General features: G+C 58.4%; 57 protein-coding genes and 1 pseudogene (2 of these 58 only partly in view). 22 read left to right on the top strand and 36 right to left on the bottom strand.

Annotation, left to right across the window (positions count from 1 at the left end; all coding sequences use genetic code 11):
• Positions 1-1,023, top strand: the 3' portion of a protein-coding gene (locus tag HMPREF0908_RS07115; RefSeq protein WP_040572575.1) for an SLC13 family permease. The gene continues 525 nt to the left of window position 1, outside the view; only the last 1,023 of its 1,548 coding nucleotides appear in the window; its start codon lies beyond the left edge, outside the window; its stop codon occupies positions 1,021-1,023.
• 64 nt (positions 1,024-1,087) lie between these two features.
• Positions 1,088-1,597: a DUF3601 domain-containing protein gene (locus HMPREF0908_RS07110; RefSeq protein ID WP_006690800.1), complete on the top strand. Its 510-nt coding sequence runs from the start codon at positions 1,088-1,090 to the stop codon at positions 1,595-1,597.
• A gap of 61 nt (positions 1,598-1,658) precedes the next feature.
• Here the strand turns inward: HMPREF0908_RS07110 and HMPREF0908_RS07105 are convergent, their stop codons facing one another.
• The 3 genes from HMPREF0908_RS07105 to HMPREF0908_RS07095 form a co-directional block, all read right to left on the bottom strand.
• Positions 1,659-2,135: a deoxycytidylate deaminase gene (locus HMPREF0908_RS07105; protein WP_006690799.1), complete on the bottom strand. Its 477-nt coding sequence runs from the start codon at positions 2,133-2,135 to the stop codon at positions 1,659-1,661.
• A gap of 305 nt (positions 2,136-2,440) precedes the next feature.
• Positions 2,441-3,124 (bottom strand): MgtC/SapB family protein, encoded by a 684-nt coding sequence (locus HMPREF0908_RS07100; protein ID WP_006690798.1) that lies wholly within the window; start codon positions 3,122-3,124, stop codon positions 2,441-2,443.
• 252 nt (positions 3,125-3,376) lie between these two features.
• Entirely contained in the window at positions 3,377-3,880 is a 504-nt protein-coding gene (locus tag HMPREF0908_RS07095; protein WP_006690797.1) for a CYTH domain-containing protein, read from the bottom strand.
• A 308-nt stretch (positions 3,881-4,188) separates the two neighbouring features.
• Between HMPREF0908_RS07095 and HMPREF0908_RS07090 the strand changes: the two genes are divergently transcribed.
• On the top strand, positions 4,189-5,490 hold the full coding sequence (locus tag HMPREF0908_RS07090; protein WP_040572574.1) for an LCP family protein: 1,302 nt from the start codon (positions 4,189-4,191) through the stop codon (positions 5,488-5,490).
• Between the two features lie 114 nt (positions 5,491-5,604).
• Positions 5,605-6,849 (top strand): NAD(P)-dependent malic enzyme, encoded by a 1,245-nt coding sequence (locus tag HMPREF0908_RS07085; RefSeq protein WP_006690795.1) that lies wholly within the window; start codon positions 5,605-5,607, stop codon positions 6,847-6,849.
• A 59-nt stretch (positions 6,850-6,908) separates the two neighbouring features.
• Here the strand turns inward: HMPREF0908_RS07085 and HMPREF0908_RS11300 are convergent.
• From HMPREF0908_RS11300 to HMPREF0908_RS07075, 3 genes and pseudogenes are all read right to left on the bottom strand, one after another.
• Positions 6,909-7,060, bottom strand: a pseudogene (locus HMPREF0908_RS11300) (secretion protein HlyD).
• Between the two features lie 16 nt (positions 7,061-7,076).
• Positions 7,077-7,883 carry a hypothetical protein gene (locus HMPREF0908_RS07080; protein ID WP_006690793.1) on the bottom strand — a complete coding sequence of 269 codons (807 nt, stop codon included), beginning with the start codon at positions 7,881-7,883 and terminating at the stop codon, positions 7,077-7,079.
• Positions 7,884-7,893: 10 nt separating this feature from the next.
• The gene (locus HMPREF0908_RS07075) at positions 7,894-9,618 is read right to left on the bottom strand and encodes an O-linked N-acetylglucosamine transferase, SPINDLY family protein (protein ID WP_006690792.1); all 1,725 of its coding nucleotides are present in this window, start codon (positions 9,616-9,618) and stop codon (positions 7,894-7,896) included.
• Positions 9,619-9,865: 247 nt separating this feature from the next.
• Between HMPREF0908_RS07075 and gyrA the strand changes: the two genes are divergently transcribed.
• From gyrA to HMPREF0908_RS11440, 3 genes are all read left to right on the top strand, one after another.
• Positions 9,866-12,313, top strand: a complete 2,448-nt coding sequence (gene gyrA / locus HMPREF0908_RS07070; RefSeq protein WP_040572573.1) for a DNA gyrase subunit A — start codon at positions 9,866-9,868, stop codon at positions 12,311-12,313.
• Between the two features lie 59 nt (positions 12,314-12,372).
• Positions 12,373-12,594: a type II toxin-antitoxin system RelB family antitoxin gene (gene relB, locus HMPREF0908_RS07065; protein WP_006690790.1), complete on the top strand. Its 222-nt coding sequence runs from the start codon at positions 12,373-12,375 to the stop codon at positions 12,592-12,594.
• A 170-nt stretch (positions 12,595-12,764) separates the two neighbouring features.
• Entirely contained in the window at positions 12,765-12,857 is a 93-nt protein-coding gene (locus tag HMPREF0908_RS11440; RefSeq protein WP_156778215.1) for a type II toxin-antitoxin system RelE family toxin, read from the top strand.
• Positions 12,858-12,923: 66 nt separating this feature from the next.
• On the opposite strand, the gene HMPREF0908_RS07055 is transcribed toward HMPREF0908_RS11440, so the two are convergent.
• From HMPREF0908_RS07055 to dnaA, 27 genes are all read right to left on the bottom strand, one after another.
• Positions 12,924-14,252, bottom strand: coding sequence for a D-serine ammonia-lyase (locus HMPREF0908_RS07055; protein WP_006690788.1), 1,329 nt, complete (start codon positions 14,250-14,252; stop codon positions 12,924-12,926).
• A 199-nt stretch (positions 14,253-14,451) separates the two neighbouring features.
• Positions 14,452-15,294: a MurR/RpiR family transcriptional regulator gene (locus HMPREF0908_RS07050; protein ID WP_006690787.1), complete on the bottom strand. Its 843-nt coding sequence runs from the start codon at positions 15,292-15,294 to the stop codon at positions 14,452-14,454.
• Between the two features lie 100 nt (positions 15,295-15,394).
• Entirely contained in the window at positions 15,395-17,020 is a 1,626-nt protein-coding gene (locus HMPREF0908_RS07045) for an FAD-binding protein (RefSeq protein ID WP_006690786.1), read from the bottom strand.
• A 16-nt stretch (positions 17,021-17,036) separates the two neighbouring features.
• The gene (locus HMPREF0908_RS07040; protein ID WP_006690785.1) at positions 17,037-17,984 is read right to left on the bottom strand and encodes a cyclically-permuted mutarotase family protein; all 948 of its coding nucleotides are present in this window, start codon (positions 17,982-17,984) and stop codon (positions 17,037-17,039) included.
• Positions 17,985-18,093: 109 nt separating this feature from the next.
• Positions 18,094-18,981: an ROK family protein gene (locus HMPREF0908_RS07035; protein WP_006690784.1), complete on the bottom strand. Its 888-nt coding sequence runs from the start codon at positions 18,979-18,981 to the stop codon at positions 18,094-18,096.
• An 18-nt stretch (positions 18,982-18,999) separates the two neighbouring features.
• Positions 19,000-19,449: a NanQ anomerase/TabA/YiaL family protein gene (locus tag HMPREF0908_RS07030; protein ID WP_006690783.1), complete on the bottom strand. Its 450-nt coding sequence runs from the start codon at positions 19,447-19,449 to the stop codon at positions 19,000-19,002.
• 60 nt (positions 19,450-19,509) lie between these two features.
• On the bottom strand, positions 19,510-21,057 hold the full coding sequence (locus tag HMPREF0908_RS07025) for a sodium:solute symporter family protein (RefSeq protein ID WP_006690782.1): 1,548 nt from the start codon (positions 21,055-21,057) through the stop codon (positions 19,510-19,512).
• Between the two features lie 101 nt (positions 21,058-21,158).
• The gene (locus HMPREF0908_RS07020; protein ID WP_006690781.1) at positions 21,159-22,034 is read right to left on the bottom strand and encodes an N-acetylneuraminate lyase; all 876 of its coding nucleotides are present in this window, start codon (positions 22,032-22,034) and stop codon (positions 21,159-21,161) included.
• A 79-nt stretch (positions 22,035-22,113) separates the two neighbouring features.
• Complete coding sequence (locus HMPREF0908_RS07015) at positions 22,114-22,785, bottom strand: N-acetylmannosamine-6-phosphate 2-epimerase (protein ID WP_006690780.1); 672 nt, start codon at positions 22,783-22,785, stop codon at positions 22,114-22,116.
• 63 nt (positions 22,786-22,848) lie between these two features.
• On the bottom strand, positions 22,849-23,997 hold the full coding sequence (gene nagA, locus HMPREF0908_RS07010) for an N-acetylglucosamine-6-phosphate deacetylase (protein ID WP_006690779.1): 1,149 nt from the start codon (positions 23,995-23,997) through the stop codon (positions 22,849-22,851).
• On the bottom strand, positions 23,994-24,740 hold the full coding sequence (gene nagB, locus HMPREF0908_RS07005; RefSeq protein WP_040572572.1) for a glucosamine-6-phosphate deaminase: 747 nt from the start codon (positions 24,738-24,740) through the stop codon (positions 23,994-23,996). The genes nagA and nagB overlap by 4 nt, the downstream gene beginning before the upstream one ends.
• 351 nt (positions 24,741-25,091) lie before the next feature.
• Complete coding sequence (locus HMPREF0908_RS07000) at positions 25,092-25,583, bottom strand: hypothetical protein (protein WP_040572571.1); 492 nt, start codon at positions 25,581-25,583, stop codon at positions 25,092-25,094.
• Positions 25,584-25,601: 18 nt separating this feature from the next.
• Positions 25,602-27,173 (bottom strand): AAA family ATPase, encoded by a 1,572-nt coding sequence (locus HMPREF0908_RS06995; RefSeq protein ID WP_006690775.1) that lies wholly within the window; start codon positions 27,171-27,173, stop codon positions 25,602-25,604.
• Between the two features lie 60 nt (positions 27,174-27,233).
• Positions 27,234-27,728 carry a hypothetical protein gene (locus tag HMPREF0908_RS06990; protein WP_245522930.1) on the bottom strand — a complete coding sequence of 165 codons (495 nt, stop codon included), beginning with the start codon at positions 27,726-27,728 and terminating at the stop codon, positions 27,234-27,236.
• A complete protein-coding gene (locus tag HMPREF0908_RS06985) occupies positions 27,680-27,946 on the bottom strand; it encodes a hypothetical protein (protein ID WP_006690773.1) in 267 nt (88 codons plus the stop codon). Before HMPREF0908_RS06985 ends, HMPREF0908_RS06990 begins: the two co-directional genes overlap by 49 nt.
• Before the next feature lie 9 nt (positions 27,947-27,955).
• Complete coding sequence (locus HMPREF0908_RS06980; protein ID WP_006690772.1) at positions 27,956-29,677, bottom strand: hypothetical protein; 1,722 nt, start codon at positions 29,675-29,677, stop codon at positions 27,956-27,958.
• Between the two features lie 228 nt (positions 29,678-29,905).
• Complete coding sequence (locus HMPREF0908_RS06975) at positions 29,906-30,796, bottom strand: SIR2 family NAD-dependent protein deacylase (RefSeq protein WP_006690771.1); 891 nt, start codon at positions 30,794-30,796, stop codon at positions 29,906-29,908.
• A complete protein-coding gene (locus HMPREF0908_RS06970; RefSeq protein WP_040572569.1) occupies positions 30,793-31,575 on the bottom strand; it encodes a protein-ADP-ribose hydrolase in 783 nt (260 codons plus the stop codon). The genes HMPREF0908_RS06975 and HMPREF0908_RS06970 overlap by 4 nt, the downstream gene beginning before the upstream one ends.
• Before the next feature lie 195 nt (positions 31,576-31,770).
• Positions 31,771-32,463, bottom strand: a complete 693-nt coding sequence (locus HMPREF0908_RS06965) for a DUF6882 domain-containing protein (RefSeq protein ID WP_006690768.1) — start codon at positions 32,461-32,463, stop codon at positions 31,771-31,773.
• Between the two features lie 393 nt (positions 32,464-32,856).
• Positions 32,857-34,914 carry a DNA topoisomerase (ATP-hydrolyzing) subunit B gene (gene gyrB / locus HMPREF0908_RS06960; protein WP_006690767.1) on the bottom strand — a complete coding sequence of 686 codons (2,058 nt, stop codon included), beginning with the start codon at positions 34,912-34,914 and terminating at the stop codon, positions 32,857-32,859.
• Positions 34,898-35,317: a HepT-like ribonuclease domain-containing protein gene (locus tag HMPREF0908_RS10695; protein WP_071585465.1), complete on the bottom strand. Its 420-nt coding sequence runs from the start codon at positions 35,315-35,317 to the stop codon at positions 34,898-34,900. The genes gyrB and HMPREF0908_RS10695 overlap by 17 nt, the downstream gene beginning before the upstream one ends.
• Positions 35,262-35,603 carry a nucleotidyltransferase family protein gene (locus HMPREF0908_RS06955; RefSeq protein ID WP_006690765.1) on the bottom strand — a complete coding sequence of 114 codons (342 nt, stop codon included), beginning with the start codon at positions 35,601-35,603 and terminating at the stop codon, positions 35,262-35,264. The genes HMPREF0908_RS10695 and HMPREF0908_RS06955 overlap by 56 nt, the downstream gene beginning before the upstream one ends.
• Positions 35,604-35,615: 12 nt before the next feature.
• Entirely contained in the window at positions 35,616-36,524 is a 909-nt protein-coding gene (locus HMPREF0908_RS06950) for a DciA family protein (RefSeq protein WP_006690764.1), read from the bottom strand.
• A 56-nt stretch (positions 36,525-36,580) separates the two neighbouring features.
• Positions 36,581-37,714, bottom strand: coding sequence for a DNA replication/repair protein RecF (recF, locus tag HMPREF0908_RS06945; RefSeq protein WP_006690763.1), 1,134 nt, complete (start codon positions 37,712-37,714; stop codon positions 36,581-36,583).
• Positions 37,696-37,929, bottom strand: a complete 234-nt coding sequence (locus HMPREF0908_RS06940) for an RNA-binding S4 domain-containing protein (protein WP_006690762.1) — start codon at positions 37,927-37,929, stop codon at positions 37,696-37,698. Before HMPREF0908_RS06940 ends, recF begins: the two co-directional genes overlap by 19 nt.
• A 4-nt stretch (positions 37,930-37,933) precedes the next feature.
• Positions 37,934-39,076 (bottom strand): DNA polymerase III subunit beta, encoded by a 1,143-nt coding sequence (gene dnaN, locus HMPREF0908_RS06935; protein WP_006690761.1) that lies wholly within the window; start codon positions 39,074-39,076, stop codon positions 37,934-37,936.
• 265 nt (positions 39,077-39,341) lie between these two features.
• Positions 39,342-40,763, bottom strand: coding sequence for a chromosomal replication initiator protein DnaA (gene dnaA, locus HMPREF0908_RS06930; protein ID WP_006690760.1), 1,422 nt, complete (start codon positions 40,761-40,763; stop codon positions 39,342-39,344).
• A gap of 355 nt (positions 40,764-41,118) precedes the next feature.
• On the opposite strand from dnaA, the gene rpmH reads away from it, so the two are divergent.
• The 13 genes from rpmH (at position 41,119) to HMPREF0908_RS06875 (ending at position 52,259) form a co-directional block, all read left to right on the top strand.
• Positions 41,119-41,253 (top strand): 50S ribosomal protein L34, encoded by a 135-nt coding sequence (gene rpmH, locus HMPREF0908_RS10690; RefSeq protein WP_006305399.1) that lies wholly within the window; start codon positions 41,119-41,121, stop codon positions 41,251-41,253.
• Positions 41,254-41,307: 54 nt separating this feature from the next.
• A complete protein-coding gene (gene rnpA, locus HMPREF0908_RS06925) occupies positions 41,308-41,694 on the top strand; it encodes a ribonuclease P protein component (protein ID WP_040572567.1) in 387 nt (128 codons plus the stop codon).
• Positions 41,691-41,900 (top strand): membrane protein insertion efficiency factor YidD, encoded by a 210-nt coding sequence (gene yidD, locus HMPREF0908_RS06920; RefSeq protein WP_006690758.1) that lies wholly within the window; start codon positions 41,691-41,693, stop codon positions 41,898-41,900. The genes rnpA and yidD overlap by 4 nt, the downstream gene beginning before the upstream one ends.
• 135 nt (positions 41,901-42,035) lie before the next feature.
• Positions 42,036-42,710: a YidC/Oxa1 family membrane protein insertase gene (locus HMPREF0908_RS06915; RefSeq protein WP_006690757.1), complete on the top strand. Its 675-nt coding sequence runs from the start codon at positions 42,036-42,038 to the stop codon at positions 42,708-42,710.
• Complete coding sequence (jag, locus tag HMPREF0908_RS06910) at positions 42,711-43,742, top strand: RNA-binding cell elongation regulator Jag/EloR (protein WP_006690756.1); 1,032 nt, start codon at positions 42,711-42,713, stop codon at positions 43,740-43,742.
• 222 nt (positions 43,743-43,964) lie between these two features.
• Entirely contained in the window at positions 43,965-45,344 is a 1,380-nt protein-coding gene (gene mnmE / locus HMPREF0908_RS06905; protein ID WP_040572566.1) for a tRNA uridine-5-carboxymethylaminomethyl(34) synthesis GTPase MnmE, read from the top strand.
• A 54-nt stretch (positions 45,345-45,398) separates the two neighbouring features.
• A complete protein-coding gene (gene mnmG, locus HMPREF0908_RS06900; protein ID WP_006690754.1) occupies positions 45,399-47,279 on the top strand; it encodes a tRNA uridine-5-carboxymethylaminomethyl(34) synthesis enzyme MnmG in 1,881 nt (626 codons plus the stop codon).
• Positions 47,280-47,473: 194 nt separating this feature from the next.
• Positions 47,474-48,466, top strand: a complete 993-nt coding sequence (locus tag HMPREF0908_RS06895; RefSeq protein ID WP_245522929.1) for an HlyD family secretion protein — start codon at positions 47,474-47,476, stop codon at positions 48,464-48,466.
• Positions 48,456-49,385, top strand: a complete 930-nt coding sequence (locus tag HMPREF0908_RS06890) for an ABC transporter ATP-binding protein (RefSeq protein ID WP_006690752.1) — start codon at positions 48,456-48,458, stop codon at positions 49,383-49,385. Before HMPREF0908_RS06895 ends, HMPREF0908_RS06890 begins: the two co-directional genes overlap by 11 nt.
• Positions 49,382-50,488, top strand: a complete 1,107-nt coding sequence (locus HMPREF0908_RS06885; RefSeq protein ID WP_006690751.1) for an ABC transporter permease — start codon at positions 49,382-49,384, stop codon at positions 50,486-50,488. The genes HMPREF0908_RS06890 and HMPREF0908_RS06885 overlap by 4 nt, the downstream gene beginning before the upstream one ends.
• A gap of 103 nt (positions 50,489-50,591) precedes the next feature.
• Positions 50,592-50,705, top strand: a complete 114-nt coding sequence (locus tag HMPREF0908_RS11295) for a secretion protein HlyD (RefSeq protein ID WP_083773714.1) — start codon at positions 50,592-50,594, stop codon at positions 50,703-50,705.
• A gap of 515 nt (positions 50,706-51,220) precedes the next feature.
• The gene (locus tag HMPREF0908_RS06880) at positions 51,221-51,631 is read left to right on the top strand and encodes a hypothetical protein (protein ID WP_006690749.1); all 411 of its coding nucleotides are present in this window, start codon (positions 51,221-51,223) and stop codon (positions 51,629-51,631) included.
• 226 nt (positions 51,632-51,857) lie between these two features.
• On the top strand, positions 51,858-52,259 hold the full coding sequence (locus HMPREF0908_RS06875) for a hypothetical protein (protein WP_009753484.1): 402 nt from the start codon (positions 51,858-51,860) through the stop codon (positions 52,257-52,259).
• 118 nt (positions 52,260-52,377) lie between these two features.
• On the opposite strand, the gene HMPREF0908_RS06870 is transcribed toward HMPREF0908_RS06875, so the two are convergent.
• Positions 52,378-53,739, bottom strand: a complete 1,362-nt coding sequence (locus HMPREF0908_RS06870; protein WP_083787524.1) for a WG repeat-containing protein — start codon at positions 53,737-53,739, stop codon at positions 52,378-52,380.
• A 21-nt stretch (positions 53,740-53,760) separates the two neighbouring features.
• Entirely contained in the window at positions 53,761-53,913 is a 153-nt protein-coding gene (locus HMPREF0908_RS10855; RefSeq protein WP_211204794.1) for a hypothetical protein, read from the bottom strand.
• Positions 53,914-54,214: 301 nt separating this feature from the next.
• Here HMPREF0908_RS10855 and HMPREF0908_RS06865 point away from each other — a divergent pair, with 301 nt between their 5' ends.
• Positions 54,215-54,646, top strand: coding sequence for a hypothetical protein (locus tag HMPREF0908_RS06865; protein WP_006690745.1), 432 nt, complete (start codon positions 54,215-54,217; stop codon positions 54,644-54,646).
• A 118-nt stretch (positions 54,647-54,764) separates the two neighbouring features.
• Here HMPREF0908_RS06865 and HMPREF0908_RS06860 read toward each other — a convergent pair whose 3' ends face one another.
• On the bottom strand, positions 54,765-56,201 hold the full coding sequence (locus tag HMPREF0908_RS06860) for a purine-cytosine permease family protein (RefSeq protein WP_006690744.1): 1,437 nt from the start codon (positions 56,199-56,201) through the stop codon (positions 54,765-54,767).
• Positions 56,202-56,491: 290 nt separating this feature from the next.
• Between HMPREF0908_RS06860 and HMPREF0908_RS06855 the strand changes: the two genes are divergently transcribed.
• Positions 56,492-56,512, top strand: the start of a protein-coding gene (locus HMPREF0908_RS06855) for a GntR family transcriptional regulator (protein ID WP_006690743.1). The gene runs 624 nt beyond the window's last position; only the first 21 of its 645 coding nucleotides appear in the window; its start codon is at positions 56,492-56,494; its stop codon lies beyond the right edge, outside the window.

The following is a 56,512-nucleotide window of genomic DNA, read 5'->3' as shown; positions in this document are numbered from 1 at the left end:
GTCAAGGAAATGATGGCCGCGAACGGCAAGGAGATCGACCTGCACAACTACAAGTACGCGACCGGGCTGATGCTCATGACGGCGTATGCCTGCTCGATCGGCGGCGTTCTGACTCCGATCGGCACTCCGCCGAACATCATCATGCTCGGCTTCCTCGATCAGATGGCAAACATCCACATCTCCTTCTTCGAATGGATGACGTGGGGCGCCATTGCAATGGTGGCATACTTTATTATCGCCTATATTGTTCTCATCCGTATGTTCCCGCCCGATGTCGAGCGCATCGACGGCGCGGAGGAGTTCATCCGCGCGCGTGTCGCCGAGCTCGGCGGCTGGACGCGCGCACAGAAGAACACGCTCGTCTGCTTCCTCGTCGCCGTCTTTCTCTGGGTGTTCCCGGGCATCCTCTCGATGATGCTCGGCAGCACCTCACCGCTCCTCAAGATGTACAACCACCTCTTCCCTGAGGCGGTCGCGGCAATGGCAGGCGCGCTGCTCCTCTTCCTCCTGCCGATCAACTTCAAGGAGCGCAAGTTCACGCTCGAGTGGAAATCGGCCGTGCAGGGCATCGAGTGGGGCACGCTCATCCTCTTCGGCGGCGGCCTCGCGATGGGCGGCATGATGTATAAGACGGGGCTCTCGCAGTGGGTCGGCGACCGCATTGTCGGGATGCTCGGCGGTGAGCCGTCCGAGTTCGCCCTCGTCGCGATCTTCTGCGTGATGGCGCTGCTCCTCTCCGAGCTGACCAGTCACACGGCGGCGACGAACATGATTGGCCCGCTCGCCATTACCGCAGCGGTATCCGCAGGGTTCAGCCCGATCCACGTCGCGATCGGTATCGCCCTCTCTTCGTCGCTTGGCTTCATGCTTCCTGTGTCTACACCTCCGAATGCAATTGTCTATGCATCGGGCTACATTCCCATCACAAAGATGATCAAGACCGGTGTCTACATCGACTTCATCGGCATCTTCTGCGTGACCATCCCGCTCGTGCTCTACTTCGTGGTATGGCTCGTCGGGTAACATCGATACAACGGAACAAAAAAGGAGCTGCTGTGCAGCTCCTTTTCCATGCAGGTGAGGAAACATGACCCCCTTTCTCTTCTTTTCCATCATCGCCGCCATCCTCTTCGGCTCGTTCTTTCTTGCCGCCTATCTCTACAGTGTAAGACAGCGGCACAAACAAGAGGCACATGATGCATATCTCCGGCAGAAGAAGGAAGAACTGTCCCCCTATGCGTTCTACCGTACGGTGCAGAGTGCCGACAATCAGATATTTTCCTTCGGACACATACAGGCAGGAGACCGTTTGCGTATCCGACGGGACTTCGTCGACCACGGCGGGCAGACGTTTCATGCGGGAGAGACGTATGATTTCGCATCAGCCTTCTTCCTCCCCTATGAAGGCGTCTATACCCTCTTTCTCTCAAGCGACGGCAAAGAGATCACCCGCATGTATCTCCATATCCCCTACGCGAGCATCAAAATCTCCGTCTCTGACCGCAGAGGAGAACTCACACATGAAGAGCTCCCTGCCGAAGAGGACATCTGCTGTCATACGGAGGAATATTTTGAGCTGCTTCTCCCGAGAGAATGACCGCCGCAGCGCCGCATACAAAAAGAGCCGCCATGCGGCTCTTTTTATACAATGGAACGACTTACTCCTCCGGCGTAAAGCGAACCGGCACCTCCGTCAGCTCCGTCTCCATGCGGCGGCAGGTGACATTCGCCGAGGCGAGCATCCGCTTCGATGCCTTCGTACTGTCGGCAGTGGCGTACTTGTCCGAGAGATAGATGACCTCACGAATGCCGCTCTGAATGATTGCCTTGCAGCATTCGTTGCACGGGAACAGTGATGTGTAGATACGGCAGCCTTTCAATGACGTGCTCGCATTGAGGATGGCATTCAGCTCTGCGTGCACGACATAGGGGTATTTTTGCTCGGCGAACTCCCCCGTCCGCCCCCATGGATACTCATGGTCATCGCAGCCGTTCGGCATCCCGTTGTAGCCGACGCCGACGATATGCTTGTCCTCGTTGACGATGCAGGCGCCGACCTGCGTATGCGGATCCTTGCTGCGGTAGGCGGAAAAGAGCGCCACGCCCATAAAATACTCATCCCACGAGATGATCATGACGATTCCTCCCTGTATTACATGGCATACATTTGTTTGCTATAATCATAGCAGGCACTGATAGGCGCAGTGGTAACTCAGCCCCCGAAAGGGGGGATTGATATGGAGACCTACGAGTTCTTAACGTTTCTCGTTGTGTTCACCGTATTAGTTTTATCCGTTAAACGATAAATGAGAAAGCCCCGCCTTGCGTCTCCAAACAACAGGCGGGGTATCTCGCATGTATAAGGGGGCAACCGCTGAGCGGCAGTGCCCTTTTCTATGTCTATTTTACTTCAATCCGCAGATTTCGTCAAGCACGAAGCTCACACCACATCGACGCGCAGCACGCCGTCCACCTGCCGCAGGGCATCGGCGATGAAGGACGGCTTGATGTTCTCGCGGTTGTAGACCTCAAACGTCAGGTAGATGCGCCGCTCACCGCCCGTCTCTGTCTCCGCCTCGTCCTCGTCCGTCCGCACCTTCATCCCGCGTGAGCGCAGGTGCAGATCCTCAATGCAGGCACTCACGCGCATGATCTGACCGGGGCGGTCAATCGTGTGGATGGAGAGCGAGAGCAGGCGCTCATGATCGACCCATGCATCGAGCCGCGAGAGATTCCCGAGGATGAGAAACACAATCGCCGTCGTCACACTTGCCCCAAGGTAGAAGCCCGCGCCGACCGCAAGCCCGACGCCCGCAACCACCCAGAGCGTCGCCGCTGTCGTCAGGCCCGTGACCGTCAGCCCCTCCTTCATGATCGCGCCCGCACCGAGAAAGCCGATGCCCGAGACCACCTGCGCCGCAAGGCGCGCGGGATCGGCATTCGTCTTTCCCTCCACATTGTCATAGATCGCCTGCGACATAATCATGATGAGGCATGAGCCGAGCGCAACGAGCATATTGGTCCGCAGCCCTGCCGACTTGTTCCGCATCTGCCGTTCATAACCGATAATGCCTCCCATCACACAGGAGAGCACAAGTCGCAGACAGACTTCCCACTCCGCCATCAAAGCTTCCTCCTATAAATAATATATATTCTATATATATCTTTTCATAAGTTATCCCCAGCTGTGCAAAACTCTGTGGATAAAATTGTTCAAAACCCCGAAACTTCCTTTATCCACACATCTTTCAACAATGTGCATAATTTTTCCGAACGACCCTCCGATTTCTGTTGATAATGTGGATAAATTAGTGGATAACCCCATATATAGGAATATATTTTGTGTGATTTTCTATATTTTGTAGCCTATACGGAGTCACTTGTCCACAGGAGAGGGTGGATATTTGCCTTTTTCTGCCGGCGTCCAACAGCGATAAGGATGTACAATCAGTGCCGAATTGTAGTAGCGTTTCTCCCCCGTCACCTCGCGTTCCACCCACGCGGGCAGCGTGACCTCCGCCGTCTCCGACGGCAGTTCCACCTCCGCAACGACAAGCCCCGCGTTCGCTCCGTGGAAAACATCGACCTCCCAGCGGCGCCCTGCGGCATCCATGACATAGCGCGTCTTCTCCACGAGCGGCGGGTCACAGAGCGCGAGCATCGCCCGCGCATCCTCGGGGGGAATCTCATACTCATACTCGGCACGCGACGCGCCGTGCGTCACCCCCTTGACCGTCAGATAGCCGCGCGCGCCCGCCATGCGCACGCGCACCGTCCGCTGCGGATCGCGCGAGAGATAGCCCTGTGCGATCTCCGTCCCTGCGCTCTGTGGGCAGAAGTCCGCCCGCACGGTAAATTTGCGCTCAATCTCAACGCCCATATTTTCCCTCCAATCCGACGACAGGCTTCTTTCTCCCGCAGCAGAACATGCCGCGCAGCCTCATCGGATGCGCTCCCATCTGCCTGTTCCGAACGATACGTCAGCGGCACACAGCAAATAATTTCCATGCCCTCTCATGAAGTATCCCTTGCATATTCGACGCGTTTGCTATATATTATGGAATACTGAGTTGGTTTGCACTCCGCGTGATTTCTACAGTATAATCTACACGCACGCGAAGCGCAACCGTACGGCGCGGAATACATGCGCCGCACCATGAAACAGGGGAGGAAAGGACCGATTCTGCATTGACCACACTACCACCGAAGAGGCGTTCTGCAAAGAAAAAAGTCTGGCCCTACGTCGTGCTCGGCACCATTCTCATCTTCGTCCTCGCAGCACTTGCGGGCGTTTTCTTTGCCCAGAGCAGCCTGCTCGACCGTGCCAAGGACGAACAGAAGGATGAGCTGCTTACTGCCAAGGACAAGGCAACCATCATGATTATGGGCGTCGACGAGCGCACGGACGATGTCGGACGCAGCGATACCCTCATGGTCGCAACCATCGACCCGCACAAAAATGAGGCGGCACTCCTCTCCATCCCGCGTGACACACGTGTCGCCATCCCGAAGAACGGCTACGACAAAATCAACGCCGCGTACGCCTACGGCGGCGAAAAACTCACTCAGCGCACCGTCGAAGACTTCCTCGGCATCCGCATCGATCACTACGTCATCATCAATACGCATGCCTTTCAGAAAATCATCGACGCCATCGGCGGCATCGACATTGACGTCGAAAAACGCATGTACTACGAGGATCCGTGGGACGACGACGGAGGACTCGTCATCGACCTGCGCCCGGGACGTCAGCACATGGACGGCAAGACCGCCGTCACCTACGTCCGCTACCGTGACGAGGAGGGCGACATCGGCCGCGTCAAACGCCAGCAGAAATTCATGCGTGCCTGCGTTGATGCGGTCACCACCCCGGCCATTCTCCCGCGCCTTCCGGGGATCATCAGCAGCGTCATCGACAGTGTCAAGACCGACCTCAGCGTCCGCCAGATGCTTGAGTTTATCGGCACGCTGAAACAGGCACAGGCAAACGGACTGCGCACCGACATGGTGCCGGGGCGTCCGCTCTACATCGAGGGCATCAGCTACTGGATCCCCGACATGGAGCAGCTGCGGCGCAACATCGTAAACGCCCTCGGAATCAGCCTGAACGCCAACGAGCGCAGCCGCATGGAGCGCGCCATCCGCGAGTACGAGAACTCCATCCCCGCCGGCGCCACCGAGGTGCCTGAGGGGGACAACAGCATCGGCCGCCGCGTCAGCGGAGACGAGGCACTCGACACGCGGAGCCGCAAGCGCTCCTCCTCCGATGACAGCAGCAAGACCGAGCGCAAATCCACTGAGCGAAAGAACAGCGACAAGGGGAGCAAATCCCAGAGCACCGACACATCCCCACCGAAAAAATCGACCGACTCCGACAGCGGGAACAGCGGCCGCCACGCGAGCACACGCCAGAGCAGCAATGCGGACAGCGGGGGCGGCGACACAGCGGCACCACAGCGCAGCGGCGGCAGCCCCGGCAAGGAAAACTGATCGAATCACACAGACATAACGCACTCCCGTCTCCCCCATGAAGAAGGGGAACCGTGAAAACGGCAGCAGGGAGGGCCACATAGAGGGAACCCCCAAGAGAAAGGACAATCGACCATGGGAAGCAAATTTGATGCAGAATCACTCGACCTTCATAAGAACCACCACGGCAAGCTCGGCATCACGCCGACTGTCCCGCTGAAGACGCGCGACGACCTCAGCCGCGCCTACACGCCCGGCGTCGCCGCACCGTGCCTCGCGATCAAGGCGGATCCCGAGAAGATCTACGACTACACGAGCAAGGGCAACATGGTCGCCGTCGTCACGAACGGCACCGCCGTCCTCGGCCTCGGCAATATCGGCGCGGGCGCAGGACTCCCCGTCATGGAGGGCAAGGCGATCCTCTTTAAGGGCTTTGCGGGCGTCGACTCCGTCCCCGTCTGCGTGAACAGCGAAAAGGTCGAGGACGTCGTCAAGGTCTGCCAGCTCATCGCACCGACCTACGGCGGCATCAACCTCGAGGACATCAAGGCACCGCAGTGCTTTGACATCGAGAACGAGCTCAAAAAGACCCTCGACATCCCCGTTTTCCACGACGACCAGCATGGCACGGCGATCGTCGTCGTCTCCGCCCTCCTCAACGCATACAAGTACCTCGGGCGTGACCTCAAGACGGCAAACATCGTCATCAACGGCGCAGGTGCGGCAGGACAGGCGATTGCCCGCCTCCTCTTTGCCTACGGCATCAAGACCGTCGTCCTCTGCGACACGACGGGCGCGATCTACGAGGGACGCGAAAAGAACATGAACCCGTACAAGGAGAGCATCGCCAAAGTCTCCAACCATCAGAAGGAGCAGGGCACCCTCGCCGAGGTCATCAAGGGCAAAGACATCTTCATCGGCGTCTCCGCGCCCGGCAGCCTCACGCCCGAGATGATCAAGAGCATGAGCAAGGACCCCGTCGTCATGGCGATGGCGAACCCCGTCCCCGAGATTCTGCCCGACGAGGCAAAGGCGGCAGGCGCACGCATCGTCTGCACGGGACGCTCCGACTTCCCGAACCAGGTCAACAACCTGCTCGCCTTCCCGGGCATCTTCCGCGGCGCGCTGGACGTACGCGCAAAGGAAATCAACGAGGAGATGAAAATTGCCGCCGCCGGCGCGATTGCCTCCCTCATCCACGAGTCCGAGCTGAACGAGACCAACATCATCGCGAGCCCGCTCGACCCGCGCGTCGCACCGACCGTCGCTGCTGCTGTCGCTGAGGCGGCACTCAACACGGGCGTCGCACGCCGCACTGACATCACCCCGTCCGCCGTCGCCGCCCACACGCGCGAACTGCTCGGGCACACCGTCAGCTGAGTAATATAGAAAACGAAAGGGACTGCTGCACGAAGCTGCAAACTTCGTACAGCAGTCCCTTATTTAGGAAACACTGATAAATTCAGCCCATCATCTTGGCACATCTTTTCCGCCCTGTCTGTGTCGACAAATCCTCCACATAGCCTCTGCTATGCGTCCGGTTTGTCTCCTTGACAGGACAAAAAATCTGCACCAATCCAAGGGACTTCATTTTATCAGCGATTCCTTTATTTCCGATAATCTCTCACGTGCGCCTTCGCCGCCTTCAGCCGCACCTCAAAATACTGCGCCAGCCGCTCCTCCAGGAGTGCGGCATCCTTCTCCCCCGACGAGTGCCCCGGGTTCGCCTGCAGCGTCTGCGCCCAGTCCTCTCCCGCCCGCAGATAGAACGTCATGATCGGCACCGCGCGCGCCTGCTCCTCCGTGCCCTCCGGCAAACAGCAGAATGTTATCCTGCGCCCATGTGCCTCCGTGAGGAGTGTATCGTCGCCCTGCGGGCGATAGAGCGCGTGCAGTGCACGGCACAGATCCACAGCATCCGCTCCGCGTGCCTCATGGAGAAAGATAAAATCGCCCCGATCAAAAAGCGGCTCTCCCTCGTGCATCACATGATTCCCGCGCAGCGCTGCCGCCTCCTCGGGGGACGCCGCCGTGAGATGAACGTCAGCCGCGGCAGCATTCACTGCGGGATAGAGATGGGCGAAATAGCCTTCCGCATACGCCGCAGCGGCATCCGTATCGCGGTAAAGGAAGGGATAGGGGAACTGTGCACGCCGAATCTCCGCCGCAGCGGTAAAGCGGATCCCGTTCCCCGCATCATAGAGCGCATAACGATTCCTCTGAAAGGGCTTTTCCCGCAGCGTCTGCACTCCCTCCGGCACGACCTGCGCCCCATAGGCATGAAATTTTCCATTCACCATCGCGGCGACCTCATCCGCCGTATAGGGATCGCTGTTTTCCGTGACGAAAAAATCGCAGCCCGACAGCACGGAGCAGAACAGAGCGAGCACCGAAAGACAGAAACGACGCTTCATATCACACCTCTCACGTACCGTCCGCCGTACGCACAAATCTCGCCCAGATCGATCGATATGCGTCCTCCACATCATGCACATAGCCTGCGGCATCCGTCAGCGGTGCGTGCCGCAGCATCGTGCGCAGATTCATCCGCAGAGCACGCAGGGTGGCAGGATCGGAGGCAAGCCCCGCCGCGATCCGCACATAGTCCGCCGGCGTCTGCGCGACGAGCTCGGGGAGATGTGCATTCGTGAGGAGGCTCGCACCGAACCGTGCGCCGTGGCTCGCCCCTGCGAGCGTCACCACGGGTACGCCCATCGAGAGCGCCTCACAGGTCGTAATGCCGCCCGTATAGGGAAACGGATCGAGTGCGATATCCACATCCCCGTACTCTGCCAGATAACCGCGGCTGAACCCGCGCATCTCAACACGCGCGGCGGGAATTCCACAGCGCGCGAGACGCTCCGCGACTATCGTGCGACCCTCCGCATGATCAAAGATCTTGCCCTTGACCAGGAGACGCGCCCCCGGCACCGCATCCAGCACCTGCCGCCAGAGGCAAAGCACCTCATCCGTCACCTTATTGAAATTATTAAATGAACCGAACGTCACGCATCCTCTCTGCTCCATCGGCGGCGGCATGACAGGGGGCAGATCATCGGGCAGCGTACAGCAGAAATGACTGTGCGGCAGGCGGAGGATCTCCTCCGTCATCGCATCATCTCCCGCCCCCGGCGGATCGACATACACATCCGAGAGCACATAGTCCACCGCAGAGAGCCCCGTCGTGTTAAAGTAGCCGATCCCCGTCACCTGCACGGGTGCGGGGCGGAACGCGAGAACGGGCAGCGCATTCCCCTGCGTATGCCCCGCGAGATCGACGAGAATATCCACCTCGTCACGGCGGATGAGCGCCGCCGCCTCTGCCGCAGAGCAGCCGCGGATATTATGCCACACATCCACAGCGGCACGGAACGTCTCGGAGAGCGCATCCTCTGCGCAGCGCGCGTAGCAATGGACGGCAAATTGGGTGCGGTCATACTGCGTGAGGAGCGGACGCACGAGCCGCCCGACGGGATGCACACAGAGATCGGGCGAGATATAGCCGATGCGGATGCGCGCATGCCCGCGCACGGCGTCCGCCACCCCCGCCCGCGGCAGGACATCGGCAAAGAGCGCATCATAGACGCGCGCAAGCCCTGCATAGGCGGGGCGCAGATGGGTCGGAAGATAGTTCACAGCAAAGAGCGCGTTGCTGTACTCCACCGCCCGCTGTGCGCGCTCCGTCTCCAGCTGTGCGGACGCGAGAAACGCCGCGACCGCCTCCTGTGCCTCCCCCGCCTCCGTCAGTGCCGAACCGAGGAGACTGTACGCACTCGCAAGAAACACCGCATCGTGCGCACGGCGCTCCTCCTCCTCTGCCATGCGCCGTTTCAGCATATCGATCAGCGCGCGCAGATGTGCGATCTCCGTCGCGAGCCTCCCCTCCGCGCGGTCGATATAGACCTCCTGCCGCGCCGCGCCCGCATGATCGGGACACACGGCGCGAATGCGTGCGACCTCCGCCCGCGCCGCCTCGTACGCCCCCGTCTGCGTCAGCGCGGCGGCGAGAATATAGCGCATCTCCGCATCCTCGGGCAGAACCGTCAGCAGCTCCTGCGCGACCTCCGCCGCACGCGCATACTCCCTCTTTTCATAGAGATCATTGGCACGCAGGAGAATCTCCTGCCGCAGTGCCTGCACATCGTCCATACCATCCCGCCTTTCGCAATATAACCTCTATTCGACGGGAAGAAGAAGAATCCCTTTTCTCCCCTCTCTCAGCAAAGAGCCCCCGACTTTTGACAAAATATCGTGAGACGATGCTGTGCGCGGCTCCTAAGCGAACACCTCATTGCGCAATACGGTGTTACCCCACGCCCCCAAACATAGACTTTTCCCCGCGAAAATGCTATACTTAGTATGTATTTTTATGAAACGAACACGGAGAGGTGACATTTTGGATCTGGACTTTGGACAGGGGCGCATCGTCCCCGTCAACCTCGAACACGAGATGAAGAACTCGTACATCGACTATGCAATGAGCGTCATCGTCGCGCGCGCGCTTCCTGACGTACGCGACGGCCTGAAGCCCGTGCACCGCCGCATCCTCTACGCGATGCAGGGCTCGGGCATGACGAGCAGCAAGCCGTACAAGAAATCGGCGCGCATCGTCGGTGAAGTTCTCGGTAAATACCACCCGCACGGCGACAGCTCCGTCTACGATGCCATCGTCCGCATGGCACAGGACTTCTCCATGCGTTACATGCTCGCGGACGGCCACGGCAACTTCGGCTCCGTCGACGGTGACTCCGCCGCCGCCATGCGCTACACCGAGGTGCGCATGTCGAAGATCGCCGAACTCATGCTGCGCGACATCGACAAGGAAACCGTTGACTTTACGGACAACTACGACGGCTCGGAGAAAGAGCCGACCGTCCTCCCGGCAAAATTCCCGCAGCTCCTCGTCAACGGCACGGCGGGCATCGCTGTCGGCATGGCGACCAACATCCCTCCGCACAACATGGTCGAGGTCATCAACGGTACCCTCATGCTCATCGACAACCCCGATGCCACCATCGACGAGCTCATGGGTGTCATCAAGGGACCCGACTTCCCGACGGCGGGGCTCATCCTCGGCACCGAGGAAATCCGCAAGGCATATACCACAGGACGCGGCGTCATCAAGATGCGCGCACGCGCCCACATCGAAACGATGAGCAATGGAAAACCGCGCATCATCGTCACCGAGCTGCCGTATCAGGTCAACAAGGCACGCCTCATCGAGAAGATCGCCGAGCTCGTCCGCGACAAGCAGATCGACGGCATCACCGACCTGCGTGACGAATCCGACCGCAGCGGCATGCGCATCGTCATCGAACTGCGCCGCGACAGCGCACCGAACGTCATCCTCAACCAGCTCTACAAACACACACAGCTGCAGGACAGCTTCGGCGTCATCATGCTCGCCCTCGTCGACGGCCAGCCGGTCATCATGAACCTCAAGCATGTCCTTGAGCACTACATCGACCATCAGGAAATGGTCATCACGCGGCGCACCCGCTATGAACTGGCAAAGGCAGAGGCACGTGCCCATATCCTCGAAGGACTGACAATAGCACTCGACCATCTGGACGCTGTCATTACAACGATACGCGAGAGCCGCACGGCAGACATCGCACGCACGGCACTCATGGACGGCTTCAAGCTCACCGAGAAACAGGCGCAGGCCATCCTTGACCTGCGTCTCCAGCGCCTCACCGGCCTCGAGCGCGAAAAGATCGAGGAGGAGTACCAAGAGGTGCTGAAGCTGATCGAGGAGCTCAAGGGCATCCTCGCCGACCGCATGAAGGTGCTTGCCATCATCAAAAACGAGCTCATCGAAGTACGTGACAAATACGGCGACAAACGCCGCACAGAAATCACCTTTGATGCGAGTGAGATGGACATCAAAGACCTCATCGCCGAGGAGGACGTCGTCGTCACCCTCACCCTGAACAACTACATCAAGCGCATCCCGCTCGATACCTACCGCCGCCAGCGGCGCGGCGGCGTCGGCGTGCGCGGCATGGGGACCAAGGAAACCGACATCGTCAGCGACCTCCTCATCACCACCACGCATCACGATATCCTCTTCTTTACGAACCGCGGGCGTGCCTTCGTGCTGAAATCCTATGAAATCCCCGAAAGCGGACGGCAGGCGAAGGGCACGGCGATCATCAACCTCCTCGCCGTCGAGAATGACGAGCGCATCACCGCCGTCATCCAGGTCAAGGAATTCCGCGCCGACCGCTACCTCTTCCTCGGAACGAAGCACGGCGTCGTCAAGAAAACGCCGCTCTCCGAATTCGGCAGCATCCGCAGGAACGGCCTCAAGGCCGTCAACCTCGACGAAGACGACGAGCTCATCGGCGTCAAGTTCACCGACGGCGAGAACCGCATCATGCTCGGCACGCGCGGCGGCAAGGCGATCACCTTCCCCGAGGAAGGCGTACGCTCCATGGGGCGCGTTGCGCGCGGCGTGCGCGGCATCACCCTCGCCGACGGCGATGAGGTTGTTGCCATGGACGTCCTGCGCAGCGACTCCGAGGTGCTCACCGTCACCGAGGGCGGCTACGGCAAGCGCACTACCGCCTCCGAGTACCGCACCCAGACGCGCGGCGGCAAGGGACTCATCAACATGAAGGTCACTGAAAAGACCGGCCCCGTCGTCGGCATCCGCGTCGTGCGCGAGAACCAGGAACTCATGCTCATCACCACCGAGGGAATCGTCATCCGCACCAGCGTCGACGAGATCTCCCTCATCAGCCGCAACACCCAGGGCGTCAAACTCATGACCATCGCCGAAAGCGACCGCGTCGCCTCCATGGCAACCATGAACCGCATCGTCGACAGCGCAGGTGAGTGAGCGGACTCCATGCAGATCACATCATAGTATAGGGCATCACGGGAAAAGGAGTTGATTTCATGTCCGTTGCCATCCATCTCAAAACACACGAAGCAAAACTCTTTAAAAAACACGCTGCACGCCGCGGCATGACCCTCTCCGACTTTGCTGCAGCATCGATGCGCGAGCGCATAGAGGATGAACTCGATCGTCAGACCTATGAGGAAGCCATGGCGGACTTCCGTGCAAACCCCGTCACCTATACACTGGAAGACGTCGAAAAAGAATTAGGCCTTTCATGAGCTATCACGTTGTTTTCAGTGCACAGGCAAAAAAATCTATAAAAAAACTTGATCGCCATGTCTATACGACGATCATCGCTTGGATTCGCAGAAACCTCGAAGGATGCAGCAATCCACGGATTCATGGAAAACCACTGACTGTCAATCGAAGCGGATAGTGGCGCTACCGTGTGAACGACTACCGCATCATTGCCGATATTCAGGACGATAAGGTCATTATCCTTGTCCTTGCCGTTGCACATCGCCGCGAAGTCTACGACTAAAAAGCACTCCGTTTCTCACCGCGAGAAACGGAGTGCTTTTTCATTCAAACAAATGCATGACGATGGTCACCGATATGTCCTTAAATACTCCTCCCAGACCTCCGCCGGCACGAGCCGCCCGCCCGTCGCCCATGCGATATGCGCCGCACGATGGAGACGTTCCTCCGTCAGACCGTGCGCCGCACAGTAGTCACGCGCCGCAGGGCAGCGCAGAAGCCCCACAGGGCCCGCGAACGCCGCACAGCTCGACGGCTCGATGCGGATCCCCTCGCTCGCATCGAGATCGCGCAGATAGTCATAGAGATGTGCCTCGGAGACGGTAAAGACTCCTGCCATGTGATTTGTCATGATGCGCGTCACGAGACTCGACGGACTGGCACAGGCAAGCCCGTCCGCATCCGTCTTTCCCGTGATGCCGAAATCGTGAACATTGGCACGCTCAAATCGCTGCGTCGCGACCCCGAGGAGAACCGAGGGACACTGTGCCGGCTCCACGAAAAAACAGTGCACATCATCATGATAGAGACGCCGCAGGCCATAGGATACACCGCCCGGCGCTCCGCCGACCCCGGCGGGGATATAGACGATCAGCGGATGCTCACGGTCCACCGTGATCTCCTGTGCCCTCAGCTGCGCCGCAAGACGCTCTGCCGCGACAGCATAGCCGAGGAAGAGATCGACGGACTTCTCATCATCGACAAAGTGACTCATGGGATCCGCATCCGAGGCACGCCGTCCCTCCGCCACCGCACGCGAGTAGTCATCCGCATACTCGATCACCTCCACGCCGTGCGCGCGCAGGAGATCCTTCTTCCACTGCTTCGCGTCGGCCGACATGTGAACGCGCACATGGAACCCGATCGCCGCACTCATGATGCCGATGGACATGCCGAGATTGCCTGTCGAGCCGACCTGCATGGTATAGCGCGCAAAGAAGTCACGCAGATCGGCGATCTTCGCATAGTCATCATCATGCGCCAGCAGACCCGCATCCATCGCCAGCCGCTCCGCATGCTTCAGCACCTCATAGATCCCGCCGCGCGCCTTCACCGAGCCCGCAATCGCGAGATGGCTGTCCATCTTCAGCAAAAGACGCCCCGGGATCTGTGCCCCGTATCCATCGGAAAGCCGTTTCTGCATCGCAGGGACGGCGCGGAGCGGCGACTCGATGAGACCATCCGTCTCCTCCGTCTCCGGAAAGGCACGGCGGACCAAGGGCGCAAACCGACGGAGCCGCGCCGCCGCATCCGCAATATCGTCATCCGAGACGACGAGCTGCGACAATCCGTCCACCACATCAAAGGGCAAGAGACGCGGATTGATCCATACCGTCTCCTCTGCACTGCGGACAGCAGCAAGTCCATGATCCCCTGCGATAAAAGCATCTGTATTCATATCATTCTCCTATGATAAATGAAAGGCTTATCTTATGGTGATTATATCATGAACGAATGACCGCGAAAAGAAATAACAATAGCCTTTTACCCGTATTTGCCTAAACGATGGATTGGCAGCGGCGTCATGATCGGTGCGGGTTCCGCCGCGGCAAAGGATACGCAGGGGAGGGGCTTTTCTATGCTCCGATGGACCGTTTCTACTCTTTCGTCTCCCGCACGGCCGCCGTTGTTCGGATGCGCTTTTCCATGGCACTTGGCGGAAGGATCTTCAGCACCTCGGTGTAGACAAGATCAACGAGGAAGAACTGCGCCGTCTTGGAGGCGATGGAGCCCGTCTCAAGAGGGGTTTCCGCCGCGATGTAGGTAAGACTCACATCGGAGGCGCTGCGCAGCCGCGAGGGATGATGCTCCGTCAGGGAGATGACCCGCAGGCCGCGTGCGCGGGCGATATCGACCGTTGCAAGGATGTCCGCCGTCTCACCCGAGTGCGAAATGGCGACAATAACATCGCCCGGCTCCATGATGGCGGCGATCATCCGCATCGTGTGATTATCGCGCGGCGCGATGCAGTTCATGCCAATGCGCAGAAACTTGAAACAGGAGTCCTGCGCAATGATCCCCGAATAGCCCAGTCCGATGAACGCGATCCGCTGTGCGCCGATGAGAAGACGGGCACAGCGGTCAATCGTTTCATCCGCGATGATGTCCTGCGTCTTTTCGAGGGCGATCACGTTCGCGGAGAGCAGCTTGCGCGCCGTCTCACGCGGTGTCTCCCCATTTTGGATATTCCCGCGGTCGAGATAGCGTCCCAGCTCTGCTCCCTCCGCGGCAAGTGCCGCCTTGAAATCACTGAGTCCCGCAAAGCCCATCTTCCGCACGAAGCGCGTGCAGGTTGCCTCTGCCGTGCCGCTCGCATGGGCGATCTCACGGATGGTCATGCGCGGGATTTCCGTGAGATGAGCACGGATGCAGGCGATAATCTTGCGGTCGCCCTTCGAGACGCGAAACGGCAGATCATCAAGCCGGCTGAGTATCTTCATTGGATCACCTCATGCAATTCTTGCCTTTCATCATAGCAGATTTTTTTGAAAAAGAAAACGCCGTCCACGCAGAGCGGCGTTTTTCCTGTAGACCCTCATATTATTCATGCGTGCGTTCTTCGGAACTTTCGTGCCGCGCCGTGATCGCGCCGTTCGTTTCGGTAACGATGATCCTCTTTTCCTCCGATTTCAGTGTGTCGGGGTGATCCGTGCGGTAGTGTGCGCCCCTGCTTTCCCGTCGCAGCAGAGCTGCTGTCAGAACTGCCGTCGCCGTCCGCAGCTGGGCGGACAGGCGGAGGGCTGCGGCGGCATCCGCTGCAGCTGTCGCGGGGGCATTACGCTCCATTTCCTCCCGTGCGTCCGTGCAGAAGCGGATTGCCCGCGTCAGCCCCTCCGCGCTGCGTGCGATCATGGCGTTCTCTGTCATTACGCTGTGGAGACGGCTGCGTATGGCGTGTGCATCGGGAATGCTGTGCGCGTGCAGGAGGAGCTCATCGTCCGCAGCCATTGTGCCGCGCGCCTCTGTGGCGGCGGATTTGCCCGCGATCTCTCCGAATACAAGCCCGTTTGCACTGGACAGCCCGCCGATCCGATCCGCCCCGTGCATCCCGCCGGTCACTTCGCCGCAGGCATAAAGGCCGGGGACATCCGTTGCGGCATCGCTGTCGATCACGATGCCGCCGTTCGCTGCATGGGCGTACATCCCAATTCGCACGGGATCGTTCGGGGTCAGCCCCTTTTTCTCGTGCAGCCAGTCGAAATAGGTCGCGATAAACTCGGGCGGATTTTGCTTCATCTCGTCCGAATAGCTCACATACGCCCCGCCGCTTTTCTCCGCGCGCGCAATGGCGAAGTCGACCGCGCGATCCGCGCCCGCAGCGGTAAACGGCCCGTGCGTGGATCGCTGCGCCAGCAGTGCGGCGCGGTTCGGCAGATGCGCCAAGATGTCGTTTCCGTCCGCGTCGCGGAAGGTGGCAAAACGAAAGGTCTTTTCATTGAATACGGTCTTTGGCGCAGGGGAGAGGAAGCCGGGCATCATCTGCATGAACTCCATGTTGATGAGCCGCGCCCCTGCCCGCAGTGCCAAGGCGTGCCCCGTCCCTGTGACATCGGCGGTCGTGAGGCAGTTCTGAAACAGCCCGCTGTAGCCGCCCGTGGCGAGGACGACCGCCTTGCTGCGAATGGCGAGGAGGCGGTTCTTCGCCGCGAACACTGCGCCGCACACGCGTCCGCTGCGCTGAACGAGTTCCAATGCCTCATGATGGGGGCAGCGCCGCACCCCGTATTCCGACAGCTCCTTTTGGAAGACGGCACGCATACGGGCGGCTTCCAGACCATTCCAATTTCGCCGCTTGTGGTCAAAACAGGGGATAAACTCTTTTTCATCGGATTTTTCTGCGGTCCGTAGCCGGATGCCGCATGCTTTCAGCGCGTTGATCGAGGGATTGATCTTGTGTACGAAGGTTTTGACGAGCGCGGGTGTCGTCATCCCCGCTCCGACCCGCGCAATGCTTGCGGCAAGGTCGTCCTCGTCCGCCGCGTCCACAGGACCGATCAGCCCCAGTCCCCATGTCCCCGGGAAAAAGCTGGAGCCGGAAAAGATCTCCGTACTGCTCGTGAGCACGACGGCGCAGCCCTCTTTTGCCGCCGCAATCGCCGCACAGATCCCGGCGATGCCCGCGCCGATCACCAGCACGTCACAGTGGTCTTGGGATGAAACAATCATGTGGTCTTTCTCCTCATCAGGACAGGTGCTCGGTCAGAGGGACGACACGCCTCCGCGGTTCGGCGTATTTTTCCTCGCCTTGCAGGGTGCTTAGATTCGATACGGCCCAGTTGTAGATCTCGTGGTTAAAGCCGCCGACGACCAGCATCTCATCCGCATTGAGCCGCACAGAACGCACACCGAGAAGCGAGACGGGCGTGCCGTCCACGTTCGGCCCCTTGATCTCTGTCCATGCGCGTGTCTTCGGATCGTAGGCATAGCCGTCCGTGTACGCTACGTTCGCGCCGCCGCTGAATACATAGAGCCGCCCGCCGAGGAACTCCGCAACGGACTGCTCGCGTGGCTCGCCGGGGAAGTCGGGGAGAGATGACAGCATCCCTGTCTTGACATCGTAGGTGTAGAACTTCTTGCTGAGTGTGCCGTCCTGCTTGCCGCCGCCGAGGTACACTGTGCCCTTGTCATAGGCGGCGACACCGTTCTGCAGGGCAAAGGGCAGCGCGGGCCGCGTCTCTGTGCGGAGCTTGCCGTTCGGCGCAGTGAACCGTGTCACGGCACGCGCCCCCGTCTCGTCCGTACTGCCGCCGAAGTAGAGCACGCCGTCCGGTGTCGTCACAGATACGCCGTAGCCGACGGGGTACGGCATCTGCGCGTGATCCGTCTCGGTGAGCCCTGCTGTCGTAGCACGCAGGACGTAGACGTCGGGATAGGTCACCTTTGCCCTGCCCGTGAGCGGCCCGCCCGCGGGGAAGTTCGCGCCGCCGCCGACGATGATGCAGTCGCCGAACGTCCCTTGTACGAGACCCGCAACGCCGATGTTCTCCGCGTATCCTGCGGCGGGGGAGAGTGTGCCGACCGACTGCCACGCGATCGGAGGTGTGCCGACTTCGGCGGGTGCGGCCGCAGCCGTAAGCGGTGCAAGTGCAATGAGTGCCGCGATCGCAGTGCGATGCCATGAGAGTTTCATATTGTTTTCTCCTTTGTGTGCCGGTCGTCTGCCCCCGAAAGTGCCCCCGAAAGAAGCTTGATTGTTCCCGCTTTTTGAGGGCATGTTATATAGGAAGCACTGATTGGATCTATACTCCCTGTTCCTGAAGGAAGTGGTAGAGCGCCCCGAGCATGCCCGCATCATTTCCCGTTGCAGCAAAGGAGAGCTCTGTCGCCGCATAGACGGGCGGAGAAAGCCGTGTACGGAGGGCATCCTCCACGCGCGGGCGCAGCACGGCCTCCTGCGCCATGATGCCGCCGCCGAGCACGATGCGCTCCGGATTCACAACGCAGACAACGTTCGTGACGGCATCCGCAAGGGATTCGATGAGCAGTGCCACCTCCTCCTGCGCCGCAGGATCCCCTTTGGCAAGAAAGTCAAACACGTCATGTCCGTCAAGGCTGCCGTCAGGAAGCCCCTTTGCGCGGCAGACGGCTGAGACGAGCCCCGCTGCCGAGCAGCGCTCATGGAGTCTTCCGCCCGGAACGCGCATATAGGCGATCTCCCCCGCACTCCCTGCGGCACCGTGCACAACGCGCCCGTCCATGACGAGACAGCCGCCGATGCTCGTGCCGACGGTCATGGCAAAGAATGAGGACGCGCCGCGTCCTGCCCCCTTCCACAGCTCGCCGAGCGCGGCGCAGTTGACGTCGTTCTCGACAGCGGCAGGGAGGTCAAAGTTCTCGCGCATGACGGCTTTCCAGTTGACCCCCTGATACCGTGGGATCGATGCCTCAAGGGCATAGAGAATCGACCCTGCGGCAGGATCGACCATGCCCGCCGTGGAGATCGCGACGCCGCGCAGTGCGTGCTTCTCCTGTGCCGTCCGGACGAGTGCGTTGACCTTGCGCACGATGCCGGGGCCGCCGTGTTCCTGTGCCTCGGTGGGCATGGAACCATGCGCAGCAAATGTCCCCGCCGCATCGGTCACGCCGTATTTGATCGCCGTACCGCCGATATCAATACAGAGATACACGGTCTCTCCCTCCCATGATCATACACGAACCTTAAAGATGCCCTTTTTCAGCGGCGCCGGTGCATCCACTTTCACCCCCGAACGATGCACATCCTCGGGGAAGCAGACAAGGAAATCCCCGGGGCGCATGACGGTGGTCTGCGTGACGGCGCCGTCTGCCGGCACATAGTCCTTGTCCGCCTCGTAGGGATGTGTCTCCATCCGCTCGATCAGGCTGACATCGATCTTCTCCGTGCCCTCGGCGAGAACGTGGATGTCGATGTAGGCACGATGCGCCTCCCAGATCTTTTCGCTGCGCTCCCCCGTCGTATAGTGCGCAATGTTGACATAGACATCGTCGCCCGCGATCTCGCAGCGCCCTGTGGGGAGCGCACCGAGGTCATGCGTCCGTGCAAAGTCAAGTGCCTGCCGAATGCGCGGCGGGAGGAAGGAATAGGTATCTTCATGATGGATGCTGCCGTAGATCATAAAACTCTCCTTTGACAAATGCCCGACGCAGCTGCGCCGGGCGTAATGAATAGCAACGAATTATTTATGTACGTGACACACTGCCGCATCCTCCTGCCCATCGCAGCGGGACGCGCCGCGCGTATCATAGACCGTCGTACCCGCAGGTGCCGTATAGCCGGGTGCTGTGAGGCGGCTGACGATCGTACCGACCCCAAGCGTGAGAGCGATGGTGATGAGGGTATACGACCAGAACGAAACGGAGGGGACGAAGTACTTCAGGTAGATGACCACTGCCGTCGATACGAGGAAGCCTGCGACAGCACCTGCCGCATTGGCATGGCGGCTGAATGCACCGAGAACGAAGACGCCTGCGAGTGCACCGAGTGCAAGCCCGATGAAGCTGTTGAACCACTGATACGCCGAGCGGATGTCGCTGCCTGCCATGATGATGGCAACTACGATGGAGAGGATACCGATGCCGAGCGAGATGAACTGCGCGATGCGCGTCTGCTTTTTCATCGGCATCTCAGGATGAAGCACGGACTGGATATCGAGCACCCAGCTTGTCGCCACGGAGTTGATGCCCGTGGAGAGCGTGGACTGCGCGGCGGCAAAGAGCGCGGCCAGCAGGATGCCCGTCAGACCCGTGGGCAGCTCGTATGTGATGTACGCCGCCAGCACGAGATCGCGCCGGTCGGTCATGAGAAGGCCGGGGTTCTGCTGATAGAACACGAAGAGTGCGGTACCGACGAGGAAGAACACCGTCGCAGCAAAGATGGAAATGACTCCATTGCCGAGTGTCATCTTGCGCAGCTGGTTCATGTCGGTCGTCGTGGTGAACCGCTGGACGATGTCCTGACTGGATACATAGGATGCGAACGTGACGAGACCGCCGCCGATAAAGGTAATAAAGACGCTGCTTGATACGATATCGGGGCTGAACCAGACCTCGTTTTCGAGTAGGAACTTATGCCCTGTGGTGAGTGTATCCCAGACCGTTCCCCAGCCGCCGTGGATGCTGCCGATCATGACGACGAGCGAGAGGGCGATGCCGACAATCAAAACCGTTCCTTGGATAAAGTCGGTGTAGAGCACCGCCTTGAGTCCGCCGGAGTAGGAATAAATGATGGCGATGACCCCCATGACGACGATCAGCAGGTTGACATCGATCCCCGTAACTTCCGCGAGTGCAACGGACGGCAGATACATGATGATGGACATGCGTCCGAGCTGAAAGACGATGAACATGAGCGCGCCGAGGATACGGAGTTTGCCGCTCTCAAAACGCTTCTGGAGGTAGTGATACGCCGTATCGATCTCCAGACGGCTGTAGATCGGCAGGAAGTAGCGGATCGTCAGCGGGATGGCGAACAGCATACCGAGCTGCGCCCACCAGAAGATCCACGAGCCGTGATACGAGTTGCCCGGGATGGCAAGGAAGGAAATCGGGCTGAGCAGCGTCGCGAAGATGGAGACACAGGTAACGTACCAGGGGATGGTGCCGTCGCCCTTGAAGAACTCCTTGCCCTTCATTTCCTTTTTTGAATAGTAGAGACCTGCCAGGAGGACGCCGAGCAGGTAGATGATGAGGACTGCCGTATCAATCCAGGTAAATCCCTCATGCATGAAAATCTCCTCCTATTGTGATGTGAATGGGGGAAGCAGCGCGCCCCTCCCCCGACGTGCGGGGAAGGCTTTGGATGCGGCTGCACACGATACCAATCTTCTCAGAAATACTTCTTGTAGATCTCCTTGGCGCGTGCACGCATCTCCGGCGTGTACGGCTTCATCGGCTCACGGCAGCAGCCTGCCTCGATGCCCTGCTCCGCGAGAAGCAGCTTGATCGTTCCGTAGAGACCGTTATCGAGGATATCCGTGATGAGATCGTTCGTAATGTGCTGTACCTCGAGTGCTTCGCTGATCTTGTTTGCACGGGTGAGCTCATAGATCTGACGGGCGCGCGCCGCGTTGACATTGTAGGTCGAGCCGATTGCACCGTCGATGCCGAGTACCGTCGCGGGGAGGAGCATCTCATCGAATCCGGCAAAGATGAGCTTGTCCGGGAACGCCTTGCGCATGCGCTCCAGGAGGTAGAAGTCGCCCTGCGTGAACTTGACGCCGACGATCTTCTTGTTCGCGAACAGTTTTTCAAACTGCGGAATGCTGATGTTGACTCCTGTGAGGAACGGGATGAAGTAGATGATCATGCGGTTGTCCACATCTGAGATGATGCTCTCGTAGTAGTGGCGTACCTCATCAAAGCTGAACTTGTAGTAGAACGGCGTGACTGCGCTGAGCGCATCATAGCCGAGATCCGTCGCGAACTTCGCAAGCTCGATGGACTCCTTGAGGTTGATCGAACCAACCTGCGCGATGAGGGTGACATCGTCCTTTGCCTCGTCCTTCGCGATCTCAAAGATGCGCTTTTTCTCCTCCGTCGAGAGCATGAAGTTCTCGCCCGTACTGCCGCCGACATAGAGCCCGTCCATCTTGTTGTGGTCGATGTTGTGGCGGATGATCTGGCGCAGTCCCTTCTCGTTGATCGTGCCGTCCTCGTGGAACGAGCAGAGCAGTGCGGAATAAAGTCCCTTAAGATCTCTCATAATAATTTCTCCTTTTGGATGAAATAGAAAGAATAGCCTCACCGCGCAGTATCACTTGCGGGATACTGCGCATCTCTATTTATGCAATCGCCTCGGTAAAGCGCCGTGCAATCAGCTGGGGACGTGTAATGGCGGAGCCGACGATCGCGCCGAAGACGCCCGTCTGCATCGCCTCCACCAGTTCCTCCGGCGTATTGATGCGCCCCTCCGCAAAGACAGGCACGGGCGCATCCTTTGCAAGGCGGCGCATCAGCGCGAAGTCCGGCCCCGCGATCTGCGGGCTGTACGGCGTATAGCCCGACATCGTGGTCGAGACGGCATCCGCGCCGAGCTCCGCTGCCTTCATGCCCTCCTCATAGGTCGAAATATCGGCGAGCACGAGGCGATGCGCCGCATGGATGCGTGCAATGAGATCACGCACATCCGTCCCCTGCGGGCGCTCACGATTCGTCATATCGAGGGCGATCATCTCGCAGCCCGTCCCGATCAATGCCTCCGCCTCGCGCATGGTCGCCGTGATATAGATCTCCGAGTCCGCATAGGTCTGCTTGATAAGACCGATCACGGGCAGCTGGGTGACGGCACGGATCTCATCGATGTCCGCCACACTCTGTGCGCGAATGCCGACGGCGCCGCCCTCCTTTGCCGCACGTGCCATGCGCCCCATGATGAACGGACTGCAGAGCGGTTCGTCCGCGAGTGCCTGACAGGAAATAATGAGCTTTCCCTTGACCTTGTCAAAGAAATTCATTGAAATAGCCTCCAATTTATTTGAATTTATTTCTATTTTTAGTAATTGTTATATATTTATTCTTCAAAAACAATCCTGCCCGCCAATCACTGTGCGGTGTATCCGGAACTGCTCATCGAAGATCGCAATATCGGCGTATTTTCCGACCGTGAGCGAGCCGAGACGATCATAGACACCGAGCTCCTCGGCCGGGGTGCGCGTCGCCGTCTCCACGACAGCGGGGATGGATGCGCCCGTGTTCTCACGAAAAATCGAAAGTCCGTGATTCAGGCAGAGCACACTGCCCGCGATGGTGCCGTCTGCGAGTGTCGCAAGCGTCCCCTTGACGAATACCTTCTGCCCGCCGAGTTCCGAGACGCCGTCGCCGAGCCCGCAGGCACGCAGGGAGTCCGTGATGGGGATGATGTGCGCACCGCGCTTCGCCGCGTAGATGATGCGCTGCATGGCAGGGTGGACGTGGACGTTATCGACGATCAGCTCACAGTTCGCATCGCTGTCGAGCGCCGCGCCGAGAACGCCGGGACAGCGGTGATTCAGCCCCGTCATGGCGTTGCAGAGATGCGTTATGTGTGCCGCACCATCCGTGATTGCTGCGCGTGCGGTCTCATAGTCCGCCGCCGTATGGCCAAGCGAGACGATGATGCCGTGCGTGCGGCACTGCGCAATAAAGTCCTCCTCTGTCAGCATCTCGGGCGCGATCGTGATGATCTTGATGACATCCGCATAGGGCGCGATCTTCGCGAATGCGGGCGGCAGAATGTACTGTTCGTCCTGTGCTCCCTTCTTCGCGGGACTGATGAAGGGGCCCTCCATGTGTGCACCGAGGACGCGCGCCCCCGTGCCATCGGCGTTCATCGCGCGGCGGATACGCACAAGTGCGCGCTCTACGGCATCAAAGGCACAAGTCATCGTGGTCGGCAGGAGGGAGGTGACACCCGTCCGCGCCTGAAATGCGGCGATGCGGCGGAGGGCATCTGCGTCCTCATCCATTGTATCCGCGCCGTCACATCCGTGAATGTGGACGTTCAGAAATCCGGGAGCAACATACGCACCTGCCGCATCAATCACCATTTCGGCATCTGCCGCATGAAACTCTGCCGCCGGCAGGATGTTCGTGATGCGTTCATCATAGCAGAGGACAAGACCCTCCTGCGCGGTAAAATGTCCGTCCGCGTTCGGCAGGATGAGAACGCCGTTTTGGATGGCTCTCATTTCGTATCACTCGATTCCCGCAGCAGCGCGCCCGCCTCACGGTCAACGATGAGTGTGACCTGCGGATGCAGCTGGAGGATGGAGGCGGGAACGCGCGGTGTAATCGTTCCGCATACCGCATCGCGCACCGCCTCTGCCTTCTCTGCGCCGCTTGCCATAAGGACGATATGGCGTGCATGAAAGATCGTGCCGATGCCCATGCTCATCGCCTCACGCGGCACCTCATCAGGAGAGGAGAAGAAGCGTGAATTTGCCTCGATGGTGCTCTTCTTGAGCACCACCTTGTGCGTCGTCCGTGCGAACGCCTCGCCCGGCTCATTGAAGCCGATGTGCGCGTTGCGCCCGATCCCGAGGAGCTGCATATCGATGCCGCCCGCCGCCGCAATCGCCGCCTCGTAGCGCGCCGCCTCGGCGTCTGCATCCTTTGCCATGCCGTTTGGGAAGAAGATGTGATCCTTCCTTATATTCACATGGTCAAAGAGATTTTCGTGCATAAAGCGGTGATAGCTCTGCGGATCGTCCTCAGGCAGGCCGACATACTCGTCCAGGTTGAACGACGTTGCCTCGGAGAAATCCAGCCCCACGGCCTCATGCAGCCAAACCAGATTCTGATAGAGCTCGACCGGCGTGCTGCCTGTGGCAAGCCCCAAAACCGAGTCCGGTTTGACCCAGAGCTGCCCCGCAAGGATCTTTGCCGCCTCCTTGCTCATATTCTGATAGGTGTCGGTATAAATAATACGCAACGCAATTCTCCTTTCGATAAAACTCGTCTGAAATCTACTACAATATAACATAATCTTAGACAAAATTCAATTATTTTTCATAAAATAATTGAATTTTATTTTTTCTCAGCGATAAAAGAAAATATATTTCGTTTTTAAAAAAAGAATTGCAATCGGCCATGCTGAGTTGATCCGTACTTCCCTAAGATGGTCGTGCCGAATTTATCCGTGCTTCCTTAACAAAAACGGCAATAAAAGAAGGACGATCGTGCGAGGGCTGCATCCTCATACCATCGTCCTTCTTTTATCTCCTTTCCGCCGCTTGGCAATCCCTCGGCGAAAAGATACATATTCAGGGAAATACAGATAGATTCACCGCACAACGGCGACGCTTCCGTCCTTCCCGATCACACGGAGTATGTCGGAATAGACCTCGATGAACGCGTAGGCGCCGTGCATCGCGAGGGCACGGGCGCGCTCCATGCCGTCCGGCAATGGCTCTCCCTTCTGATAGTGCTCGATGATCCCGCCCGACATGCTGAACGTATGCACCTCATATGTACCGCCGAGACAGCATTTTGCGACGATACCGATGGGGAGTATGCTGATCTCGCCCGGCGCCTGGAACTCTGCGGCGACGGCGGCGCGGATTGCCTCGCACGCGGCGGCATTCATCACATGTCCGCCCGCATCCAGCTGATGAATCGCATCCATATATGCCTTGGAGCGCTGCTTTTTCAGCAGATGATATATCTCGGTCTTCTGTTCTTCGGTCATCTCCTTTGCTTTCGGTGCTGACATGAGGCTGAGCGGATTCGTATGGGTCTCCGTTGCGGAGGAACGATGCAGCATGGGGCGCGGCATGACAAAACTCCTTATCTATTATACCAACACACGGCGTGTGCGCTTCTCGGCAGAGGGCGGCAGATCTGCTGCACCGATGGGACGTCCGCTCGCTGGGACGGCGCGTTCGCGGCCCCAGTCGCGGATGGCGGCGATCTTCTCCGGTGCCGTGGCAGAGAGCGGGACAACGTTGCCGAACGCCGCGCGCAGATTTTCCTCCGTCAGACGAAAGGCGGGATTCGCGATGACGCGATAGGCGAGATCACGCACGGTGGACTCAAGATCCGCCCCCGTAAAGCCGTCCGTCATGGCGACGAGCGTATCGGCAAACGCCCCCGCGAAATCCAGTCCGAGATACTTGCGCATATAGAGCTGCAGGATGTCATGACGCTCCTCCGCCGTCGGCAGATCGACGAAGAAAAGCTCATCGAAACGCCCGCGCCGCAGAAGCTCCGACGGCAGCATCGACACATCGTTCGCCGTCGCCACGACAAAGACCTGCTTGCGGCATTCCTGCAGCCAGAAAAGGAACTGCCCGACCATGCGCGTGGAGACGCCGCCGTCATTCGTACTGCCCGCCCCCGAAAGCCCCTTTTCGATCTCATCAATCCAGAGAATGCACGGCGCGACGTTCTCCGCCGTCGTGAGCGCATCCTTCAGCTGCTGCTCGGTCTGCCCGACGTAGCTGCCCTGCACTGTCGCAAAGTCGAGACGGTAGAGCGGCAGCTTCCACTGCGCCGCAATCGCCTTTGCGGAGAGCGATTTGCCGCAGCCCGGCACGCCGACGAGGAGGATGCCGCGCGGCGACTTGAGTCCCTTTTCCCGCAGGATACTGCGCTTTTCAGCGGTAAAGAGGAGACGCTTTTCCCCGAGCCACTCCGTCAGCCCCGCAAGGCCGCCGACATCGCACGCCCCCGCATCGACCGTGATCTTCTCCAGTCCCGAGATGTCGGAGAAAAGGCGATCCTTTGCCGTGCGCACCTCGTCCATATCCTCCTTGCGGATGGAACGCTTCGCCACGAGTGCCGCCATGACATTCTCCGCTTCAATCGCCGTGACGCCGCTGAGGATGGACGCCGCCTCGCGGATGTCCGCCGCGTCCCATTCCACCGCGATCTCACGCCGATAGTCGTCGATGTAGCCGCGCACGATCTGTTCCATCTCCTCCTCGTCCGGGAGGGGCAGGGACAGTGTCAGACCGAGCCGCTGCAGGCGGTTCCAGACGGCAGACGCCGTGAGGACAATGATCTGCCCGCCCGTCTCGTTCGCAAGCGTCACAAGGTCGAGCAGCTGACGCGCGTCGCTCGTGTCCGACGAAAGGTCGGGGATCTCCGTAAGAACGAGCGTGAGATTGGCGCGGTGTTTCATCTGTTCGCCCATAAAGTCGATTGCGCCATAGACGGATTTATCGTCGCACAGCACCTTTTCCGTCGTGAGGTCATAGACCCCCTTGGAGAGCGTATGGATGTAAAAGGGCTGGGCGATCTCCTCCGCTGTCTCCTTCAGCAGATGCAGTGCCCGCGCACGCTCCACGGTATGAAGCGCGATAAAGGGAATGCGCGCCGTCGCATAGCGCGCAAGGAGCTCTTTGCATTCATTTCGTGCGCTCATCAAAACCTCCGTATCATCATATCGGATTCTATTACAGACTGTGTCCTCCCCGCAAGCATTTCAGCGGAGCATATTCACGCGATGTCCGCGCACGATGCTCGCCATCCGCCCGCTGCGGTCACGCTGCGCCGAGTCCTCCAGACTCTCCTGCATACGGTCTGCCGCGTCCTGCACGAGCGCGATAAAACTCCCGCGCGTCTCCGCAGGGAGGGCGGGGATATCGACAACATCGCGGAGAAAGCGGAGCGTCCGCCGCAGAGAAAGCAGCGCACCGATCGTCGCGGATACATCCGACGCATGTCCCATCGCTCGGGAAAAATGATCCGACGCACGGTTGATGCGCACATTCACCGCATCGGAGAACCGCTGTGTAAACCGCTCGGCAACGCCGCTCTGCCATGCGAGTGAACCCGCACGCATCTCATGCAGCACGGCCTCATCCTCCATCCCCGCGGCAAGACGATCCAGTACCGTCACCCATGCCGCATACGTCATGGGCGGCGTATTCACTGCCGCCTCCTGCGCACCGGGGTAGACGGCGGCTCCAGGTTCCACGCGGGCAGTCCCGCCGCAAGCACCTCATCCTTTGCCCTGTCCGCCGCAGCAGAGGAAAGGCGTTTCATCTGCGCCGCCGCACCATGCGTGACTCCATCCTCTGCCTTGTCTGATGCCGCAGGTACAGCGGCGAAGGCATCCATCTCCGCATGCCTCGCGGCAAGCTGTTTCTGACGCACTTCCTCCGCAAATGACGGGAAAACATTTCTCTTGCTCATGATACCACCTCACACCCGCACACGGCGGCTGCCGTCCGCGCTTCCTATGAACTGCGCCGGGTTCAGTCCCTGCAGGAAGTCAATGACCTTCTCGCTCTCCGCATCGAGCCGCGCGATCTCCGTGCGGTAGTCCACGATCTCCGCGATCACCCCGCGGAGCATCTGCTTGCCCTCCTCCTCCTGTTTCTGATACTCCTCCGTAATGCTCGTATGGATGCTGTCCATGCGTTTCTTCGCCTTGATGTACGCGTTAAAGATCACCGCGCCGGCGGCGATGCCGAGCGCCGTCCAGTATACCTCCCCGCCGTAGAGACCGAGCAGCACGGGGAGGAGCCATATCCATCGAAAGAGTTTTTCCTGTGAGGACAGCTCATAGGGGCGCATGCGGATCATGCGCTTAAGATCGTTCCACGTGACAAATAACCGCAGCAGTTTTTCCTCATTGGATCCGTCTTCCGTCTCGTTATCAAATGCAAGAATCCTAAATTTGATGGTCTGCGGGATGGCGGCGCGATTCTCCGCGACAATATCGCGAAAGGCGGAAAGAATCGAATCACGCCCAAGGGCAAGCGCCATTTTCTGCAGCGCGGGGCTCGCCTGCATCTCCTGCGGGTGCATCGCCGCATCCGACAGGAGCTGCATGAAGTCGCGCCGCTCGTCAAAGGCCTTTACCTTCTCCGCTAAAATTCTGCGCGCACGATCCTCCCTGCCGCCCTCATGGATGACCAGCTTCTCAAGGATCGACTCCATGTGCAGCGGCTTTTCCGCCGCATCAAAGTCGGCGGCCAGACGCTCCAGGATGCTGTCCAGCTGCTGTTTCAGCGTGCGGGGCGGCGCCGTCTGCGCGACGATCTGCTGAAAATGTGTGCTGAGTTTCTCATAGAGACGCGCACACGAGAGCGTACGCTCCAGCGCCTCCGACACCGATCTGTCGGTGTGCACTCTCAGATAGGGAAAACTGCCCTCTGCGGGCGGATCCGGACACATTGCCTTCATCGCCTCATACCAGCGTTTTTCCTGTGCATCGGCAAAACTATATACCCTGCTGAACCGATCGATCCAGCCGTCGATCCGGCGGCGGATGAGCCCGTCTGCATCGCGTCCGAGGAGCCCCGACACGTAGGCATCGATGACGATGCCCGCCTTGCGGTCAAGCGCCCCCCCATCCAGTCCGGCAAAGTAGCGCTGCAGCCAGTGCAGGCTCGTCTCTTTCCGGCCGAAACGGCGGCAGACCAGTGCAAAAAAGAGTGACGTTCGCTCATCATCGCGGTGCAGTGCCTCCGCGCATGCGCGGTTTGCGACCTCCTCCTCGTCGCTGATCCACGCCGCGAGCGCAACGAGTGCCGGTGCCAGCCAATAGCCGGGCGCACGAAGCATGAGCTCCTCTGCCGCCGCACGCAGCGTATCCTGCCGCACGACCGCGAGATCATTTGCCTCCAGAATGCCGCGCGCCATGCGGCGGATCTCCGCATAGTGGCCGAATCGGTGCTCGATCTCCTGCCGCAGCTTCACCAGACGGATCTCCGCGAGCTGGATGCGGTTCGTCAGCTCCTGTTTTGCCGCATAGGTATGAAAATCCTGCGTCAGCGTCTCTACGTCCCCACGCAGATCATCGACACTTCGCCCGACGGCATGGATCTCCGACTGCGCCGCACCGACAAAGTCGCCGAGCGCATCCAGGCGATCCTCCAGATACGACAGATCCGGCTCGATGTAAATGGTATCGCTCATCTTCTCTCCCCATATTTTGTGTTATTATTTATAATTTATTTTATTTTATTATGTGTAATTTCATATTATAAGTTATTGTATTATGGAATATGCATATCCCGTTGATGATATAGAAAATAGTATAGCATAGGCGCACGCATGGGACAAGAAAATCGATATCATGCAAAATACAAGACACACAAAAAAAGCGGCTGCTGCACGACGCTAAAATTCTCGTGCAACAGCCCTTCAAACAAGCTCTCTCAGCACCGCTCCAATATCTCTGCCAAGCACAATACTCCGATCACGAATCTCCTTCGGCACATACGCATCACAGCTCACCGTCACGAGTGTCACATCCGTGCGCTCTGCCGTCATGCGCCAGAACGGATACTTGATAATGCCGGGCGTATTCATCCCCACGCCGAGCTCCAGGAGGAGTGTCCGCCGCCCCTCCGTCCGCGCAAGATAGTCCGTACAGCGTGCGGCGGCGGCATGCCATCCCGCATCCTCGACAAAGGAGGAGTCTGCACGCAGATTCGTCGTCATCTCCGCACCATCATCGGGACAGCGGGGAATGAGCTCCGTCGGGATCTCCATCCGCAGCGCATTCGGCGCGGAGACGATGAGCGCCCCGTCGGCAGCGAACGTGAATCCCTGCGCCGTGAGCATCGCACGTACGGCATCCTCGTTGTCATAGGTGCGATGCGCCGTACCCCCCGCCGGCTGACTGCTCTGAAAGAGACCATAATCCCCCTGCGTGTAAAAGAGACGCTTTTTATCGAACCCCGTCCGCTGAAAGGCATGATCGACATTCGTCGTCAGGACAAAATAATCCTTTTCACGAACCAGATGGAGGAGATTCGGATAGACATCGCTCTCCGGTATCGGCGCATAGCGGTTGACGTAGATGCTCCTGCTCCACCACGCCCAGAAAATCTCGCGTGACGGAAAGGGATAAAAGCCCCCGCTGTAGATGTCCGTCATACCGAATCGCTCGTGAAAATCTGCGAAATACGTCATAAACCGCGTACCCGCATAGTCATAGCCCGCTGAGGTGCTGAGTCCTGCACCCGCGCCGATGAGCACGCAGTCCGCCGCGCGGAGCGCATCGGTGATGCGTGTGATGGATTCCGTCATGACAAAAGCCTTTCGTAGATGTGCCGGTCCTCGTCCTTGAACACGTTGAAAACGACACGTTCTATGGACGTATCACGCGTGAGGAAATCCCGCACCTCACGCACGGCGATCTCCGCCGCTGCTGCACGGGGAAAGTGAAACTCCCCCGTCGAGATGCAGCAGAACGCAATGCTCCTGAGACCATGCTCCGCGGCAAGGGAGAGACAGGAACGATAGCAGGAGGCGAGCTGCGCCCGATGACGATCTGTCAGAGCACCGCTGACGATCGGTCCGACCGTATGGATGACGTGCCGCGAAGAGAGATTGTACCCCTCCGTGATCTGCGCAGTTCCCGTCTCCTCTGGATGTCCCTGCTCCTCCATCAGCGCAGCGCATGCCGCGCGCAGCTGCAGCCCCGCCGCCGAGTGAATCGCATTGTCGATGCAGCGGTGACAGGGGATAAAACAGCCGAGCAGAGCAGAATTCGCCGCATTTACGATGGCATCCGCATTGAGCCGCGTAATGTCGCCCTGCCAGAGGGCAATACGCGCATCAGAGGCGGCGGATGGGAGCGTCGTCACATCCACCACGCCGCGTGCCTCGCACTCCGCTGAGAGCAGCTGATCCTGCAGCGCCAGAAAGTCTCCCGAAAGCGGACGCGGCGGACGCACATTCATCAGAGCACGCAGAAGCCGCCGCTGCTGCTCTCCCGACACACCGACCTCCGCCGCCTTCGCACGATACTCCGGCATCTCAGTGAGGAGCATTTCGTTCATTTTTTGAATGATGGATAAAGACACAGCGATCACTTCCTTTTGCAGAAAAGAGAGAGCATTTATAATTTCATTGATTATACTAGAAATACCACAGAAAAAATATAATTTCAATAGATACAATATCTTCTTTTGAGAAAACTACACGATCACAGAAACACGTATACGGCATAAATAAATCCCCCTGATGCCATGCTGCATCAAGGGGATTTCTGATCGAAGTCAAACACTCCGCATGGCGGAGATGCGCTGTGAGCCATCCACATCCTCAAAGGCGATGATGAGATCCTGCGTAAAATGTGCCGTGATGCGTGACCCGTGCCACTCGTACGGCGTCTGATTCCAGCGCAGGAATCCCTCAACCAGGAGGCGGTGATCCACATCGAACTGCTGGATGCACTGTGACACCGTCGAAATAAAGCGCGAAAAATCAACGGGATCAAAGACCGCATCCGGCACATCCGACAGGCCGACGAAGAATGCGCCGCCGTTATGTGGGCAGCGATAGTAGGCGTATCCGTCCGCCAGTCCGCAGGTGACGATGGAGAGGTTGTGACCGTTATAGATATCGTTCAGATCGAACTCTGCTGCTGTCAGGGCCTCCAGATGCCATTCCTCGCCGCATGCCTTTGTCTCGTTGGCAAGCCGGATAATCTCGTCGGGGAAGTGATTGATGTTTTCCCATCCCCATAGCCATGTGCCGCTTGACTTGGACTCACTTCCAATGAACTGAATCGGATACTCCCGCATGCCGAAGAATATAACGCCACGCCCAAGGTCGATGTTCCAGTCCTCGTTTTTCACCACGTACTCGGCACAGGCTTGCTGAACGCACATCATCTTGCCGAGGCAGGCAGAGAAAAGCGCCGTCCAGTCCCCATGCGGCACAGCGAGTTGATCGAGAAATTGCTTCATCGTTGTTCCTCCATATAGATCATAAAATACGCCAAAAGAATACAACGCATGGAAATCCTTGACGGCGTTATGTGCAGATGATAGAATAGAGATACAAAAGGGCACTGCCTAGCGGTCGCCCCCATAATGAGCGAGATTTCCCCGCCAGGGTTTGGTAGACGCAAGGCGGGGTTTTCTCTTTTATCGTTTCACCGATATGATCAATATGGCAAACACAACGAGAAACGTCAAGAATTCGTAGGTTCCCATACCAATCGCCCCCTTTCCGGGGGCAAGATTCGACCGCCCTTTCGACAGTGTTTACATTTAGTATAGCACAGGAACATACGTATGACAACAGAATCCCCTTGACACACATGGCGTCAAGGGGATTTTTCTATCTCAATTTCTAAATCAAATATCCAGATTTCGTACGAGTTTTGCATTCTCCTCGATGAACTGGCGGCGCGGCTCGACCTTGTCGCCCATGAGGATGGTGAAGAGCTCGTCTGCCGCCTCGGCATCCTCTGCGCCGACCTGCAGCATGGTGCGCCCCTCGGGGTTCATGGTGGTCTCCCAGAGTTGCTCGGGGTTCATCTCGCCGAGTCCCTTGTAGCGCTGGATGGTCACGCCGTCGCGTCCGAGCTCGTCGAGCTTTTTCGCCTGCTCATCGTCGGAGTAGGTGTAGAAATGCTTCTTGTCCTTGCGGATCTGATAAAGCGGCGGCTGCGCGATGTAGACGTGCCCGTGGTCGACGAGCGGCTTCATGTAGCGGTAGAAGAACGTGAGGAGCAGCGTGCGGATGTGCGCGCCGTCGACGTCTGCATCGGTCATGATGATGATCTTGCTGTAGCGGCGCTTCGCAAGGTCAAACTCCTCGCCGATGCCCGTGCCGAACGCCGTGATCATCGTGCGGATCTCGGCATTGGCAAAGATTTTGTCGAGGCGTGCCTTTTCCACATTGAGGATTTTGCCGCGCAGCGGGAGGATCGCTTGGAATCGGCGGTCGCGTCCCTGCTTTGCCGAGCCGCCTGCCGAGTCGCCCTCGACGATGTAGATCTCGCACTGGTCGGGATCCTTGACGGAGCAGTCTGCGAGCTTGCCGGGGAGGCTGGAGACCTCAAGCGCGTTCTTGCGGCGCGTCAGCTCACGTGCCTTGCGTGCCGCCTCGCGGGCGCGCGACGCCATGAGTGCCTTGTCGAGCACCTTTTTCGTGACGGCGGGGTTCTCCTCGAAGTACTCCGTGAGCCCCTCGGTGACGATGGAGTCCACGATGCCGCGCACCTCGGAGTTGCCGAGTTTCGTCTTGGTCTGCCCCTCGAACTGCGGCTCGCGCACCTTGAGGCTGATGACGGCGGTCAGTCCCTCGCGCACGTCCTCGCCCGAGAGGTTGCCGTCCTTTTCCTTCAGCACGTTCAGCCGGCGCGCAAAATCGTTCGCCGCGCGCGTGAGGGCGATCTTAAAGCCAGCGAGATGCGTGCCGCCCTCCTCGGTGTTGATGTTATTGACAAAGCTGTAGATATTTTCCTGATAGCTGTCGTTGTACTGCATCGCGATCTCGACGACAGTATCGTCCTTCACGCCGTTGAAGTAGATCGGCTCCTCGTTGATCGTTTCCTTTTTGCGGTTGAGGTGGGAGACGAAGGAGCGGATGCCGCCGTCGAAGTGGAAGGTCTCGCTGCGCACTTCGGCGCCGCGCTCGTCGGTGAGCGTGATCGTGATGCCGTGGTTGAGGAAGGCGAGCTCGCGCAGGCGATGTTTCAGCGTGTCAAAGCTGTAGGTCGTGACGGTGAAGATCTCGGGGTCGGGGACGAAGTGGACGCGCGTGCCCGTTGTATCAGATGTGCCGATCTCGTGCAGCTTCGTCGTGGTGACACCGCGCGAAAAGGAGATCGCAAAGATTTTCCCGTCGCGGCGCACCTCGACGTCCATCTCCGTGGAGAGGGCGTTGACGACGGAGACGCCGACGCCGTGGAGTCCCCCCGAGACCTTGTAGCCGTCGCCGCCGAATTTGCCGCCCGCATGGAGGACGGTCAGAACGACCTCGACAGCGGGCATGCCGCTCTCGTGCATATCGACGGGGATGCCGCGTCCGTTGTCCGTGACGGTGATGCTGTTGTCCTTGTGTATCGTGACGCCGACCGTGTCGCAGTAGCCCGCGAGCGCCTCGTCGATGGAGTTGTCGACGACCTCATAGACGAGATGATGCAGGCCGCGCTCGGAGGTTGAGCCGATATACATACCGGGACGTTTGCGTACCGCCTCTAGGCCCTCCAGCACCTGGATCTGCCCCGCGCCATAGTCCGCGTCGACGGCGGTCACTTCATCGCCCATCTCCTCTTCCGAGATCGCGATGCCCGTGAGATCGGGGGCGTCTGCCATCTCGGCGGCTTCCTTTGCCTCCTCGGGGGTCAGCGGACGGATCTCCGCCTGCTCGTCCGTCGTTTCATTTGGGTTATTTTTCTTTGCCATTATGTCCTCCTTGGGGGTCGATCATCGGTGCTATACGAAATACATCACAGTGATTTTCTTTTAGTATATTAACACAATATGCCTTAAGCAAAGGAATATCTCGATGAACCATCATCCATACTTTATCCATATCAATCGAGATATGGTAGGAATGTGCAAAAAAATTTCGCATCCCTTTGATGAGTTTCCACGCGACTTCTTGATGTTCTGTAATAAATGCGTCGGAGAAACTCCGCGACGCTTCCCCTATCGTCTGTAATGCCATAGAGCAGGCATGCCGAAAGAGACGATCCTTTATAAAATCATCCCGTGTTTTGCCAAAACGTTCCTGTGCCTCGTCGATATCCTCACAATACTGAACGATAATTTGCAGAATCTGTGCGTCCTTCGGACTGAGCATCATAGAGCAACACCTTGTCTCTTTCCACATATTTTGCAAAAATCGGATACTCATTCGGAATGCGCGTAATCATATCTACATCCTTTGCAACAGCATCCTCTAGATCCATGCGAAATGCAATCAAATCCAACAAACTCACATGATTACTCGACTCGGCGTAGACGTCCACATCGCTGTCCTCACGCGCCTCACCGCGTGCATACGAGCCGAAGAGCCATACCTTTTCAATTTTGTATTTCTCGCAGATGGGGCGGATTTTATCACGGATTTCATCAATACTGAGAATCATGGGTGTCACCCCCTACGATTTCTTCGCCCTGCGCTGCTTCATCTCTTCCCAGAACTCACGCGTGGTGATGAGCTCGTTGCGCAGTTCCCAGAAGGTGCTCTGTATCTTCTTCGGTGTGACCTGCTCGGGCGGCAGGCCGCGGTGCAGCATGGTGAGGAGGCGCGCATTCTCGCTGTCCTGTGCCGTGTACTCCGTGCGTCCCGCAATGCTGCGGATGAGGTCGGCACGCTCACTGCCGACCATGAGTGCATCCGCCGATGGGATCCACCGCGTGATGTCCGCGAGCTTTGCCCACGGCTCACGCCGCAGGATGGCACGTACCTCGCGCCGCAGGCCGCGCTCCTCGCTGCGGCGGCAGTCCATGCAGGCACCGCTGACGAACCGTCCGCAGACGGGACAGGGGGTGAGCCCTCGTGCCTCCTTGAGGTGCCGCGCCTTGCGCGTCGTCAGATACGCGCGCTCAATATGCGTGCGCAGGTCGCTGTCCGATGCAGCAGAGGCGAGTGCCGCCCCGTGCGCAATCTCTGCATCCGTCAGCCCCGTCTGTGCGAGCGCACGCCGATAGGCAGCAGGCGTCTCCGCCGCGGCATTGTCTGCTGTCTCCATGATGGGGCGCATCGTGCGTGCAAAGGCAATTTCCGTCACCATACGCCCGCCTGCGTAGTTGTTGACGCGCTGGACGATCTCGGGCGCACTCATGCGCATCTCGTTCTTCCAGACGGCATCGGGCGCATAGAGAAAGAGCTTCTTGTCCTTTACTGCAACGGCACGCACGCGACGTGCGACCATCTCCCCCATGATGTCCGCCCAATGAGAAATGGTCGTATGGGTAATGTAGTCGCGCTCAAAGGAGGGGCCGAGGCGATGAATCGCGGCGCGCACATCGTCGCCCGCATCCGCTGTGCCAAGTGTCGTACGCACGTCTGTCCCTCCTCTTTTTCAATACATCAGCGGAAAATCTACGCCAATCCAAGAGTCTATTCTATTCGTGATTCCTCATCCCGCACCTTCCCCGCCTCCACGTACCGATACGTTCCCATGCGCTCTGCGGGGAAATACGCCGCATCGGTCGCAGTGATGAAGGTCTGGATGTTCTCATGGCGGATGAAGTCGAGAAGGGCGCGGCGGCGGTCGGCGTCGAGCTCACTCATCACATCGTCGAGGAGGAGGATCGGTGCCTCGCCAACGTTCTCCTGCAGGTAAAAGAGCTCCGCGAGTTTCAGCGCGAGTGCGCCCGTACGCTGCTGCCCCTGCGAACCAAAACTTCGGAGGTTCATCCCGCCGACACGGAGCACGAGATCATCGAGATGCGGGCCGACGCCCGTCGCCGCGCGTGCAATATCACGCGCACGCCCCTCGCGTAGCATCTTATTATACCATAGATAAAGCTGCTCTGTCATGTCGTCTTTCGCGCCGCTTTCCGGCGCAGCGCCTGCGATGTCATAGACGAGCGTCAGCTCCTCACCGGCCGCAAGCACCGACTGCACGCGTGCAGAGAGCGCACCGAGCTGCGCAACTGCCGATGTGCGCCGCGTCACAATGTAGGCGGCACTCTTTGCAAGCTGTGCATCCCAGGGGAGGAGATCGTCCGGTGCGGCAAGCCGCTCACGGATATCCTTCAGCACCGCGTTGCGCTGTTTCAAGATGCGCGTATAGCGCAGAAGCTCCCCATAGTAGGCGGGACTTGCCTGCGAGAGCTCCGCATCGAGATAGCGGCGGCGGAGCGCAGGCGCTCCCTTGACGAGAAAGAGATCTTCAGGAGAAAAGAGCACCATCGGCAGAATACCAACGAGATCGCGCTGACGGAGACTTTCTCCCGCGTACTCGATGCGCCTCCGCGCCCCGCGTGCAAACGTAAAGGAAAGTGCTCCCGGCACATCATGCCGCCGGAAGGAGAGGGCGATATGCGCTCCATCTGCCCCCACGCGAATGAGCTCCGCATCGCTGGAGGTGCGATGGGAGCGCCCGAAGGCGGCGTAGTAGAGCGCCTCGATGATATTCGTCTTGCCCTGCGCATTCGCCCCGAGGAAGATCTGCACCCCCGGGTCAAACGCGAGGTGCAGCGTCTCATAACTGCGATAGCTGCGCAGCGTCAGCTCTGTGATCTGCATTGCTGCACACGCACGACACGGTACGCATCACTGCTGTTAATCGTAATGACATCACCAGGAACGAGCTTCCTGCGCCGTGCTGTCTCCGGCACGTTGTTGCGCAGGATCATGCCCTCCGTAAGGAGTGCCCTGACCTCGCCGCCGCTCGAAACTGCTCCTGCGAGTTTCAGAAACTGATCCAGCTGAATCATGTCCGTCTGAATTTCGATGTCCATCACGTCAGTGCGTCCTCACAGGCGTTACCACATAGATATAGTTCGGATCTGCCTCCTCACGGATCGTGATCGGCGAGAGATTGACCCCCTGTTCGTTCGACCCCTGCAGAGAGAGAATGCACGTATCGCTGTCGAGGGACTTCATCGCATCCATCAAATAGGATGCGTTGAATGCAATTGTCACGTCATCGCCCTCAACCTGTGCTGCAATCGTCTCTTCCGCCTCACCGATCTCAGGACTATTTGAGGAGATGCGCATCGTTCCATCCGCAAAGCTGAGTTTGACGATGTTGTACTGATCGGTACGTGCAATAAGCGAGGCACGCTCGACAGCAGCCGAAAATGTCGCGACATCAAGCGTCACCTTCGTGCGGATATTCGCGTCCTGCGGAATGACACGGCGATAGTCGGGGAATGTTCCTTCGATCAGACGCGATGTCATATAGATGTTGTCAAATGAGATACTAATTTGATTATAAGTGCACGATATATTGACATCAGATGGCACATCACTGGTCATTGTCCGTGTCACTTCTTCTAAAAAGCGTGCCGGAATGATGATGCAGATCTGCCCTGCTTCAGTTTCGAGCGATTCGCTCTTGACCGCAAGGCGATGCACGTTCGTTGCGGCGAAAGTGACCTTATGTCCATCGACCTCAAGCTGACATCCTGTGAAGATCGGACGGCGGTCACGCTGTTCCTCTTTGAGACAGGCAAAGGCAGATTTTTTGACAAGGCGTGCAAGAACGTTGTCTTTGATTGTAAAATGCAGTGTTCCGTCAATACGATGAAGTACAGGAAAATCTGTTACCTCCATGGTACGAAGAGTGAATCGTGCCGTACCGGAGCAGATCTCAGCGAGTCCGTCGGAGCTCTCCGTGTTGATCGAGACTTCCTCGGCGGGCAGCTTGCGTGCAAATTCCGTGAGATACTTTCCGGGAAGCACGGCTGTCCCGGTGCTGCGGATCTCCGCGGGAATCGTGACGATGAAGCCCAGTTCATAGTTTGTGGACTGCAGTTCGAGCTGTCCTTCTTTCGCGCTCATGTAGACGCCCGAGAGAATTGGTGTCTGCGGTTTGGTCGAAAGTCCCTTGCTGACGATCTGCAGTGCTGAGATGAGTTCGTTTTTCGACAGGGTGATGTTCATACGTATTCCTTTCGCGTGGGGTAGTTTTTTTATTGCGTCTTGATATAAATAAAGATAGTAGTAATAGTAGTAGGGACTGTGGATATGTGGATAACAGGATTTTTTCCTGTGGCTGCGGTCGGGATGGTGTGGATAAAACGTGGATTTTGTGTCGGATTTATCCACACGATGCACATTTTCCGCTGTATGTTTTCATTGTCCACAGTTCATACACAGGAATTGCATCGGTCTCTGCACAGAGTTTTCCACATGTTTCTGTCACGGTCTAGATTCCGCGGATTTGCGTGCTGAGTGATTTGATGAGGGTATCGGTGGCAGGATTGGACTCGATGAGTTTCTGTATCTTTTTATGTGCGTGGATGATCGTCGAGTGATCCTTGTTGAAGAAACCGCCGATGGTCGGCCATGAGACGTCCGTCAGCTCATGGCATAGGTACATGGCGATCTGGCGCGGATAAGCAATGTCGTTGCTGCGCTTGGTGGAGCGGATGTCCTCGCTCGTCACTTTGAAATGCGTGCAGACGATGCGCTCGATCATCTCCATCGTGATGCGGCGTCCCTTTTCTCCGCGCAGATAGTTGCCGAGCGCGGCGACGCAGGTCGTCTCGTCGATCGGCATCCGCATCGTTGAGGCATATTTGATGAGACGCGTGAGTGCCCCTTCGAGCTCGCGGATGTTGCTGTCCACGCGGCTGGCAATATAGGTGACCACATCGGCAGGAATGTCGACGTCTTCGCTTTGTGCTTTTTTTTGAAGGATCGCAACGCGCGTTTCGAACTCGGGCGGCTGGATGTCCACGGGCGCACCGCCCGCAAAGCGTGAGATCAGACGATCCTCGAGCCCCTTGACATCCTGCGGCTGACGATCCGAGGTCAGGATGATCTGGCTGCCGTTGTCACGCAGCTTGTTGAATGTCTGGAAGAACTCCGTCTGCGTCTGCTCCTGTCCCGCAAAGAACTGAATATCGTCGATCAGCAGCACGTCAATGCTGTAGTATTTCTCCCGGAATGCATCCATGTTTTTCTCGCGGATGGAGCGGATGAATTCGTTTGTAAAGTCTGTGCTTGCGATGTAGAGAACGCGTTTTTTGGGGTCATCGGCAAGGATCTTGTGTCCGACCGCATGCATGAGATGGGTCTTGCCAAGTCCCACACCGCCGTAAATAAAGAGCGGATTGTGCGAGGGCAGTCCCGGCGCATCGGCGACTGCCTTTGCCATCGCGTAGGGGAACTGGTTCGAGCGGCCTGTGACGAACGCCTCAAAGGTGTATTTCGGGTTCAGTGTCGTCGTGTCGTCCGGTGCTGCCGCGTGTGTTTCGGGCGGCGTGAGCGGAAGACTGCCCTGCGCGGGGGCAGCCTCTTCCGCCGGTTCTTTGAGGGATGCGGGGGCAGCCGGCTCGATTTCGGCGTTGTCCTTTTCTTCACTGGCGACAGGAGCGACAATGAGGGTGATCTTGTATTTGGCACCGAGTGCCTGGTGTACGGCATCGCCCAGAAGAACGAGATAGCGCGGCTCGATGTATTGTTTTGTAAATTCGTCTGCGACGGCAAGCACCAGCTCGTTGTTTTCCAGCGAGATGGGAACAATGCGCAGAATCCACTGTTTGATGGCTTCTTTGGGCAGAATACCGTCAGTTTCTTTTAATACTTTTTGCCACAGGGAGGTGAGATTCTTTTCTTCGGACATGCGATTCTGTTCCTTCACAAAATTTTTTTGTCAACAATAATTCTTATCCACAGACTTACCCACACTTGTGGATAACTCCAGTGATGCGAACGGCACGATAATACGTGCCGATGAAATGCAATGCACAGTTTTTTTCACAGGTTTTCCACAATGAACCGTGGATATTTTAGCAAAAAAACGTGAGCTTATCAACAGGTGCTTTAGTCTTACCAATGGAAAAAACGGTAAAATTGCCGCGTCGTGCCTTGACATCAGGGCTTTTTTTCGTCTATAATGTGCGCTGAGTCATACACAGAAAAATTCCTGTGCGGCATGCGGTGCCGTGCATTTGAGACAGAAAAGGAGGTGACGAGAGGTGAAGAGAACATTCCAGCCCAACAATCATTGGAGAAAGAAGACACATGGATTCCGTGAGCGCATGAAGACGAAAGGCGGTCGCCTCGTACTCAAGAGAAGGCGTCAGCGCGGAAGAAAGAAACTTTCGGCGTAATTTCGCTGGACTTTGAGCAGGGGGTCACCGCAGGTGACCTCTTTTTTAACGAATATGAAACAGAAAAAATATACACTGCCGCGCAGCAAGATGATCAAGCGGCGCAGTGACTTCCAGTGTGTCTACCAAAAGGGGCATTCTGCCGCGGGACGGCATATGATTCTCTATGTCCTGCGCGATCCGCGCGTTGCGGGGAAAGTTGGCTTTGCCGCCGGGAAAAAACTCGGCTGTGCCGCTGTGCGCAATCGCACGAAGCGTCTCCTGCGTGAAGCGTATCGCGGTCTGCAGCACGAGCTGCGCAGTGATATCGGAATTCTTCTCATCGGGCGCGCGGGTCTCGCCGACGGCAAGATGCAGGATGCCGCCGAGGATCTGCGCCGTCTCGCCCGCCGCGCGGGGATCTTCGCCGGCGGGGAGCAGAATAGGGGGAAGCATCGATGAAGCATCTGCTGCTCCTCCTCATTCGCTTTTATCGTGCGGCGATTTCGCCGCTTTTTCTGCCGCACTGCCGTTACTATCCAACCTGCTCGGCGTACGCTTTGGAGGCGGTCACGCGCTACGGTGCGTGGCGCGGCGGACGGATGGCGCTGCGGCGCATTCTGCGCTGTCATCCCTTCCATAAGGGCGGTTATGATCCCGTACCATAACGAAATGATTGTCATTTCTGGAGGTCATGCTTTTTGCTGCGTTTGAAGCAGCATCTTTCTTAATAGATACGGCCGTATCCAAAATACAACGAACTTTGGCTTTATCAGACGTCCCAATTGTAGGAGGAACTACCCTTGATCGAATTTTTCAGCAATCTGTTTGCGCCCATCATCCACATCCTGCAGGTGATCCTTGGTGCGTTTTACAGCGTTACCAGTGCCGCAGGACTTGAGAGCTACGGCTTTCCCATCATCCTTCTGACCATCCTCATCAAGCTCGTGACCTATCCCCTCACCGTCAAGCAGGTGAAATCCATGAAGGCGATGCAGGAAATCCAGCCAAAGATGAAAAAAATCCAGGAAAAGTACAAGAGCGATCCGCAGATGCTCCAGCAGAAGACAGGCGAGCTTTTCCGCGAGGCAGGGGTCAACCCGCTCGCCGGCTGTCTGCCGCTCCTCGTGCAGATGCCGATCCTCATGGGCATGTACTATGCCCTCTTCAATTTCACCTTTCCGAGTGCAGAGGCAGCGGCGTTCTTCTGGCTGCCGAGCATGAGCGAGCCGGATCCCTACTATATCCTGCCCGTCCTCTCGGCGGCGACCACCTTTCTCCAGCAGAAAATGACCTCCAGTGAGATGACGGGTCAGATGAAGATCATGATGACCGTCATGCCGCTATTTATCGGCTGGATCAGCCTTACCTTCCCATCGGGGCTTGTCCTCTACTGGGTCACAATGAATGTTGTACAGATCATCCAGCAGTGGTGGATGTACCGCAGCGAGGGACCCGCGGCAAAGGAGGCGATCTGAATGGCGGAGATCATTGAGACCACAGGAAGGACAGTCGAGGATGCCCTTGCAGCGGCTCTCGACAAGCTCGGCTGCGGCCGCGAGGAGGTCACCTATGAGATTGTGCAGGAGCCGTCGAGCGGTTTCCTCGGACTCTGGGGGAAACGTGATGCACGTATCCGTGTTACGACGCGCCCCATCATCCGCCCACAGCACACCGAGATTCAGAATCCGCCGGCACCGACCGTTACCGCTTCACCGCGCGAGGAGAACGCGCCCGTGCGCCCGGCAGACGACGGATTTGACCCGCGTTCCAAGCGATTTCATACGGATCTGCGTTCTTCTGCACGCCGCAGTGCGGGCACAGATGCTTCGCGCCGCAGCGATGCGGAGCGGCGTGACCGTGCCCTCCGTCGGGATGCCTGTCCCGCACGCGGTGAGATGGGGCGCAGCGGCTATGGTGAGGAACGCTGCCGCTGTGAGGGAGAGCGCGGGAGCAGCTATGCTCCGCGTCCGCGCCGCGAGCGCAGCGATGCATCACTCCTTCCGTTGACGGATGAGATGGCAGCGGCGGCCGAGGGGTTCCTCGGCAAGATCTTTGCCGCGATGGGGCTCTCCGTTACACTGCACCGCACCGATACGCCTACGGGGACAGTCTTCAATATGCACGGGGAGAACCTGGGCATCCTCATCGGGAAGCACGGTGCGACGCTCGATGCCCTGCAGTATCTTACGAATCTTGTTGTCAACAAGATTCCTGAGAGCGGTTTTGCACGCGTTATCCTCGATGTGGAGGACTACCGTTCACGTCGTGAGGAGACACTCACGCGTCTTGCCGGACATCTCGCGGACAAGGCGTGCCGCATCGGCGAGGAGATTCATCTCGAGCCGATGAGCCGCCACGAGCGCAAGATCATTCATATGGCGCTGCAGGACAATCGCCGTGTCACGACCTACAGCGCGGGCGAGAATCCGCGCCGCTACGTCGTTATCGTCCCGAAGCGCCGCCGCTACGGACGCAGCGAGGACGGCTATGAGCCGTACGAACAGTGACTGCCTAGCTCCACTGAGAAATAGGGACGGCAATACTCCTAGGGAATTGCTGATCATAAGCGTGCAAGCGCACGCACGCTTGTGCAACAAGGTGTTTGCGTGGAGTATGCAGTCTTGATATTTTGATGCAGATACTTATAGGGTTGTTATACGGAGGGGCACCTTCGTGCAGCAGCCTTTTTTTGCACAGTTCATCAAATAATGATAGAAAGGGCGCGTGTCATGACCGAGGACACCATCAGCCAGATCGCGACCCCGCACGGCGCGGGCGGCATCGGCATCATCCGCGTGAGCGGAGAGGATGCGCTCGGCGTTGCGCGCCGCGTCTTTCGGCCTGCGGCGGGCGGCACGCTCGGTGACATGGCACCCTATACGGCGCGCTATGGACACATCGTCGCGGCGGACGGCACGGTGATCGACGAGTGCATCCTCCTCTATATGCGTGCGCCGCACTCCTATACGGGCGAGGATACGGCAGAGCTGCAGTGTCACGGCGGCGCGGTCGTCCTGCGCGAGGTGCTCCTCAGGACATGGGAGGCGGGCGCGCGTCCCGCAGAGGCGGGAGAGTTCACGAAGCGCGCCTTTCTCCATGGGCGGCTTGACCTCGCGCGCGCCGAGAGCGTCATGGAGCTGATCGCGGCAAAGAGCACACGCGCCGCGCATGCCGCACGGGAGCGGCTCGCAGGTGCATTCTCCCATGCAGTGACGGACATCCGCACGCAGATCCTCGGTGCCGTCGCGCACATCGAGGCAGGGATCGACTTCCCTGAGGACGACATTCCCGCGGCCTCCGCCGAACACCTTGCGGCGGAGATCGACGCCGCCTCTGCCGCCGTCCGCCGCCTGCTCGCGGGTGCGGATACGGGGCGCATCCTGCGCGACGGGGTCAAGACCGTCATCGTCGGCCGCCCGAACGTCGGCAAATCGAGCCTCCTCAACGCCCTCCTCGGCATGGAACGCGCCATTGTCACCGACGTGCCGGGCACGACGCGCGACATCATCGAGGAGGAGATCAGCGTGGCGGGTATCCCCCTGCGGCTTCTCGATACGGCAGGACTGCGCGCGGCAGAGGACGCCGTCGAGCAGATCGGCGTCGCACGCACCGAGCAGCATCTCACGGATGCAGAGCTGATCCTTGCCGTCTTTGACGCGTCAGAGCCGCTGACCGCGGAGGATCACGCGCTCCTTGCGCGCCTTTCGGCGGCAGCGGCAGACATTATCATCCTCTGCAGCAAGGAGGATCGCCCCTCCGTACTGAGTGCGGAGGACTTTGCCGCCGTCGCTGCGCCCGTCCTCCGCATCTCGGCGCAGGAGGGCACGGGGCTTGATGCCCTGCGGGAGGAGATCGCCGCGCACATCGTTCAGCGGGAGGGCGACCTCAGCGATGGGGCGCTCCCAAACAAGGAGCGCGAAATCGAGGCACTGCGCCGCGCAGAGGCGCATCTCGCGGCGGCGGCAGAGACCCTCGCCGCAGACCTTGGGACGGACTTCGTCTCCATCGACCTGCGCGCCGCCTACGACGCGCTCGGCGAGATCCTCGGCGAGACCGTCGATACCGACCTGATCGACCGCATCTTCAGCGAGTTCTGCATTGGGAAGTAAACATAACACAAATAAAATCAGATTTATGTTATAAAAATAGGGGAAAATATATACGTGAACAGCAGTACAAACTACGACATCATCGTCATTGGCGCAGGCCATGCGGGCGTCGAGGCGGCACTTGCCGCGGCACGCATGGGACAGCGTACACTCATTGTAACACTGTCGCTGGACAACATCGCCATGATGCCGTGCAATCCATCCGTCGGCGGCCCCGGCAAGAGCCACCTCGTCCGCGAGATCGACGCGCTCGGCGGTGAGATGGGCATCGCGGCAGATCGGGCGAGCATCCAGCGGCGCCTGCTGAACACGGGCAAGGGACCTGCCGTCCATGCCCTGCGCATGCAGGCAGACAAGTTCCTCTATCAGCGCATCATGAAGGAGACGCTCGAGAACACGGAAAACCTCGACGTGCGCCAGCTGCTCGTAACGGAGCTCATCACGGAGGAGCGCACGGGAGAAAAGCGTGTGACCGGCGTTGTCTGCGAGACGGGGGAACGCCTGACGGCACACGCCGTCATCCTCGCGACGGGGACCTATCTGCGCGGGCGCATCATCCTCGGCGAGACGATCTATGACGGCGGGCCGAACGGCCAGCGTCCTGCCATGGCATTCTCGGAGTCCCTTCGCGCGGCAGGGCTTCGCCTCATGCGGTTCAAGACAGGCACGCCCGCGCGCGTTGACCGCCGCACACTCGACCTCGCGGAAACGGCACTGCAGGCGGGCGACCCTGATGCACCTGCCTTCTCCTTCCTGACGGATGCGATGCCCGACGCGCAGACCCCCTGCTACCTTACCTACACGAACGAGGCGACCCATGCCGTCATCCGTGCAAATCTGCACCGTGCGCCGATGGCAAACGGGGTGATCGAGGGCATCGGTCCGCGCTACTGCCCCTCGATCGAGACGAAGATCGCGCGTTTCCCCGACAAGGAGCGGCATCAGCTCTTTCTTGAGCCGGAGGGACTGCATACCAATGAAATATATGTACAGGGTATGTCTACCAGTCTGCCGACAGATGTGCAGGAGGAGTTTCTCCGCACCATTCCGGGAATGCACCATGCACGCATGATGCGCCCCGGCTATGCCATCGAGTACGACTGCCTCGACCCGCTGCAGCTGGAGGCGAGCCTCGCGGTCAAAGAGATCGCAGGGCTTTACTCTGCGGGACAGGCGAACGGGACGAGCGGCTACGAGGAGGCGGCGGCACAGGGCCTCGTTGCGGGCATCAACGCCGCACGTGCCTGCATGGGAGAGGAGCCGCTCATCCTGCGGCGCAGCGACGGCTACATCGGCGTTCTCATCGACGACCTCGTGACGAAGGGAACAGAGGAGCCGTACCGCATGATGACGAGCCGCGCCGAGTACCGTCTCGTCCTGCGGCAGGACAACGCCGACCTGCGGCTGACGCCCATCGGACGCCGCATCGGACTCGTCTCGGATGCGCGCTGGGCGCGTTTTACGGCAAAGCGCGGCGCGATCGATGCGGCGCTCCGTCTCCTGCGGGAGCGGCGGCTCAGCCCGAGCGCCGAGACAGAGGCGCTGCTCGCAGGCGCGGGCATCTCTCCGCTGCGGACACCCATGACCCTCTTTGCCCTGCTTGCACGCGAGGGCGACTACCGTGTACTCGCCGCCGTCTTTGACCTCCCGCCGCTTGCCGACGACGTGCGCGAGGAGGTCGAGATCATGGCGCGCTACGACGGCTACATACGGAAACAGGAGGAGCAGATCGCGCGCATGGAGCGGCTTGAGGCACGCCGCATCCCCGCCGATACAGACTACGCGGCAATCGGCAGCCTGCGCCTCGAGGCGGCAGAGAAACTCTCCGCCGTCCGCCCGCGCTGCATCGGACAGGCGTCGCGCATCAGCGGCGTCTCGCCGGCCGACATCTCCGTCCTGCTCGTATACCTCGAGAGGGCGCGGCGTACATCGTAATTTCAGATAAAAAGAAAGAGCCTGTCTGCGGATAGGCTCTTTTTGAGTGAAACTATGTTTGTTCGAATCGCAGGAGAAAAATTTGAAGACCCTGAGGAGCACCAGACCATTTTAATCGCATATCAATTCCTCTGAGCGCACGCCAATGATATACTGTATAAGATTATATGATTTTGCGGAAAGGAGAGCGCTGCATGAAGATGAAGATGGCACGGATCGTTCTGCTCCTTCTCGCGCTTATCCTGCTCGCTGTATTTGCTCATCGCGAATACGCGGCGCAGGAGCTGCGCGCGCAGCTCCTCACGGGGACGGTCGAGGCGACGCGGGTGGAGGTCAGCACGAAGGAGAGCGGCTGCATCGAGGAGCTCTTTCTGCAGGAGGGGATGACGGTGCGTGCCGGCGATCCAGCGGCACGCATCGGCCGGCGTGATCTGGACGCCGCAGTTCTGCGCGATGAGGCGGCGCTCGCTCATGCCGAGACGAGCCTCCAGCGGACGCAGAGCGGCAACCGTGCGGAGGAGATTCGTGCGGCGGCGGAGCGGACGAATGCCGCACGCGCAGCCGCAGAGAAAGCAGATGCCGACTATGCGCGCGGCGCGGAGCTCATTGCAGGCGGAGCAATCTCCCAACAGGCATTTGATGGGCTGCGCGAGGCGCGCGACGCGGCGAATGCGAACCTGCGCGCGGCACAGCAGGAACAGGCGCTCACGGAGAGCGGCAGCCGTCCCGAGGATATCCGCATGGCGGAGGAGGATGTGCGGCGCCAGCAGGCAATCCTCGAAATCGACGCCTCTGCAGTCAGCGATCTCACGGTCCGCGTGCCGAAGGACGGCATCGTCCTGTCAAAGAACTATGAACGGGGCGAGTTTGTCCGTGCGGGCACGCCGATTGCAACGCTCATCGACCCGCAGGACGTTTGGGTCAAGGTCTATGTGCCGACCGACGTGCTCGGCGATCTGCGCATCGGGGATCCGGCGAAGGTCTACATCGACGGACAGACGGAGCCTTTGGACGGCACGATCAAGGAGATCAGCGATGCGGCGGAGTTTACCCTGCGCCAGAGCATCACGAAGAACGAGCGCGCGAACCTCGTCTTTGGCGTAAAGGTCGCGGTGAATAATGCCGCGGGCATTCTAAAGCCCGGCATGCCCGCGGATGTGGACTTGGAGCCCCGGAATGGAACGTGAGCCGCGCGCGGACGATGCGCCCGTGATCGAGACGCACGACCTCACGCGCGTATTCGGCAGCTACACTGCGGTGGACCGGCTGAATCTCTCCGTGCCGCGCGGGGCGATCTACGGCTTCATCGGCTCGAACGGATCGGGGAAGTCCACGGCCATCCGCATGATCTGCGGGCTCCTCCCGCCGACGAGCGGCACGGCATTCGTGCTCGGCTGCAATACCGCCGTGCATCCGGAGCGCGCGCGGCAGGCGCTCGGCTACATGTCGCAGCGGTTCAGCCTCTATGCGAATATGACCGTTCGTGAAAACATGATGTTCTACGGCGGGCTCTATGGTCTGCCGCGGGAGGAGCGGCGCACGCGCGTCGCGGAGGTGATCGCACGGATGCAGCTCACGGACCGCGCCGACGTGCTCGCGGGCGGCCTCTCGGGCGGGCAGAAGCAGCGCCTCGCGCTAGGCTGCGCGATTCTCCACCATCCCGCGCTCCTCGTGCTCGACGAGCCGACCTCCGCCGTTGACCCGACCTCGCGGCGGCTCTTTTGGAACCTGCTCTCGGAGATGGCGGGCACGGAGCGGACGACGATCTTTGTCACGACGCATTTTATGGATGAGGCGGAGCACTGCGATGAGATTGCCTTCCTGCAGCGCGGGAAGAAGATCGCCTCCGGTTCCCCGTCTGCGCTCAAGGAGGAGCTGCCCGCGCGGCTCTACATCCTGCCGCAGGACAGTGCGGAGGAGGGGGCGGCGGCGCTGCGGGCGGCGGGTGTGCCCTGCGATGAGGTCTATGTATTCGGACGGCAGGTGCGTGCACTCGTTCCGCGGGAGACTGTGCTGCCGGAGCAGCTGCACGCGGCACCGTGGGAGCTCACGATGGAGGACGTCTTTATCTACTACGACCGGCGGCAGAGGGAGGCACAGGGATGACGCGCATTCTTGCACTGCTCGCGAAGGAGCTCATTCAGATGCGGCGCGACCCGATCACGATCGGCGTGACTTTCCTCCTGCCCGTCATCTACCTCGTTGTGTTCGGCTTTGCCATCCGTACGGACGTGCGGCACCAGTCCACGGTCGTATTCGATCAGTCGCGGAGCGAGGAGAGCCGCAATTTCCTCGCGGCAATGACGGCAAGCGGCTATTTCGACCTGCGCTATATCGCGTGGAGCTACGATGAGCTGAACGAGCGGATCGAGCGCGGCGATGCAAAGATCGGCATTGTCTTTCCGCCCGATCTTGTACGGGAGGCAAACGCGGGGCACACCGTGCCGATTCAGGCGATTGTCGACGCCTCGGACTCCATCGCCTCGACCTCTGCCATCGCCGCCCTGACGGGGCTTGGCATGCGGGTACAGCCCGTCGCTGTGCGCGGGGCGCCCGTGGCTGCGCCTGCCTACGACGTGCGCATCCGCGCATGGTACAACCCCGATGCCGTCACCGCCTACTACATGCTGCCCGCACTCATGGGCATCATCCTCTCGATCACCATGGTGCTCATGGTCTCCATGTCCATCGTGCGCGAACGCGAGGCGGGCACGCTTGAGCAGCTCCTCGTAACGCCGCTGCATATATGGGAACTGCTCATCGGCAAGATCCTGCCCTACATCATCCTCGGCTACATTCAGACGACGATCTGCGTCCTCATCGCCCTTGCGGTCTTCGGCGTGCCCCTGCGCGGGAGCATCCTGCTCCTCTATGCGCTCACGACCCTCTTCCTGCTCGCCTCGCTCACGATGGGGCTCATGATCGCATCGCTCGCGCAGAACCAGCTGCAGGCAGGCCTCATGAGCATTGCGACCCTCCTGCCGGGCATCCTCCTCTCGGGCTTCATGTTCCCGCGCGAGGCGATGCCCACATTCTTTCAATACCTCAGCCTTGCCATCCCCATGACGCACTACATCGAGATCCTGCGCATGATCTTCCTCAAGGGCGGCGGCCTCACGGCGCTCTATCAGCAGACCGCCTTTCTCGCCCTCTTTATCCTCGTCTTCTTCGGCACCGCCGTGCGGAAATTCAAGCGGTCGGTCATATAAAACGCCCTTGGACGCGATGGATCCAAGGGCGAAAATATGTTTGTGCTTTAGGGAAACACTGATAAAATGAAGTCCGTCAGATTGGCGCAGATTTTTTCGTCCGATTGAGGCAGCAAACCGGACGCATAGCCAAAGCTATGTGGAGGATTTGCTAACGAAAAGCGGACAAAAAAGATGTGCTAAGATGGCGGTGCTGAATTTATCAGTGTTCCCTTAGATTCGACTGTGCTGTCATATCATTGAAACGTCCTGGGCGGGAGCAATCCCGCGGCGGTGTCTTTCCCCCGAAAGGGGGTGAGCGGATATGTCTGAAATCGGTGCGATTCTCTTGTTGGTCGCTGCCACAGGCTATATTTTAGCGATAAAAAAAGTAACCGCCCAGCTTTTGACCGAGTGAGCGGTTATTCGAAAGAATATTAAGCAACCTTGGAAAGATGCCGTCAAGGACGGTTCTTTCTATGCTTACTATAACAGCCCGCCTGCTCCGATGCAAGCGGATTTTTTCTTTATAACACCGCAGTCAGCCGCTCCACATCCCGCGTGCGTTCCCTCCATATAGCTTGAGGCAAAGGAAAGCCGTTCGCCCATTTCATCGGCTCCTTTTTTGCACGATTCTATACCATCGGACAGCATACGGGGATTCAAGGAGATTTGTTAAGAAAGGGAATTTTTTTCCGATAGAAATGGTAAGGACAATTGTACAGCACAGGAAGCAAGAAGGGAGGGATTGAAATGGAACTTGAGAAAATCTATGGCAGCGGCGGAGCAGTGCCCGCATCATCTGCGCGGCGCACCCGTGCGAAGGAGGACACCTCCGATGCATTTGCACGGATGCTGCAGAACATGCGCGAGGCAAAGCCCGTCAACAGCTATGGACGTGAGGACCTTGAGGGCGATACCGTCGTCACGCGCGTGCTCGCGGACGGCTCAGTCATCACACAGATCTATAAGGGAACGACGCTGATCTCTGAGACGACGACGCCCGGGACGAACCCCGAGGCGGGCAAGGCACTCATCTCCGAGCGTGTCGAGCAGCTGAAGCTTGACGAGGATGCGGCGCAGAACCCCCTGCTTGACTCGCACGCAGCGCAGGGCGCACAGGGCATCGCAGCACTCATTGGCACTGCGGTATCATCCGACTGATCCATGCAGCTGACCTCCTATCCTATGCGGACGGGAGGTCGCTGTGTCTCTCCCGCCCCACTTCTCTGTTTTCCATCTGTGAAACAATACGCGTTTTGTTACATGGACGTGACAATTCCTTAGAATTTAACTAAAGTTTCTGAATCTACTTAAGAATATCTGCGTCATTCCGATAACAGTGATAGGAGGTTACTATCTCGCAGGGAGCGCGAAAGGAGGGAAGAATATGAAATTCGATAAAATATATGTCGGGCGAGGTATTGCAGCACCGACTCCTGTGCGCCGCACCACGCATCTCGGCGAGGATACGGGCGACACTTTTGCGCGTATCCTGCAGGAAGAACGCGACGCGGCAGAAGCGGAACTCCAAAACCCCGAGAACAGCGAGCCGGATACGATTGTCACGCGTGTGCTCGCGGATGGGTCCGTTGTTACCCGCGCCTACAAGGGAGCGCGTCTCATCTCCGAGACGACGACACACGGCAATCGTCTCACCCCGAGCAAGGCGCTCATCGCGGAGCAGGCGACCTATCTGCCCGGTGCAGCACAGTCCGCCGCTGCAATGCTCGCATCGTTGACACCGCAGGGGGCGGCCGAACGCACGGAACACATCAGCAATACGTTATAACATATAACATTGCCAAAACGACCTCTCACCCAGTGGAATGTGTGAGAGGTCGTTTTGTGTATGGAGGGGCACGGATCAGTCAGATCAGCGCAAGATATCTGCATCTCTGACGTGCCTTTTATCCACTGTATTGCATTAACGATCCCATCATCATCCACAACACGTCGTATCGCATTACCTCACTATACTGTGGAGAGACGACAATGCTGCCGCTCCGATCAATGAATCCCCACTTGCCATCCTTTATGATCGGTGCAATCCCGGCGGAGAAATGCCACGGGAACTCCAGCCCTGCAGGGAGATGAAAGGCAATCTGTCCGGTCTTGTCAATGATGAGGACATCGTCCGCCGCACGGACGCGCGTGAGCCCCTCATGGAAATCGTCTGCTTCATCGTAGGCAGGAGGGATGAGCATGATGCCGTCCCTGCCGACGTAGCCCCACTTCCTGCCGTCGCACACAGCGGCCAGATCATCGCAGAAATAGTGCATCTTGCTGTATTGTGGATGGACGATATAGGTACCACTTCGATCAACGGCACCCCATTGTCCATGCACCTTGACGAGGGCGATGCCGTCCTTGAACATGGTGGTATAGTCGTTCGTGGATGGGATAACCTCCGTGCCGGAGGTATTGATATACCCGCGTCGAGCCCCATCGTCGATGATACTGCCGTCATCTTCATAGAGCGGCGCTCCTGCGGCAAGAGAGAGATAGCTATTCATTGCCAAACCCAAATTGGCCAGTGTACTTTTATCACGGGAATGGAAAACTGCGGCAAGCCCGTCATAGAAGGAGCGGGCGCTGGACCACTGCATTTTGAACGGCATCTTTCCTGCCTTGTCGATGAAGGTGATCTTTTTTCCTTTCATGACCAAGGCATACCCCTCATGAAATTCTTTCGGATGGCCCAGTTTGCGAAACTGCGGCGCGATCACCATCGTACCATTCCTGTCGATAAAGCCCCATTTCTTGTCGATATTGACAGCGGCACGATCCTCGTGGAACGGCTCTGCGCGATCATACGAAGGGGGAATGACCATATTGCCCGTCTCGTCGATGTAGCCGTACGGCTCCCCCTTCTTTCGGATGACAGCGGCACGCCCCTCGGAGAATGGCTCAACGCTGTAGAACATCTCATCCGTCAGGTGGCTCCCGTCGCGGCGGCAGAGATGGTATTGACCATACTCTTCACTGATGCAGAGAATACCGTGGCCCATCGGCTGGATTGACGTGTATGCGGCCGGCAGCAGCAGTTCTCCGCTGAGGTCGTATGCACCGACCTTGCCCTTCGCGTCGCGTACGACGATGATGCCATCCATGAGTGGTTTGATATTCACGTAGGCCGCGGGGACGATCTGCGTTCCATCCGTACGGATGATGCCCAGTCCGCCGTTCTTCTGGACGATGAGATAACCCTCTGCATAGGGGACGATGCTGTCATACACAAGGGGGACGACCTCCGTTCCATCGGCAGTGATGGAACCCCATTTTCTGTTTTTCTATACTTGGAATACGGTACGTGCGGTGTCCGTCATGATGACGGCGGAGGACAGCTCCTCCTGCTGATTTTCTGCCGCCTGTCCAATGCCCGTGCTGAGGAGGAGGGCGGTGCTGAGCGCGGCGATGGCGGTGCACAGGCGTGTCATGTTCATCCGTGTCATTTCGTTCTCCTTTGTCATGGTGCGATAGTTTCCTATTCTGTTCTATTTCGCGGAAAAGACGCGCTTTCCTGCATAGGGCACAGGGGGCTTCTCCAGTTTTTCCTGCGATCCTCCACAGCACTTCACGCATCACTTTTCCATCGGTGCGATGAACGGTGACGGTTGATTCCATCAAAAAAGCACGGCAGATGGCAAGGCCGTGCTTTTTCGTTAGACGAATCTAATCCGTCGATGCTATCATGACGGTCAAAGTGATTCGGTCACAGGCATTCCCTAGGAGGTATGGCGAAAGATGATGACATCGATGTTTGTCCTGATCCTGTTCGGCGTGGTGGCATGCGGCGCAGCCCTGTGGTCGATGTACCGCGGGCTGAGCGGCGGAGCGACCAAAAAATTCCTCCATTTTGAGAACGGACGCCTGACCGTATACTATTACTCCTTCCCGGGGATGCACGAGAAGACATACGCGCTCGATCAGATCCGTGAGGTGCGCTTTACCCATCACTGGGTGCGCAGCCCCGTCTCGCATACGGGCAAGATGCAGATCGTATTGCACGACGGGACGGTGAGCCGGTCATTTTTCTACGACGGGAGCGTCCACATGAAAAAGATGGTGCTCGCCACCTCGCTGGCGCTGATGAGCCTCACCACGAAGGAGCTCGCCGAGGAGTTCCGCCGGCATGGCGTACGCCGCATTATCATCGAGCCGCACCTTCTGGAGTAGGATGGTGCGGCGGAGACAATCAAAAAGCACGGCTTAGCGATAAAGCCGTGCTTTTTTAGCAGGGAGTCTGTGTATTTGAGGAAAGTTGCAATATGGGGACAATCAAATCTCGATCCGCTTATCCGTTGATTTGCTTTAAGATGCGCTGGTCTGCAACGGCATCTGGGAGAAATCGGTAGATGACGATGTAGACGATAAAGGAGACAATCATCGCAAAGACACCGGATGGGAACTCGCCGGGCAGCGTTACGCCATATGAGCAGTAGAGGGCGATTGCGGCACCGATGGCAAAGGACAGGAGGCCTGCCCAACGGATGGCGGGCTGGTACGCCAGTGCTGCAGCATTGTATTTCCGATGACGTCCGGATACGAAGTAATCCGCCAGAATCGGAGATGCGATGGGCGGTCCCATAATGCCGAGCACATTGATGAAGTCTGCGAAGAAGAGCTGATAGAATGCAAGACTGCCGAGAATCGACCCGAGGACACCGATGACAATAACGACCTGCTTGCGCTCCACGTTGAACCCATATGAGCGGAGCACCGGCCCCGTATAGAGTGCATTGCAGTAGAGCTCGCCGTTGTCCGTCGTCCAGAGTGCAGACGTCCATACAATGACGCCCAGGATTGCGACAGGAATGCTGACCCCCAGCATATACATCACGTAGTTGAAATCGCCTGTCTGAACAGCACCGATATAGCCGACAACATTCAGGATTGGATTCGTGAAGATAAAACACGCAGCAGAGCACCACCAAACTGCACTGATATTCTTGTTGAATCGGAACAAATCAGCGCCCATGATCGCACCTACAATCCAGCTGCCAACAACGGCAGTAATGGCGGTTCCCATGCTCATACCGCTCAGCATTCCTGCTTTGGTGAGAAATGGGGATACGCCGCCTGCCTGTGAAATATAGACGAAACCCATGACAATGGCAACAATCATGATGAACGGCGCGAAAATATTGGCGACCTTCTCCATTGCCCCCATTCCGCGGACAGCAGTATAGGTGAAGATGAGACCCCAAATGAAAGTCGAGAGGAACTCCTCAAGCGTGATTTTGGCTACCCCGTGGAATCCGTGGGCACTCGGATCAAAGACGATCACACCGGAAGGATTTCCGATCCATGCGCCCCAGATTTGTCCGATCATGCCGGCAATGCTGGCGAACCAACCGAGTGTCATGATTGCCATCATCGCGAGCGGCAGGGTAGAACCACGCTCGCCATAGCTGAACCGGCAGAGCAGAGACAGATTGTAGCCTGTCTTCTGCGAGGCGATTCCGATGAAGGATGTCAAGAGGAAAAGGAAGCCCATTCCGAGTGCAACGGAGAGAAATGCGGCAAGAGGCGGCAGCCCTGCACCGCCCTGACCTCCAATCTGTCCGCCCACGACAAGACCTGTAACAACGTAGCCAAAACCGATCCAGACCATGACCTGATCTTTTGTTGAATGTCGTTTGTCCATGGGAACGGGTTCCGACATAAACTCCTGATCGTCGGCAGCGTCGTTGCGCAGAGTGCTTTCCTTAATCGAAGGATTTTTTTCCATCACTGTACCTCCTTAGCCTGCCATTGAGAGATATGTGGTCTGGAGAAGGAACATTTCTTCTGGGTGACCCATATCGATAAAATATACGAAAAATATCTTTGTGATATATTTTTCATATTATTTACAGTATATGATACGTAAAAAAGAAACGGATGTCAATAAAAGATCGCTAAACTGTTGGAAGAATTTGCAAGATATATGAGAGATATTTTACACTTGCAAACCCGCCTCAATCCAGGTATACTTGGAAAAGATTCGATTATTCTGAATGCAGCATAAGAAGGTGTGCTATGGGGGTTGAACAAGCCGGA

The organism is Centipeda flueggei ATCC 43531 (assembly GCF_000160695.1).
Classification (GTDB): domain Bacteria; phylum Bacillota; class Negativicutes; order Selenomonadales; family Selenomonadaceae; genus Centipeda; species Centipeda flueggei.
Note: the sequence above shows the minus strand (reverse complement) of the source record. Positions and strands in the feature narration are given on the sequence as shown.

What these genes read in the sequence shown, in the direction of transcription:
- HMPREF0908_RS06955 (WP_006690765.1), bottom strand. Translation starts at nt 35,603, where the DNA reads ATGATTCTCAGTATTGATGAAATCCGTGATAAAATCCGCCCCATCTGC.
- HMPREF0908_RS07080 (WP_006690793.1), bottom strand. Translation starts at nt 7,883, where the DNA reads ATGAAGCGTCGTTTCTGTCTTTCGGTGCTCGCTCTGTTCTGCTCCGTG.
- HMPREF0908_RS06860 (WP_006690744.1), bottom strand. Translation starts at nt 56,201, where the DNA reads ATGGAAAAAAATCCTTCGATTAAGGAAAGCACTCTGCGCAACGACGCT.
- mnmE (WP_040572566.1), top strand. Translation starts at nt 43,965, where the DNA reads ATGACCGAGGACACCATCAGCCAGATCGCGACCCCGCACGGCGCGGGC.
- HMPREF0908_RS06985 (WP_006690773.1), bottom strand. Translation starts at nt 27,946, where the DNA reads ATGAGCAAGAGAAATGTTTTCCCGTCATTTGCGGAGGAAGTGCGTCAG.
- HMPREF0908_RS07105 (WP_006690799.1), bottom strand. Translation starts at nt 2,135, where the DNA reads ATGATCATCTCGTGGGATGAGTATTTTATGGGCGTGGCGCTCTTTTCC.
- HMPREF0908_RS06980 (WP_006690772.1), bottom strand. Translation starts at nt 29,677, where the DNA reads ATGAGCGATACCATTTACATCGAGCCGGATCTGTCGTATCTGGAGGAT.
- HMPREF0908_RS06865 (WP_006690745.1), top strand. Translation starts at nt 54,215, where the DNA reads ATGATGACATCGATGTTTGTCCTGATCCTGTTCGGCGTGGTGGCATGC.
- HMPREF0908_RS06975 (WP_006690771.1), bottom strand. Translation starts at nt 30,796, where the DNA reads ATGACGGAATCCATCACACGCATCACCGATGCGCTCCGCGCGGCGGAC.
- HMPREF0908_RS10695 (WP_071585465.1), bottom strand. Translation starts at nt 35,317, where the DNA reads ATGATGCTCAGTCCGAAGGACGCACAGATTCTGCAAATTATCGTTCAG.
- dnaA (WP_006690760.1), bottom strand. Translation starts at nt 40,763, where the DNA reads ATGTCCGAAGAAAAGAATCTCACCTCCCTGTGGCAAAAAGTATTAAAA.
- HMPREF0908_RS06875 (WP_009753484.1), top strand. Translation starts at nt 51,858, where the DNA reads ATGAAATTCGATAAAATATATGTCGGGCGAGGTATTGCAGCACCGACT.
- recF (WP_006690763.1), bottom strand. Translation starts at nt 37,714, where the DNA reads ATGCAGATCACAGAGCTGACGCTGCGCAGCTATCGCAGTTATGAGACG.
- HMPREF0908_RS07000 (WP_040572571.1), bottom strand. Translation starts at nt 25,583, where the DNA reads ATGCCGCGCCCCATGCTGCATCGTTCCTCCGCAACGGAGACCCATACG.
- HMPREF0908_RS07075 (WP_006690792.1), bottom strand. Translation starts at nt 9,618, where the DNA reads ATGGACGATGTGCAGGCACTGCGGCAGGAGATTCTCCTGCGTGCCAAT.
- HMPREF0908_RS07045 (WP_006690786.1), bottom strand. Translation starts at nt 17,020, where the DNA reads ATGATTGTTTCATCCCAAGACCACTGTGACGTGCTGGTGATCGGCGCG.
- yidD (WP_006690758.1), top strand. Translation starts at nt 41,691, where the DNA reads ATGAAGCATCTGCTGCTCCTCCTCATTCGCTTTTATCGTGCGGCGATT.
- relB (WP_006690790.1), top strand. Translation starts at nt 12,373, where the DNA reads ATGTCCGTTGCCATCCATCTCAAAACACACGAAGCAAAACTCTTTAAA.
- HMPREF0908_RS07100 (WP_006690798.1), bottom strand. Translation starts at nt 3,124, where the DNA reads ATGGCGGAGTGGGAAGTCTGTCTGCGACTTGTGCTCTCCTGTGTGATG.
- HMPREF0908_RS07085 (WP_006690795.1), top strand. Translation starts at nt 5,605, where the DNA reads ATGGGAAGCAAATTTGATGCAGAATCACTCGACCTTCATAAGAACCAC.
- jag (WP_006690756.1), top strand. Translation starts at nt 42,711, where the DNA reads ATGGCGGAGATCATTGAGACCACAGGAAGGACAGTCGAGGATGCCCTT.
- HMPREF0908_RS07050 (WP_006690787.1), bottom strand. Translation starts at nt 15,294, where the DNA reads ATGAAGATACTCAGCCGGCTTGATGATCTGCCGTTTCGCGTCTCGAAG.
- HMPREF0908_RS07110 (WP_006690800.1), top strand. Translation starts at nt 1,088, where the DNA reads ATGACCCCCTTTCTCTTCTTTTCCATCATCGCCGCCATCCTCTTCGGC.
- HMPREF0908_RS06890 (WP_006690752.1), top strand. Translation starts at nt 48,456, where the DNA reads ATGGAACGTGAGCCGCGCGCGGACGATGCGCCCGTGATCGAGACGCAC.
- HMPREF0908_RS06895 (WP_245522929.1), top strand. Translation starts at nt 47,474, where the DNA reads ATGAAGATGAAGATGGCACGGATCGTTCTGCTCCTTCTCGCGCTTATC.
- HMPREF0908_RS06995 (WP_006690775.1), bottom strand. Translation starts at nt 27,173, where the DNA reads ATGAGCGCACGAAATGAATGCAAAGAGCTCCTTGCGCGCTATGCGACG.
- dnaN (WP_006690761.1), bottom strand. Translation starts at nt 39,076, where the DNA reads ATGAACATCACCCTGTCGAAAAACGAACTCATCTCAGCACTGCAGATC.
- HMPREF0908_RS06965 (WP_006690768.1), bottom strand. Translation starts at nt 32,463, where the DNA reads ATGAAGCAATTTCTCGATCAACTCGCTGTGCCGCATGGGGACTGGACG.
- HMPREF0908_RS07015 (WP_006690780.1), bottom strand. Translation starts at nt 22,785, where the DNA reads ATGAATTTCTTTGACAAGGTCAAGGGAAAGCTCATTATTTCCTGTCAG.
- nagA (WP_006690779.1), bottom strand. Translation starts at nt 23,997, where the DNA reads ATGAGAGCCATCCAAAACGGCGTTCTCATCCTGCCGAACGCGGACGGA.
- HMPREF0908_RS07095 (WP_006690797.1), bottom strand. Translation starts at nt 3,880, where the DNA reads ATGGGCGTTGAGATTGAGCGCAAATTTACCGTGCGGGCGGACTTCTGC.
- gyrB (WP_006690767.1), bottom strand. Translation starts at nt 34,914, where the DNA reads ATGGCAAAGAAAAATAACCCAAATGAAACGACGGACGAGCAGGCGGAG.
- HMPREF0908_RS07040 (WP_006690785.1), bottom strand. Translation starts at nt 17,984, where the DNA reads ATGAAACTCTCATGGCATCGCACTGCGATCGCGGCACTCATTGCACTT.
- HMPREF0908_RS07020 (WP_006690781.1), bottom strand. Translation starts at nt 22,034, where the DNA reads ATGAGAGATCTTAAGGGACTTTATTCCGCACTGCTCTGCTCGTTCCAC.
- HMPREF0908_RS10855 (WP_211204794.1), bottom strand. Translation starts at nt 53,913, where the DNA reads ATGAACATGACACGCCTGTGCACCGCCATCGCCGCGCTCAGCACCGCC.
- HMPREF0908_RS06885 (WP_006690751.1), top strand. Translation starts at nt 49,382, where the DNA reads ATGACGCGCATTCTTGCACTGCTCGCGAAGGAGCTCATTCAGATGCGG.
- HMPREF0908_RS06940 (WP_006690762.1), bottom strand. Translation starts at nt 37,929, where the DNA reads ATGGACATCGAAATTCAGACGGACATGATTCAGCTGGATCAGTTTCTG.
- rnpA (WP_040572567.1), top strand. Translation starts at nt 41,308, where the DNA reads ATGAAACAGAAAAAATATACACTGCCGCGCAGCAAGATGATCAAGCGG.
- HMPREF0908_RS07030 (WP_006690783.1), bottom strand. Translation starts at nt 19,449, where the DNA reads ATGATCTACGGCAGCATCCATCATGAAGATACCTATTCCTTCCTCCCG.
- HMPREF0908_RS07025 (WP_006690782.1), bottom strand. Translation starts at nt 21,057, where the DNA reads ATGCATGAGGGATTTACCTGGATTGATACGGCAGTCCTCATCATCTAC.
- HMPREF0908_RS06880 (WP_006690749.1), top strand. Translation starts at nt 51,221, where the DNA reads ATGGAACTTGAGAAAATCTATGGCAGCGGCGGAGCAGTGCCCGCATCA.
- HMPREF0908_RS07055 (WP_006690788.1), bottom strand. Translation starts at nt 14,252, where the DNA reads ATGAATACAGATGCTTTTATCGCAGGGGATCATGGACTTGCTGCTGTC.